Below are 57,671 nucleotides of genomic sequence, written 5' to 3'. Positions count from 1 at the left end.
GGAGCGACATAGTACGCCTGCTCCTCCAGTAATCACGGCTGTTTTGCCTTCAAGGCGAGAAGTACGATCCAGATTCAGGTTCGAATTGTGTTCGCTCATGCGTTTGCCCTCCTTTGCAGTGAATCCCAGACACCCCAGAGATACATAATTCCGAGTGCGCGATCATATAGCCCATAGCCTGGTCTACATTCTTCTCCCCACAGATGTCGACCGTGGTCCGGTCTGGCGTATCCTTCAAAACCAATATCGTGATAGGCTTCTACAACACCCGCGATATCTACACTTCCGTCCTGACTGCGGTGAGAGGTTTCGATAAAGTCACCATTCTCATAGACCTTCACATTCCGGATGTGGGCAAACGGAATCCGATCACTGAACTCATGAATCATACCGATGATATCATTGTCTGGATTGGCACCGAGAGATCCGCTACACAGCGTTACACTATTCGCCGGACTATCATATAGATTCAGGTATCTGCGAACATTGTCCTGATTGATTATAATTTTAGGCAGACCAAAGATCGGCCATGGCGGGTCATCGGGATGAATCGCCATTCGAATGCCAAGCCGCTCGGCGGTAGGAATGATCTCTTGCAGGAAGTAACGTGCGTTCTCCCACATATCGTCCTCGGTCACATCTTTATAGGCTTCAAACAAACCTGTGAGATACTGCAGTCGTTCCGGTTCCCAGCCCGGCATCGTGAGGGTGGAGTTTTCATTGATTTTGCGAACCAGTTCCAGTGGTTCAATGTTTTCAATTTTGCTAGCTTCATAAAAGAGGGCTGTTGATCCGTCCTCCATTTCTTTGTGCAGATCCGTACGCAACCAATCGAAGATCGGCATAAAGTTATAACAGATTACTTTGACACCCACTTGTGCTAGTTTCTCCATGGTTTTAATGTAGTTGCTAATATATTTATCCCGTGAAGGCAGTCCAAGCTTGATATCTTCATGAATATTAACACTTTCTACGACATCCAGATGTAGTCCGGCTTGGTCCGCAGCTGTCTTGACAGCAAGTATTTTATCCATCGGCCATTCTTCGCCTGCAGGAACATCATGTAGTGCCCATACAATGCCTTCGACGCCAGGAATTTGCCGGATCTGATCCAGCGATACCGTATCATTACCTTCGCCAAACCAGCGAAAAACCATCTTCATCTCATTCACCTCATCCTTATTAGTAGAAGAAACAGCATACATTACGATGGGAAAACATAAATTCTTTGCTTATTGAAAATAGGAAGGATATGTACTCCGCAGAACAGCCAGATCCGTCACTGGCAAATGTAGATGTTCCTGCATCAGACGTTCTGCTTTCTCTGCATCGTGCTGCTGAATCGCCTGAACCATGGATTGGTGCTGCTCTATTAAGTGATCCCAATGATGATCGGAAGACAGACGGAGCATCCGACTTCGGTTTAAATGCACATTCATCTGTTGAATCACCGTCCAGGTGTTGTTTTTGTTACAGCCAGCAAAAAGAGTACTATGGAACTCCTCATCCAGTTGAAACATGCGTTCATCATCCGGTTCGCTCAGGCATTGCTGCTGCTCTGCAAGATTTTGTTCAAGGGCCAACATCTGCTCTTCTGGAAATTGTGCACAAGCTAGACGGATGACAGCTCGCTCCAGCTGCTCGCGCATAAATCGGGCTTCTTCGACGAGATCCAGTTGAATCAGAGAGACATACGTTCCACGCTGGGGATACACTTCCAGCAGACCTTCCTGAGCGAGTCGGACAAAACTTTCGCGCACAGGAGTCCGGCTAACCTGAAAGTCCAGGGCGATTTCTTTCTCCGAAATGGCCGTACCCGGAGGTAACTGCAGACTCAAAATCTGTTGTTTCAGCGTGTCATAGACCAAATCTCGCGTCGAGTAGGATTGCTTGTTCAACGCCGAGAGGTGGCCTGACAAGGGCGATAAACCGGCTTTGGATGATAATCTGGGGGTATGTTCCACAACTTCAACTCCTTCATTGCCATACTACCATACAAGTATGGTAGAGTGGAAGCGTTTTATTTATATAATATTGATGTTCTGGGCTGTTTTTCTTGAAATTTGAGATATAAGGAAGTACAATTCAATTTATAGGTTTAAATGTTTAAACGAATAAAAGTAATAACCATGAAGTTCGTAAAATGATAGTTAATATGTAGAATGCAGAATGATAATTGAGGTGTAAATATGGGGCAGAAGGCCATAACCATTTTCCAAACATGTATCCCGCTGTTTCAAGTTCTGAGTGACAACCATCGTCAATCCATTTTGCTCATGCTGAGCGAAAAAGGGCATATGACAGTGAATGAGATTACGGAGCAGTCCAGTCTGTCCCGTCCAGCGATATCCCATCATTTGAAGTTGCTACTGGAGAAAGGACTCATATCCGTGGAACAGAAGGGAACACAACGTTATTATTCAGCTTCGTTGCATGCTTCCGTCGATCTGCTGAAACAGCTTGTCAATGCGCTTGAAGAGGAATGCCTCTAAACCCATCTAGAGCTGAGTGGACAACAACAAGCAAAAGCTTAACATGCTACGGCATGTAACTTATAGGTTCGTCAGTTTAAACCTTTCATCATTATTTTTTCCAACGAAGGAGTATGAGCATTATGACTACATTTCAGGAATTAACGGAAGAAGATGTACACACCATTCTGGAGAAGCAGCGTGCATTTTTTCGTTCTGGTGCCACGCGTCCAGCGGAAGTGCGAATAGAGCGTTTAAGACGTCTAAAACAGGCCATTCAGAAACATGAACCCGGACTTACTGAGGCACTGTATCAAGACTTGGGCAAAAGTGAATTTGAATCCTACACGACAGAGATTGGATTTATGCTTGATAGCATCACACACACGATGCGCCAAATCAAAAAATGGGTGAAGCCTGTCAAGGTCAAAACACAAGTGGCACTTCTCGGCTCCAAAAGTTATATCATTCCCGAGCCCTACGGTGCGGTTCTCATCATTGGTCCGTTTAATTATCCTTTTCAGCTCCTTATTGAACCTCTGGTTGGTGCGATTGCCGCAGGCAACACGGCGGTGCTCAAAGCGTCCGAGAACACACCAGCTGTATCGGCTGTTGTGAAGAAATTGATCGGTGAAGTATTCGAGCCGGAATATGTGCAAGTGGTCGAAGGGGCCAAAGACACAACAACAGCGCTTATCCATTCTTCGTTCGATTATATCTTTTTTACAGGCAGTGTACCCGTGGGTAAAATCGTGATGGAAGCCGCAGCGAAAAACCTTGTCCCTGTTACGCTGGAGCTTGGAGGGAAAAGTCCTGTCATCGTGGATGAGCAGGCGGATATTCAAGTTGCGGCCGAACGTATAATTTGGGGCAAACTGCTGAATACGGGGCAAACCTGTATTGCGCCCGATTATCTGCTGGTACATGAACGAGTGAAACAACCTCTGATAGAAGCGATGAAAATGACGATTGTGAACTTCTTTGGACCCGATATTCAGCACAATAAGGATTATGGTCGCATCGTCAACAAGTCACACTTTAAACGACTGACTGCGCTCATCGAGCGAGATCGGGATCAGGTAATCTATGGAGGAGCCTCGGATGAGGAGGATCGCTTTATCGAACCAACCTTAATTGAAGTTAAGTCGTGGAATGCAGCTACGATGGAGGATGAGATTTTTGGGCCTATATTACCGATTATCAGTTATAGTCACCTGGATGAAGCTATTGAAGAAATCGTTAAACGTCCAAAGCCGCTCGCCTTGTATCTTTTCACATCCGAAACAGTGGTTCAGGATAGAGTATTGAACGAGGTTTCTTTTGGCGGAGGATGCATTAACGATACGATTACTCATGTCGCCAACCCGAGATTGCCGTTCGGAGGCGTAGGTCATTCCGGAATGGGTTCGTACCATGGACGTTACAGCTTGGAAACCTTTTCCCATATGAAAAGTGTTTTGAAAAAAAGCACCAAGCTTAATCCGCAGATGCTATACCCGCCATACAATAACAAATTGAAGCTGATCAAACGTTTGCTGAAGTAATGTCAATAATATTAAACGTTCTGGAACTTGACTACTGATTTATGCAAACTTGAATTAAATAGAAAATGGAAATCCTTAACTGTCTAAATTAAATAATTAAGCAATAAATGAAAACAGCCTGTTGCTGGACATTACTCCAGAGCAGGCTGTTCCTGTCTATATTGTGAAGGGGACTTTCCCGACCACCGTTTGAATTGACGGCTAAAATGGGCGATATCCTTATACCCGAGCATCACTGCGATATTTTGCACAGTGAGCTGCGGATTGCCTAATAGAACTTTGGCCTCATGTAGTACCATTTGGGATAAAACGGTACGAGGAGACTGCCCGAATACTTGTTTGAACACTCGATTGCAATGCGAAGTACTGATGCCCAGTTCTGCAGCGATATCATCGATCCCATAGTGGCTGTCGGATTCATCGCCTTGTTTGAATTGCTGGCTCATTAGCCCTTGTAGACGAGTACGAATCTGATGGGCCAGTTCAATCCGTTCGTATCCATCCGTAAACGTCTGTGCAGCTTCCTGAGAAACGGTCTCCCACAGATGCCCGAATAGTTCAAACACGGCTGATTGCAGTTGCATACGCTGTACCATAGCGCTGGCGGATTGATCGTGGGCAGAAGACATCAGTTTGTGCAGCACGGGTTCAATCTGCTGGGTAACCGGGCTGTCTGCACTGAATAATACTTGCTTGATTCGAGTCAGAAGGGAGAGAAACAGCTGATCATCGATATCAAAATGCATACAAAAATAAGTGAAACCCTGCCCGTTTCTGCTATGACTGGAATGTACACTTCCCGGAGGGATCAGTAGCAGCTCGCCAGCGTTTTGTACATATAAAGTACCGTTTATGGTCATATACTGCACACCCTCTGTTACATAATTGAGCTCATATTGAGGATGCTCGTGCGCCGGATAGTCCCAATCGGGTCCGACACTGCGCAGATGAATGGCGAACAAGTTAACAGTGGTTTGTACATCTGGGTAAAACACTTCCTGCACACTTTCTCCCAGATTGGGAGGTAAATACGTGGAAGACATTTGAATTCCTCCTTATGTTAAGTCATGTTATGCTATGCTAAGTACTATTTAAAACGAATTCATTAAATTTTAAAAAAGTGTAACCGCTTTATATTTTATCATACATCAGCTTGATTTGGGTAAATATTCGATTGATTTGTTCATGGTCTGGACGAGCAGTGCATGGTAGGATGGGGCTAATGAAAACGCATGCATATCTTGTTTCGAGAGGAGTTATGAATGATGAGCACGTCCAAGTCCATTTTTTACAACGCGCACCATGCACCAATCGGTGCGTTTGCCAGTTTCACGCTAGGTTACAAAGGGGCTAAAGGAGGGCTGGGTCTTGAACTTGGCAAGCCAGCTGACCAGAACGTATATATTGGATTACAGACTCGAGATGGAGAACACTATCAGGCATTGCCTTTTTATGAAGCAAGTGAAGATGAGAGCAGCCGTTATGATGTAGAGAAACTGGACAACGGGAATTCCGATGAGGGGGCAGGGGATAAGCCGCTGATCTCAGCGTTCAGGGATGAAGACATCACTCGGGAGTTCACCTCAGGCACAGATACGTGGAACGCAGGGGATCTGGAATTCCGTATCTATTCCCCTGTACGTCCGGTTCCACATCCAAAGAGTGCAGACCGTGAAGAGCTGATGGATGCTCTTGTGCCAGCGGTATTAGTTGAGATAACGATTGACAATACTCAAGGCGATAAGACACGTAAAGGATACTTCGGCTATCAAGGCAGTGATCCGTATACTGCGATGCGTTTGATTGGCGGACCAGAAGGTGGATCATTGACAGGGGTTGGACAAGGTCGTCTGACAGCTATTTTATCCAAAAATGAAGGTCTGTGGCCTGCACGCGGATTCACGCTGGAGAAGATTTTAGAGGAAAAACACCGGGACAATCTGGCATTTGGTTTAGGAGCTACCTCGGTGTTGCTGATGGAAGTACCGGCAGGTGAGAAACGTACGTTTCAATTCGCAGTGTGTTTCTATCGGGGGGGAATTGTAACTACCGGTATGGACACCACATACTGGTACACACGTTACTTTGCTGACATTCTGGAAGCAGGTCAGTATGCGTTGAATCGTTTTGATGCATTGACTGCATCCTGTGCTGAAGTGGATCAGCGTCTTGGAACGGCAGCGCTGAGCGAAGATCAGTCCTATATGCTTGCCCATTCCATTCACAGCTACTACGCCAGCACGCAATTACTTGATGCAGATGGAGAGCCTCTCTGGATTGTGAATGAAGGGGAATATCGGATGATGAATACGCTGGATCTGACCGCAGACCAGCTGTACTTCGAGCTTGCGCTTAATCCGTGGACTGTGCGTAATGAGCTGGAGTGGTTCGTGAAGCGTTATAGCTATACCGATGAGGTTCGTTTTCCAGGGGAAGAAAAGTTATATCCAGGCGGCATCACATTTACCCATGATATTGGTATTGCCAATGTATTTTCTCGTCCGGGCCATTCGGCATATGAACTCGTCGGCATCGATGACTGTTTCTCTCAGATGAGCCATGAAGAGCTTGTGAACTGGCTTTGTTGCGCAACGGTATATATTGAGCAGACGCAAGATCGGGAGTTTGTGACAGAGATGTTGCCGGTTATTCAGGAATGCTTCCAAAGTATGCTTAACCGTGACCATCCTGAAGAAGCTCAACGTAATGGCTTAATGGGGCTGGATAGTAGCCGTACACAAGGCGGGGCAGAGATTACTACGTACGATAGCTTGGACGTATCCCTTGGACAATCACGGAACAATATCTATCTTGCGGGTAAATGCTGGGCTGTCTACGTTGCACTCGAAAAATTGTTTGCAGGCGAGAAGCTGGCAGAGCTGTCTCATCAGGCAGGAAAACAAGCCGATCGCTGCGCGGCAAGCATTGCTGCTCAATTGACAGATGGAGGTTACATCCCGGCGGTTATTGCGGAAAATAACGACTCACGAATCATTCCGGCCATCGAAGGCCTGGTATTCCCGTATTTTACAGGCTGTGAAGCGGCACTGGACGTTAACGGCCGGTTCGGACCTTATATCAAGGCACTGCACACACATCTAAAAACGGTGTTAGTTCCCGGAACATGCCTGTTTGAAGATGGCGGCTGGAAGCTGTCGTCGACAAGCAACAACTCTTGGTTGAGCAAAATTTACCTGTCCCAATTTATCACACGTGAGATTTTGGGTGTGGAGTGGGATGAGACGGGGAAAGCAGCGGATGCAGCTCATGTGAAATGGTTGCTTCATCCTGAGGAATCCTACTGGTGCTGGAGTGACCAGATTTTATCCGGTGTTGCCGTCGGCAGCAAATATTACCCACGTGGCGTAACTTCTATTCTGTGGTTACTTGAAGGCAAAAATAATCGTCTTGCACAGATCTATGCAAGCAAGGAGGCTGTACAATGAGTCAAACTACCTTACAATCTGGACTGTCCGGCCCGCAATATGAAGCATGGTTAGGTTATCATACTGCATTGCCAGGAGGGAACGGAGCTGCTAGAAAGGCAGCTCCTCTCTGGAGCCGGCAGATTGATGTACAGGAGAAGCATCAAGTCATCGATACCGCACTTGCTGAGCTCACGGAAGGTCTTAGCAAGTTATACGGAGAACAACCCGTAATTAGCCATTCTCAGACCCAGAGTACTGAAACAGACGAACAGCGTAAACCATCCATCCGATTGGGCACTTGGGCAGGCAACAGTATGGTAACTGGTACGTTTACCGAGGCGGAACGTGCGGCTGTGCAGGGTGAAGGTTTTATTATTCGTGAAGATGAATCTCTTCGTGAACTTGTGATTGGTTCAGAAACGCCACAAGGTGTTCTGTACGCTGTCTTTCATCTGCTTCGGGAGTTGACGTTGAAGCAAGGTAAGACGGAAGAGGTCGGTTCGACGGTTAATGGGGAGAAACGCTTATTTATTACAGAGCAGCCAGTGAATCAACTGCGCATGATTAATCAGTGGGATAATGTGGATGGCAGTATTGAGCGAGGTTATGCCGGCCGTTCTATTTTTTACGAAAACGGTGAGTTCACACAGGATTTAGGGCGTATTCGAGACTACGCTCGTTTGCTGGCTTCAAGCGGAATCAATGCGATATCGATTAATAACGTGAATGTGCATAAGCAAGAGAGTCTGTTTCTTACAGAGCGATACCTTGGTGATGTTGCGAAGGTAGCGGCTGAATTCAGAGCGTATGGTATTCGCTTATTTCTATGTGCTAATTACGCCAGTCCAATCGAAGTAGGTGGCTTGCAGACCGCTGATCCACTGGATCAACAAGTGCGTGAGTGGTGGATCATTCAAACGGCGAAGGTGTATGCTGCAATTCCGGATTTTGGTGGATATGTGATCAAGGCGGATTCTGAAAATCGTCCGGGTCCGTTCACATACAATCGTGACCATGCAGACGGTGCGAACATGCTTGCCGAGGCACTTCGTCCGTTTGGTGGACTTGTAATCTGGCGCTGCTTCGTATACAACTGCAAGCAGGACTGGCGGGATCGCACTACAGATCGGGCTCGCGCCGCCTATGATCATTTTAAACCGCTGGACGGGCGGTTTGCGGACAATGTCATTTTGCAGATCAAAAATGGACCTATGGATTTTCAAGTTAGAGAAGCAGTATCCCCATTATTCGGGGCGATGGGAAATACGAATCAGGTGATCGAGTTCCAGATTACACAGGAATATACGGGGCAACAGCGTCATTTAGCTTATCTGGTGCCACAATGGAAGGGAATTCTGGATTTTGACACGTATGCCAAAGGTAAAGGCTCAGAGATCAAGCGCATTGCAGACGGTTCACTCTATCAGCGCCAGTACAGTGGATTTGCGGCTGTATCCAACATCGGTGCGGATGCATGTTGGACGGGACATCCGCTGGCTCAGGCGAATCTGTACGGATATGGCAGACTGGGTTGGAATCCTGAACTTTCGGCAGAAGCCATCGCAGATGAATGGGTGAGATTAACGTTTGGACATGATGAGCAAGTTGTGGAGCGGATCATGGGCATGTTGTTGTCTTCGCTGGATATCTATGAAAATTATACTGCACCTCTCGGTGTAGGCTGGATGGTAAACCCGGATCATCATTACGGACCTAATGTGGATGGTTATGAGTATTCCAAATGGGGAACGTATCACTTTGCCGATTGTCATGGAATTGGGGTTGATCGGACGGTGAAAAGTGGTACAGGGTATACTTCCCAATATCACCCGGAAAATGCTGCTCGCTATGAATCATTGGAAACTTGTCCCGATGAGTTAATTCTCTTTTTCCATCACGTTCCGTATACACATGTGTTGCACTCTGGTAAAACGGTCATTCAGCACATCTACGATACTCATTTCGAAGGTGTTGCACAGGCTGAAGCATTAGCCGAAACTTGGAGAGAGCTGGAGGGGAAAGTAGACCCGGACATCTTTAACAAGGTTGCAGCCTTGCAGGAGGAACAGGCAGAACATGCGAAGGAATGGCGTGATATGATCAACACGTATTTTTATCGCAAGAGCGGGATTCAGGATGAACATGCACGAACCATCTATTAATCGATTAGTAATCATTGAATTTCATTGAATGCAAAGCTATGGCTTTAATTGGTACTACTTGGGGAAAATATCCATGAGATCACATGACAAATAACGATAATGTACAAAGTACGCAACGTTTTCTTTGAACCAAGAGACAGCACTGACATGCACAAGGAGGAGAATGCGTATGAGTCAACTCGAACTACCTGAGATGATGAAGGCTGCTGTCATGACAGAGCCAGGACATATCAACATTGAGGAACAGCCTGTCCCAAGGCCCTCAGCTAATGAAGTACTTGTAAAAGTGATGGCCGTAGGGGTTTGTGGATCGGATGTACACTATTTTGAACATGGTCGCATTGGCAGATTCGTTGTAGAGAAACCGATTATTCTTGGTCATGAATGTGCGGGTGTTATAGCGGAGGTGGGAGCAGACGTCTCCCGGCTGAAAGCAGGCGATCGAGTTGCCATCGAACCTGGGATGACTTGTGGTCACTGTATAGCTTGCAAGGAAGGACGCTATAATCTCTGTCCTGAAGTACAGTTTTTGGCGACTCCCCCGGTCGACGGGGCATTTGTACAGTACATGGTCATACGAGAAGATATGGTGTTTCCGATTCCGGATCACCTGACGTATGAGGAAGCAGCAATGAATGAACCGTTCTCCGTTGGTATTCATGCTGCACGTCGCAGTAAGCTGGCACCAGGTACTACTCTCGCCATCATGGGCATGGGACCTGTCGGACTAATGGCTGTAGCGGCTGCAAAATCTTTCGGTGTCCAGACGATTATTGTAACGGATCTGGAAGAAGTTCGGCTTGAGGCGGCACGCCGAATGGGTGCAACGCATACCATTAATGTGCGACATGAGGATGCGCTTGCAGTCATACGGGAAATCACCAAAGGGATTGGAGTGGATACAGCTTGGGAGACCGCAGGGAATCCCAAAGCGTTGCAATCAGCTCTCTACTCTCTGCGAAGAGGTGGTAAACTCGCTATTGTCGGGTTGCCTGCACAGGATGAGATTGCCATCAATGTGCCGTTTATTGCGGATAATGAAGTGGATATCTACGGCATATTCCGTTACGCCAATACGTATGCAACAGGGATCACATTTTTAAGTTCAGGACAGCATGATGTGATGTCTTTGATTACGGATCGTTATAACCTTGAAGAGACGCAGCAGGCCATGGAGCGGGCCCTGCATAACAAGAGCGGAAGTCTGAAAGTCATGGTATATCCAAACGGTATATAAAAGAAATCAGAAGGAGTCCTTTACACAGATGTGTATGGGGCTCTTTTTTCTGAATTAAACCGAAAAAAATTGTTTTCCGTATGAAAGGCATGGACAACCTGCCAGCACATGGTATAATTCATGTTGATTTTAATATATAAATGAAAACACACTATTGCAGGTGTTCATTATTGAGCGAAAGGAACTGAAGGTTGTGAGAACACATGAGTTTATGATTCACGCGGATTTTCATCGGGATGAGTTGTTGTCGGTATCTTCTCAAGCGTCACGTTTTGCATCGGATATATTATTGTCTTATACGGAGTCTGATCATGAGCACCGTGTAGATGTGAAAAGCCTGCTTGGCATGGCACTGCTTCCGCTTCGAAATGGCAGTATTGTCCGATTACAGACCAGGGGAAGGGATGAATTGGAGGCGCTCGAGTATATGTTACTTGTACTGGAAAAAGGCCCGGCTTAATGATGGATCAAATACCCAATCGCATGGATTATAAATTTTTTGTCTTTTCGTCAAATCTTGCTGGTACTTCGTGCAAAAAAAGAGTATAATAAAATTTAGTTTGATTCTAGGGAGTACCCATATTAAAGGAGTGTAAATAGATTATGCCAAAAGTTGACATCCATCCTAAGACACAGCTCGTTATTTTCTACGATGCAAGTGCTGACTTCAAATTCCTTGCTTCTTCCACAAAGTTCTCGAACGAAACAATGGAATGGGAAGACGGTAACACTTACCCAGTAATTCGTGTGGATACAAGCTCTGCATCCCACCCGTTCTTCACTGGTAAACAAAGAAACGTGGACATCGGTGGACGCGTTGATAAGTTTAACCGTAAATACAACCTCAAAAACTAGTTTTCTTATAGATGAGGAGAAAAGCCCGGAAGAAAATTCCGGGCTTTTTTTTGCGTTTCAGCGGCTTCGTGTTATTGGAATTGAACCAACCCAATATTGCGCTTTCATCGCATTCAGTTGTAAACTAGAGTACAGAGTCTTAACATAGTGGAGGAGGAAACATAGATGAGCAGAATTATTCACATGGTAACTTTTACGCTCTATTCAGGTAAAGATACAGCAGAGGCCAAGGTTTTTTTGAAAGAAAGTAAGGAAGCGCTTGCGGATATTCCAGGTGTCGAACATTTTCAGGTATTGCATCAGGTCAGTGCAAAAAACGAGTTTGATTACGGTTTTTCCATGGAGTTTGCCGATCAGGCTGCATATGATACATACAATGATCATCCCTTGCACCGTCAGTACGTTGCAGAGCGTTGGGAGAAAGAAGTAAGTCGTTTTCAGGAGATTGATCTTGTTAAACATGGTGGCGAGTAAAGATGTATGTGTTAGGCTGGAAAAATTCTTGATTCAAGAATGAACGAAAGATGAATATAAATGCAGTTCATCGAAATCGTTTTCTGTAAATGTTACAGTTCAAAAGGAGGTCATCTTGGTTATGCAATTGGATCTGGCGGGGAGAACGGCACTAGTTACGGGGGCAACCGGTCAATTGGGAAGAGTCATTGCTCGTACACTTGCTGCTTGCGGCGCTAATCTGGCTCTACATTATATAAGCAATGAGACAAAGGCCAAAGAACTACAGGACGAGATTGAAGCACTGGGGCGCCAGGTTGTTATTGTACAAGGTGACATCACCAAACAGGATACCGCTTTCAGGATACGGGATGAAATACAGAGCCAGCTGGGTGGTGTAGACATTGTCGTTGCGAATGCGGTTATCCAATACAACTGGACAACGGTACTGGAGCAAGCGCCTGAGGATTACCTGAGTCAGTTTGAATCTTGTGTCATGCAGAGCGTGTACCTTGCCAAAGCATTTATCCCGTATATGCAGGAAATGAGATCGGGTCGTTTTATCGGAATTAATACCGAATGTGCGATGCAGAATTTTGCCCAACAATCTGCCTATACTGCTGGTAAACGCGGTATGGATGGTGTGTACCGTGTATTAGCCAAGGAAGTTGGCGAATATCAGATTACAGTCAACCAAGTTGCACCAGGCTGGACGATCAGTGAACGGGATCGAAATAGCGAATCAGGACATGATGCAGCATACACCCAAACCGTACCACTGAAACGCAGGGGAGAAGATCAGGAAATTGCGAATGCCGTTGCTTTTTTGGCTTCAGATTTATCCTCTTTTATTACTGGAGCATACATCCCTGTAAGCGGCGGTAATGTCATGCCTGCGATCTGAGTTGTGTTTTGAACCAAATGAATGAGATATACTATGAATTACATGCTCTTTGGAGCAGATACAATTTATAATTAGTAAATTAATAAGTTAGGACTGATCCGTTTGCCTTCAAGGGCAGACGGATTTTTTGTTATATGAATCAGATGATAACGAGGGTGCATTTCTTATACTTGGATTGACATATGATATTGATTCGTTTTTCAAAAAAATGGGGTATAAGAATAGGTATATTCACGGGATGGAAACCTAATCAAAATAACGTAATAAAGGAGAGACCCAACCTCATGAAAAAAACGATCGCAGACGTTCTAGTTGAAGCCTTGTTAAACGCGGGTATTCATCGGATATACGGCATTGTTGGAGACTCTTTGAATGCGGTCCTCGACTCCATCCGCAAGTCAGGCAAAATTGAATGGATTCATGTGCGTCATGAAGAAGTGGCGGCTTTTGCAGCGGGTGCAGATGCTCAAGTGAGTGGAAGCATTGCTGTATGCGCTGGCAGCAGTGGGCCGGGGAATATGCATCTGATTAACGGACTCTACGATTGTCACCGAAATCGCGTACCGGTACTGGCGATCGCTGCCCATATTCCGAGTGATGAGATTGGGAGTGAATATTTTCAGGCGACTCATCCGGAGTATTTGTTCCAAGAATGTAGTCATTATTGCGAAGTGATTACAACAGCCAAGCAGATGCCACGCTCGCTAACGATGGCAATGCAAACGGCAGTAGCACGTTCCGGGGTGTCTGTCATCGTGCTCCCTGGAGATGTTGCAGGACTTGAGGCAGCCGATCTACCCGTTCCCGAGCATGTATACCATGCACCGCATCCAGTAGTACATCCTTCGGAGCCTGAACTCGCCAAGCTGGCCGAGTACTTGAATCAGGACAAAAAAATTACACTTTTATGCGGGGCAGGATGTGCAGGGGCTCGTGAACCACTGATGGAACTCTGTGATCGATTGAAATCCCCTATGGTTATTGCGCTTCGAGGGAAAGAGCACTTAGAATACGACAATCCTTATTCGGTGGGACTGACGGGATTAATTGGATATTCTTCTGGATACCATGCCATGATGGATTGTGACGTGCTGCTCATGCTTGGTACGGATTTTCCTTATCGTCAGTTCTACCCGGAAGATGCAACGGTGCTGCAAGTGGATATTCAAACCTCACATCTGGGCCGGCGTACCAAGCTGGATTATGGCGTATGCGGTGACATCAAAGCGACCATTGAAGCATTACTTCCATACTTGACAGCTGAGCATAGTGACAAACACTTGCGTAAAAGTGTGAAGCGCTACACGAAAGTGCGAGAAGAGTTGGACGAGCTGGCTGTAGGAAAACCAGGCAAAAAGCCAATTCATCCGCAGTACTTAACCAAAGTAATCAGTGATGCCGCCGCTGAGAATGCGATCTTTACCTGTGATGTGGGTACACCAACGGTATGGGCGGCACGTTATCTTGAGATGAGCCGGAATCGAAGATTGCTGGGATCATTTAATCATGGAACGATGGCAAACGCATTGCCACAGGCGATTGGCGCTCAGGTTGCTGATCCCGGACGACAGGTCATCTCCTTATCCGGAGACGGCGGTTTAGCGATGCTTATGGGGGATCTACTCACGTTAAAACAGCATAATCTTCCAGTTAACGTGGTTGTGTTTAATAACGGCGCACTGAGTTTCGTAGAACTGGAGATGAAAGCTGCCGGATTCCTCGAATCGGGGACGGAACTTGTGAATCCTAACTTTGCAATGGTGGCGCAGGCAATGGGCATTGAGGGCATACGCGTGGAAGACCCCGCGGAGCTTGAAGGTGCTGTGGAGCGTGCATTGCAACATAACGGCCCCGTTCTGATCGACGTTGTTGTGAATCGTCAGGAGTTGTCTCTGCCACCGAAAATAAATATTAAACAGGCTGAAGGATTCACACTATGGATGATGAAAGCCGTACTGAATGGACGTGGCGATGAATTAATTGAGCTCGCGAAAACGAATTTGCTTCGGTAAAGCGTTGTTACGGGCGCGAGGCTTACGATTGGGTGCTGGAGTAGTTTCGAATTGCATAGTTAGGCCAATATCGTATATTAGGAAATATCGTATAAATGTATGGATCAATATGATTTTGGTTTGTTTTTAAGTGAATTGTTGTTTAGAATAGGTAACGTCAGGAAGGCGTCATGTCCTTACTGACTTACATAGTTCATCCATATGAAACTGGGGAAATGAATAGGTACAATGACAAATGGCACATAATTTGGAGGAGATCATCATGAGTCACGCAGGAAAAGTAGCCATCATTACGGGAGCAGGAAGTGGATTAGGTCAAGCCGCAGCGCTGAAATTGGCTGAGAAGGGTGCTTCTATCGTTGTTGTTGATCTGATCGAAAAGACAGGTCTTGAGACGGTAAGACAGATTGAACAGCTGGGAAGCAAAGCTATTTTTGTTCAGGCCGATGTGAGTAAAGCTGCTGAGGTAGAGAATTATGTGAAGAAGACGGTCGAAGAATTTGGCCGGATTGATATGTTCTTCAACAATGCGGGCATTGCGGGCCCAGGCATCAAATTAATTGAACATACAATCGAGCAATTTGACCAGATCATTGATATTAATTTGCGAAGTGTATTTTACGGATTAAAATATGTTATTACCGAAATGCTCAAAACGGGTGGGGGCTCCATTGTAAACACGGCTTCTACCGCCGGGATTGTAGGCGTTCCAGCAGTAGCTCCATATGCAGCAACCAAACACGGTGTTGTTGGTTTGACACGCACAGCCGCGATTGAATATGGCAAAGAAAACATTCGCGTAAACGCGATTGCCCCGGGTACCATTGAGACACCGATGGTTGTTCAGTTTGGCAAAGATAATCCGGAAGTTTTCCAAGCTACGGTAAATAGCATTCCGTCTGGACGTTTGGGCAAGCCGGAAGAGATCGCCAATCTGGTTTCCTTCCTGCTTGGAGACGAAGCGCCGTACATTAACGGAGCTGTGTATCCGATTGATGGCGCTGTTACTGCTCAATAAGAAGGTAGATCCATATATTTTTAAAAATAGAGCATGAAAAAGAGAGACTGTGTGGATAATCCGCACAGTCTCTCTTAATACCTAAAACTAACTTACGACTAATCAGCTCAAGACCTATTTTACTCCACAACACTTACCTCTTAGCAGAAAATCATGGTCAACACGGGCTCATGCTTCTACCTATCCAATGCTTCGACATAATCCTTCGCTTCTTTTAAAGAGAGACTGCGGGCTTCACGCAGCTTTTTTATCGCCTGAATTTTGTTTCCTCTGCGCACCATGGCAAGCAATTCTTGATCTAATTCATTCTTTAACTCACTCTGAGCAGTAGAGCTCGCACCAGCAAAAGAAGAGAACGATGCAGGATCCTGAGTTAAAGGCGAATTATTAAGAACGAAGCGATTCGCTTCGGGGGATGTGCCGTTTCGAAGTTGCTCCACCTCTGTTTTTAATTCATCCACCTGACGTTGCAGTTTACTGAGTTTTGACCATAAAATCGGAATAATCAACAGGAACACGACGAATATGAAATTGCTCATTTCAGTTTCACCGGGATTTCCTTGACGCCGCGAACGACCATACCCGGTCTCCATTCTAATGTATCGACATCGTTTTGCAATCTCATGTTTGGAAAACGATTCAAGAGTGTGCTTATCGCAATCTCGCCTTCAAGACGAGCAAGCGGCGCACCGAGGCAGAGATGAATACCTTTGCCAAAAGCGAGGTGTGCACTTTTCTCACGTGTGATATCGAACACATCCGGGTCTTTGAATTGCTCTTCATCACGATTCGCTGAATCCAGCGCCACAACCACAAGTTCACCCTTAGCAATCTGCTGCCCGCGGAATTCCATATCCTCTGAAGCCCAGCGTGAGGTGCTGAATTCAACCGGGCCGTTATATCGCAGCATTTCTTCAATGGCTTGATGGATAAGCTCAGGCTGCTGAATTAACAAATCCCGTTGTTCCGGATGCTCCAGCAGGGCCAAAATGCCATTCCCTATGAGATTTACAGTGGTTTCATGTCCAGCAATAATAAGCAGGGAGACGACACCAAGTAATTCCCTTTCGGTTAACTGTTCCCCGGATTCTTCTGCAGCAACGAGCTGGCTGATTAGATCATCTCCGGGTTCTTGACGTACTTTGGCGAACGAGGCCATCAGATATTCAGTGAATTCCTGTTCATGCTGTTGGAACAGTTCTCGATCCTCGGCGGTTGTTGCATTAATAACGGTGTTGGACCACATCCGGAATTTGTCTCGATCCTCCAGCGGCACCCCGAGAATTTCACTTATGACAATAATAGGAAGAGGGAAGGCAAACTCATCAATGAGATTCATTTTTTCTTGAGAAGGCAGGTTGTCGAGCAGATCATCGGCGATGCTCTGGATATGGCTTCTCATATCTGCGACAAGTTTTGGCGTGAAAGCTTTTTGTACCAAGCCCCGCAAACGACGGTGATCGGGTGGATCGGAGAACAGCATGTTACTGGAAAATATACTCTGACCGTCTGACCCATAGCGCTTAACCATATCTTTGCTAAAACGGGAATCTTTCAAAATCTGAACAGCATCCTCGTACCGGGTAATCATCCAGCCAAACTCACCTTGGGGAAACATGACTTTAAAGAGTGGGGTGTCTTTTCTTAATTTCTCATATACCGGATAAGGGTTCTGCGTAAATGATGCTGTGAAAAAATCAGTGCTTGATATCTCATTGGATTCGTTAGATTCATTCGGATTCAAATGTGTAATCTCCTCTCCTATGGCTGTAAGATATGTCTCTTTTTATTTATTCCATAAGTGAAGGATCAAAACCTTGTTTTGCGACGATAAAAATGCGAGTGATGCAGGAATATAGCGGGAGACTCAAGAAGACAAGAGAGTAAGTAAAGAATGCGTTTACAAAATAAAAAAAACGAGGTGAATGAAGGAATGTCATATAGGCAGTTGCCTTTGCATTATCATCAGATTCCCGCGAGTCCTATTGTTCTGGGGTGTATGCGTTTTGGTGGAGATTGGGACGGACAACCCATTACAGAAGATTTGGTGGTCGAAGGCCGTCAAGCGGTAGAGTCCGCACTGGAGATCGGGATTACTCATTATGATCTTGCAGATATCTATACACGTGGTAAAGCGGAGCAAGTATTTGGCCTTATACTATCTGATAGGCATGATCTTCGTGAACAGATCATTATTCAATCGAAATGTGGAATTCGGCTGGTAGGCGATGATGAAGGCCCGCAGCGCTATGATACATCGGGAGCACATATTTTAGAGAGTGTTGACGGAATTTTATCGAGGCTCGGTACAGATTACCTGGATATTTTGCTGTTGCATCGTCCTGACCCGCTTGCCCATCCTCAGGAGATTGGAGAAGCACTGGCTAAACTTCATCAGGCAGGAAAAGTAAGACATTTCGGCGTGTCCAATATGGGCTCAGAACAGATCCGCTTGCTTCAGATGTACAGCCGTGTGCCATTGATTGTTAATCAGTTGGAGATGAGCCTTGATAAAATTGGCTTTGTAGAAGCTGGCGTAACCGTAAACCGTGAGCATGCAAAAGATAATGTTTTCCCATACGGTACGATGGAGTATTGTCAGGCAGAGCATATTCAACTGCAAGCCTGGGGGCCCCTCGCACAAGGAAGATTTACAGGCAGAGTCATAGAGGGGCAGCGACCTGAGATTGAAGCTACTGCAGAACACGTAGATCGTATTGCTAAAAAGCATGGCGTTACGAAAGAAGCGATTGTATTGGCTTGGCTAATGAAACATCCAGCAGGAATTCAACCGGTGATAGGTTCAATTCGACCAGATCGAATTCTCGCTTGTCGTGACGCAGCGCGGGTTGAAATGACTCGATATGAATGGTACGAACTGTATTCGTCTTCGTGTGGAAGAAGAATGTAGAGTCTATAGACAAGATATATTCGCATTAAGTCGCTATTTTAGCGGCTTTTTTGTTATGGTCTTAGAGTTAAGTATGCTAAACACGAAACAAAATCAAAACGAAAGACTGTTGAAAAATGGTACGCTAGAACATCACTATTTTGACATTCAATAGAAAAGAAAACAGATCGTCATGGATGGCGCGCGGGGATGCACGACCTGTACTTTTTGCATTCTTTTCTTATTAAGCTGTGATTAGAAGTGATGTATGATTGTTTAAAAGATTGTAGTGCCTTCTCTCTGGATTCCGGGATTGAGGATTCATATTTGTACGGCTGTGTAAGACCTTGGACTTAGTCAGAAGTGCAGGTAAGAAGGACGTTTCAACCATTTTTGCGCGATTTAAGGCTGAGTGTGCCAAGGCTATGATAAAATGAAAATAAATAGGAACATACGATCTGTTTGATATGAGAGGAGACATCTTGATAATGGAGATGCTTAAACCGCCAGCTGAGACGTTATATGAGACGGAATTACGGGCATTACAGCAGGAGGATCAGGGCCATCGTCCCCCTAACTGGTTATTGTCGCCAGCGCATGTGCGGGATTTTATTATTGGTCGAGATCAACCAGCCATGCTGGATGGAAAACCAATTAATATCACTCGTAAATTTTACGGAAATGATGTATTAATCGAACGTGCAGTTGTTACACTTGCGGGGAATCGTGGATTGATGCTGGTTGGTGAGCCAGGTACAGCCAAAACAATGCTTAGTGAGCTGCTTACAGCTGCTATCTCGGGAACCAGTCTAAATACGATACAGGGTACGGCTGGAACAACGGAAGATATGATCAAGTATTCCTGGAATTATGCGATGCTTTTGGACAAAGGACCTTCGGAGGCGGCTCTCGTTCCTTCCCCGTTATATAATGGCATGAAAAAGGGCATTCTCACCCGTTTTGAGGAAATTACACGTTGTCCGGCCGAAGCACAGGACAGCTTGATCAGTATTCTGAGCGATAAAGTCATGAGTATTCCGGAGCTTGACGGAGGTGTACTTTTTGCCAAACCTGGATTCAACGTTATTGCTACTGCCAACATTCGGGATAAAGGCGTGAACGAGATGAGCGGCGCACTCAAGCGGCGTTTTAATTTTGAGACGATCAAGCCGATTCAGAATGTCAAAATGGAAGCCAAAATCATTGAATCTCAGGCGAGAAACCTGTTATTACATAGTGGAATTGATACCGAAATTCAAACCGACGTGGTGGAGCTGCTGGCGACTACGTTTATGGAACTGCGGACAGGCATGTCGCGAGAAGGTTATAAGCTGGATACACCTCAAGCGTCCATGAGTACTGCAGAAGCGGTGTCCGTGTACGTGCAAAGCGCGATGACCTCCTATTATTACGAAGGCAAATCCATTGCGCTGGATCGGCTGGTGCAAAATATGCTGGGAACGATTGCTAAGGAGAATGACAAGGATTTAAATATTCTCAAGAACTACTTTTCCAAAATTGTCAAAGCTCGCTCTGCGGAAGAGGAGATTTGGAAGAATTATTATGAGGAAAGAAAATGGATCGGTTAGGCCAGGAGCAGTCTGCTGACCCTGCCGTTTTATCGGATGTTACCGATTTGAATCAGCTGCAATCCATTTTTGATACAAGTGTATTTAATTTGAATAACAGAACGGTTTATTTTCCAATTCGGCATCATAGTCCGGCTTGTGCGCATCATCTGCTGCGTGTAATCGGAGAGTACAAGCCCGATATGATTCTAATTGAGGGACCGGAAAGCGGTAACCCGCTCATTTCTGTTCTCACGGATGAAGCGACCCTTCCTCCAGTCAGTCTGTATTATACCTATGAAGATGAATATGGAAGAGAAGCCTGTTATTATCCGATGCTTCGGTATTCACCTGAATATGTTGCGCTAAAGGAAGCTCATCGGCTTGGCATTCCGGCACAGTTCATTGATTTGGATTATCGGCATGTATCGGTACGTGCTGGCAACCCTCCGCAAACAGAGCAGAAAGAGATATCCATTCAGGACGAAACGCTGCTTGCCGGATCAGACTTCATTAACCGATTGTGCGAGAAAACAAACTGCCGCAGCTTTGATGAATTGTGGGAAAAGGTATTTGAGATCGGTGGTCTGGAGAAAGACACCTCAGTCTTTGTTCAGGATGTTTTCACCTACTGTACACTATCCAGAATGTGTTACACTCCTGAGCGGCTGATTGCAAACGGTGACTCGCTACGTGAAGCGCATATGGTGAAACGAATTAAGGAAGCAGAAAAGCAGTATCAACGTGTGCTTGTTATTACCGGAGGTTTTCACACGTATGGCTTAGTGAATTCCATTCATCAAGAAGTGGAGCCAAAGGGTGAGACAACACAGCAGGCTGGAGCAGATGAAGGGGATGTTCAACAACAGATGTACCCCATGGTTTACACGTTTGCCGAGGCTGATCGTCTGAATGGTTATGCCAGCGGTATGCCTTATGTGTACTTTTATGATCAAATCTGGGGTCAGATTCTTCGTTCTCCAAGTTCTCCTTACCGTGTAACCACGTTAAATGTGTTATCGAGACTGATGCGTAAGCTGAGGGAAAGAGAAGAACATGTATCTACAAGTGATGCGATCGAGGCTTACAGTATGATACAGGGTCTGGCAGAGCTAAGAGGCAAGCGAGAAGGCGGAGTTTATGAGCTTATGGACGCGGCACTTTCTTCATTTATCAAAGGAGAACTTACGCTGGCCACGGATAAGCCGTTGCAGGAACTGCAGCTTCTATTAACCGGGGATGCCATCGGAAGTGTTGCGCCTAATGCTTTTCATATCCCGATCGTAGAGGATTTCAAAACTCGTTGTACGGAGCATAAACTCCAGATCCGAACGACTGGACAGCACAAAAAAGTGCTTGATTTGTATGCTAAACCAGAACATCGCTTGATCAGCCAGTTGTTTCAATGTATCTCTTATCTGGTTCCCGAGTTTGCGAAGCGTCAAGCAGGTGCGGACTGGATCGCACAGCGTGATATGAACCTGGTTCGTGAAACTTGGGAATACATGTATTCCTCACGGATTGAAGCACGACTCATTGAAAATTCTCTGTATGGCGGTACGCTTGCTGCTGCAGCTACTCGTAAAATGGAGGAGCAGATGCAAGACATCCCGGATCATCATAGCGGAGAGATTGCAAGGCTGATGCTTCAAGCACTGCTGATGGGTCTTCAGGAGACAGCCATGCATTTGTATGCCAAGGTTCGAGCCGCCCTGCGGACTGATGGACATTTCCTTTCTTTGTGCAACAGCTTAACCATTCTGAATCGGATTTATCAGCACCGCAGGTTGCTGGGATTATCGGATGATGCTCACCTGTCTGATCTCGTATCAGAAGCCTACAGTAACGCGGTTGACAAGCTACAGCAGCTTTCCAGAACGAACGCCGATGAGCATGAAGGCATTATTCAGGGGTTGAAGTTACTTGCGATGCTGGCGGAGTCGTCAGAGGAGCAATTCCAGGATACGGCTTTTCGGATCCATCTGAATGAACTTTTGTCGGATCCGAAGCTTCCTGCTCAGCTTGAAGGGGTCTGTATCGCTATTGCATCCGGACTGGGTGACCGATCCAGAGAGGAAATTGTGGAGCGTGCGAGGGGGTATATTCGTGGAACACCGGAACAGACCCGTCAAACGGCATTATTTTTACAGGGTGTGTTTACGGTTGCGCGGGATGCCTTTTTATATGAAGATCAGTTGTTGTCGGAGCTAAATGGACTGATTGAGCAGTTGTCCTATGACGATTTTATTGCGATGATTCCAGAACTACGTCTGGCTTTTACTTACTTTACGCCGATGGAAACGAATCTAATTGCTGAACGTGTGGCAAAACTGCATCAGATGATGCCGGATGAGATGACGACCCCTGTGCTGGATGAACAGATGCTCGTTCAATACAGATCGCGGGATGAGGCGCTTCGGAAGGAGTTTGCAGCATGGAAGTTAATATGAACGAAGCACCTCATGGACAAGACGAACCGTTGACGGAGAAGTCTTCCACGCAAGAACGAAGTGCTGTCGAAACTTTGAACCGTTGGCGCCTGATTCTTGGTGAATCGGCTGAGGTGGGCCTGTGTGAATCAGATCAATATACAACGGGTGAATTTCAGTATGTGGAACTGGACGAGATTTTAGGGTATTTGTATAACCGGGAATACGGAGAAGAGCAAGGTTACCGCAAAGAAGGTGGACGTGGTTCATCAGAGCTTACCGTTCCGAATTGGTTACACAAGGTCAGAGATCTTTTTCCCAAATCAACGGTTGAAATTTTGGAAAAACAGGCATTGGATCGTTACGGACTTACGGAACTGTTAACAGATAAAAAGCTGCTGGAGTCTCTTGAACCTAATATGAACCTTCTCAAAAACATCATGCAGTTCAAGGGACGTATGAAAGGTGAAGTACTGCGGAGTGCCAAAGATATTGTGCGGACAGTCGTTGAGGATCTTCAGAGGAAGCTGGAGTCACATACCCGTGCCAGTATTATGGGGAAACGAAGTAAGTATGCGTCCAGTTCAGTGCGCTCATTGCGTAACCTGAATTTTAAACGTACGATTGCCCGCAATCTGAAAAATTATGATAAACATAAACGAAGGTTTGTGATTGATCGTCTTTATTTTGATGGGAATATACAGCAGCACAATAAGTGGAACATCATTATCGGGGTAGATGAAAGCGGCAGTATGATGGATTCGGTGATTTACAGTTCGGTCATGGCGAGTATTTTCTATCGTTTGAATGCGTTACGCACGAAACTGTTCATTTTTGATACCAAGGTTGTGGATTTAAGTGACCGGCTTGAGGACCCTGTGGACGTGCTGATGAATGTGCAACTTGGCGGAGGAACTCATATTGCCAAAGCGCTGCGTTACGGCGAGACGCTGATCGAGAATCCTGGTAAAACGATATACATTCTGGTCAGTGATCTGGAGGAAGGATTTCCGATCAATCAGATGTATCAAGCATGCAAGGATATTATCGATTCAGGATGCAAGTTGCTTGTTCTCACGGCACTCGATTTCAATGGAGAATCGGTATATAACAAACATGCCGCGCAGACGCTGGCCAATATGGGAGCACATGTCGCAGCTATAACGCCTAATGAGCTTGCCGAATGGATTGGAGACATTATTACTTAAACCAACTTAATGGAGGAATATATGATGCTTACCGCAGACCGTGCAGTAGAGAGTTTAGTAGAAAAGTTCGCTTCAATCTGTTCAGATGATTACTCACTCACGACCGATCGCAGTTCCGAAATTATTGATTATGTTATGGGTGCGACAGAACAATTTCCTGATATGATGGGCAAGACGAGCCATTACGTCTATCGAACTGTAGAGGCACTATCCAAGCTTGGCAAAAAAGACGATGGAGATATTTTTTTCCGTGCCGGAGCGATTGCCATGCATCTGGAGTCGAATTATTTTCGCAGAAGCCCATGGGGAGTTAACGCATTCACGGCTTGTCTTGGTGAGGATTCAGAGGCTTACGGATTAAATGCAAAAAGCAAGAGTCCAGACCGGATGGGCGTCTTGTTATCTCGTTTGAAGAAAATGAAGCAATATGCTGGCGAAGAAGAAATTCTCACGGAGCTTAAAAGACGCGTGAAGCGAGCCCAATGGTTGTTTGATTCCAAAAAGGCAGATAGTCAGGGCAATTTCAGAGATGTGGTTGATGCCATGATTCTTGTTCATTTGTGTTTGCAACCGGATTGTGAGTTTACGAATAAGGACGAGATCAAAGAAATCAGTGCATCCCTGCCCGAGCTGTTCCAATATGTTATGGCGAATGATGCGGCAAAGCTCCACACAGAGCTGTATTCGTTGATCGAACCATTAGTTGCAGGCAGCGTTCAAGGTAAACAAAACAGTTCCACCCAGTTGCTTGAAGAGGAATTCCTAAAGCAGAAACGCAGTGAACTGATTGCAAAGCACTACCCGGAAATCACATTCTCCCCGAAACATCATGTTTCACATGCCGATTTTCATCAGACCATGGTGTTGCTTAGCAGTGCGGTGTTATATCTGACGAATATCCATGGAGGGAAGCAGCAATTTCTGGATAACGCCAGTGAGGTTGGCAAAGTACTTCTTGAAGTCATTCATCACTTACATGAGATATATCCGATGGAGGTTCGTAAGTATCTACTTAGTATGAATCCTCGTTCAAGAAGCGAAGATGATCTGCTGGCTGGTCTGATCCCGCTGAACGAGCCCTATCAATTAATTGAATTGATGCAGATCGAGTTGAACTCATACCGCGTGTCATGGATTATAATCAAGGCGGCCATTTCCAATCAACCTGAACACTCCAAACGAGCATATGAGATTGTCAGGGCACCATTTCTGAAGTTATGCCTTCATAAAATGATGTTGGATCAGGGAATCACTTTACATCATCCGGAAACTACAATCGAAGAGGCTGTATTCCGTGTACTGCGTCAACCTTTAGAGGGTGGGCGGCAAGGACTTGCTATTGCCAGATATTTGAGTGGTGAGAACACACTTGAGGAATATTGGGCAGACAAGGACAGTCGTGGGTTGTTTAATCATGTCAATCGGGATCGTAAACGAATTAACAATCTCATTAGCATCAGTTTCCTGCCACTTGATTCGGAACCGATGCACCGCTTTGCGATCTTGCTAACCCACCCGGAATGGACGCTAGATATTGTATCAGATATGTATCACTCTTACGCATTTAGCGGTGAGCAAATATTGAAAGCATATGGTGACGATCCTCAAGTTAAACGCGAACAATTGCTAACAAGTCTAATATCGTTGAATGGTATGACGGATTATACGTATCAATCGATGCCGCAGGATGAGTATCGCCGTATTTTGCAGCAAAACCTGGAGTATGCATTGAAGCAGTACAAAAAACTGCCAACGGACACACGTATATTAACGCTGGAGGTTGCATTTGAGCAGAGAGCCACCTTGCCTAAGAAACAATTGGTGACAGCTATTCAAGCAGGTTTGCAAGATGCGTCCAAACGGGCAAACAGTATTGCTCTGGCCGAATTCAACCGGGTTCCGGATCAAGAACTGTATACGATGATTTATCGTGCGGAGAAAAAGGCATCCATTAAAGAAATGGCGTTAACAGCGATCCGAAGTCTGGATAACAGTAAGGAATTATATACAGAACTGTTGCAAAACGAGAAGTCAGCGGATTGGAAAAATCTGATTCAGATTTTGCTCGATACAGCTGAACTAAGTCCTGAATATGCACATGCAGCGCTTGCTGATCTGGCTGATGCCAAAAAGATATCCCGGATCAGCTGGTTACCTCTCAAGGAACTGCCAGCTTTAATCCGTTCAGCGGACGGTCAGCCTCTGGATGATCGGATCAAACAGTATGTACTGTTGCAATCTATTGATCACGGGTCTGGACCGAATGAGCGGTTAAATGAACTCAGAGAATATGTGAACGAAGCTTCGCTGATTCGGTTTTCGAAAGAACTACTGCAGATATGGATTCATGAAGGTGCACCTGCGAAGGAAAAGTGGGTCATGTATGTCTCCGCACTCTTCGGTGATATTCAGATTGTTCATATTTTGACTCCGCAGATTAAAGAATGGACAGAGAACAGCCGTGGTGCCATTGCAGCGGAGGCAGTGAAGGTGCTGGCGTATCTGAAAGAACCTTCCGCGCTTATGGCGATCGATAAGATCAAACGTAGTATGAAGAACCGCCAGGTTAAAGGAGCAGCGGAAGAAGCATTACAGCTTGCTGCGGAGAACATGGGACTCACTGCGGAACAGCTTGAAGACCGGCTTGTCACTTCCCTTGGTTTTGATGAAAATGGTACTTTGCAGCTAAGCTATGGAGAACGCGCCTTCCAAGTGAAAGTTAATGCCGAGCTGCAGGTTGTCGTCATGAATGAGGAGACAGGTAAATCAGTCAAAAGTTTGCCTGCTCCAGCACAAAAGGATGATCCTGAGCTTGCGGCACAATCCAAGGCACGTTTCACCCAGTTGAAAAAGGATCTTAAAACGATGGTTACGATCCAGACACAGCGTTTGGAAGAGTCGTTGTCGAAGCAACGTCTCTGGACGGCTGATGAATGGACATCCCTGTTTGTGGACAATGTGATCATGCAGAAGTTCGCTGTTGGATTAATCTGGGGAATATATGAAGATGGTGAGTTGGTCAGCACATTCCGGTATATGGAGGACGGTACGTTTAATACGGTGGATGAGGATGAAACGGATTTACCATCAGAGGCTCAGGTAGGGCTGGTGCATCCGCTTGAACTGGATCAGGAAATTTTGGAGGGATGGACTACTCAGCTTGAGGATTATGAGGTCAAACAGCCTTTTGAGCAGCTGAAGCGTCAAATCCACTTGATTGAGGACGAAGATCAGGCCAAGACAGAATTTGAACGTCTTCCGGAAGAGGAGTTCTCACCAACCGCTCTTCCGAAAGCTCTGGAAAAATACGGCTGGATTAAAGGGCCTGCACAAGACGGCGGTTGGTTCCATGAGTTTTACAAAGAGTATGGAGAGATCGTTGCTGAACTTCGATTCAGCGGTACAAGTATCACTTATTATGAAGGACTGGATGATGTTACGCTGGAATCATTACATTTCTTCAAACCTAACGGCAAGAGACAGCATTATTATTACGCAGATAACAAATCGATTCCTCTGGGCAAGATTCCAGGCCGGGTATTTAGTGAAACGATCTATGATATTTTGAGAGCAACGGGGCGCTGATTCCGTGAGTATGAATGAGTTCAATGAATTTAAGCAGAAATTCAGGCATTTTTCGAAGCTGTGCACAGAGGATTATCTCATTCGTTATGCGAACAAAGGATTATACAAAAGGGCGCTTAAAGAACTGGATCAGGATGTATCTGTGCAGTACACGTGGCATGCAGCATCGGTCAGCTGTCAGCTAAGTGAGGGTACGGAATGTACCCTCTATGCTACGCTGGATGATTGGCAGTGTTCTTGTCCATCGGAGAATATCTGCAAGCATGTGTTAATTACGATTTTGTATGATCAGCGGCAGCAAACGGTAGAACATGATGCTGCATCAGAGCTATCACCAGTTATGCATGAAGAACCTGAGGATTCCAAAGTGCACGAGCTTTCTGAGAAGGAGAAGGCCTTTGAAAAGGATAAACTTCTTCTCGTTAAGGAGTCAGYCAGTCGTGGTTACGAAGGGACAACTCAACCATCGGAAGAGAATACTCGTTTTCGCTGGATGCTTGGAGCCGATCTTGCGCCAATCATCAAATCATATACTTCAACGATGGTTGAAGAAATTGTTTTTCGTTTGCGTTACCCCGAAGAGATTCAGATCACGGAGGATACACTGCTTACCATACATCTGAAAAGTCAGGAGATTGAGGTTTCTTTTACAGAAGAGCCAAATCTGACCAAAGCCTTATGCAAATTAAAACAGACTGCCGGAAAGATGGCCAAACTTGAAGCGCTGTTGCGATATCGTATCATTCATGGACTGGATGATACGGAGGCTTTGAGTGTTCGCGCATACGAGCCCAAGTTCTCCCTTCAAACGGTTCGTGAGTGCCGCGAAATGTTGGCAGGCATGCTTAAAACAGGACTCGCAAGGTTGCCCCAATCCTATATGGCACAGCTCGAGACACTGGCTATTGCTGCACATAGCAGTAATCTTCCAGATGTTGAACGCAATTTGCGCGGGATTCAGGGAGAGCTTCAGCTTTTTTTCAAACGTCATGTGCGATTCTCCATGCAGACGATGCTTGATCGCATAAGTAAGCTTTATCTCGCGTTAGAGGTACTTGTACAAAGCGAGATAACCATCAAGCAACAGAGTCAGCTGGTTGGCAGCTTTCGAAGCAAGTATTTTACGGTGCCTTCACTTCATCTCTATGGTCTGGGTGCAGATTCTTGGGAGACACGTTCCGGATTCCGCGGGATAACGTATTATTTCTATTGCTTTGATGATGGGCAGATATATACGTACAGTGATGTACGTGCGGTTTATTACGAGGATCAACAATTCTCGTTTGCTGAGCATTATGCAGCCTATACGCCTTGGCTACCCAATTTGACATTTAGTCAGTTTACGGGAGAGGAAGTGCAGTTTCAGTCCGTTAAAGTGAATGAAGAACGACGGATATCTTCAGGCGATGGAGCGAAGCTAAGTATTTTGCCACGAACGAATGTGACCGAGCTGGATTTTGGATCGTATCTCATGGACATCTCGTCTGCACTTCAACAGCAGCCTGATTCTATCCATTTATTCGCAGAACCAAAAGAACGGCTGGCCATAATTGAAGTAACTCGCATTGTAGAGCATACATTCAATAAACAGACGCAAGATCTGATCCTTACCGTAGAAAATACGGAGGGGGAGCGATTACCACTCACGCTTCCTTACTCATCCGATTGGCAGTCTATGATTAACAGGCTGGAGTCGGGATTTGGTTCTCAGAAGCTTGAGCATTTTTATGCGTTTGTACGCTTGGAGACGAAACGGATTACTCCAATCAGTTTCCTGAAGGGCCAGACGCTGCTTAGTTTAAAGCTGGATTCCGGTAGCGGAAGGATGGGGCGTTTTGGAAGAAAATAATGAATGCATGCAGCAGTTATCTGGCTGGGCTGGGGAAATGCTCCTTCGAGGGTTATCTCAATTTACCATTCGAGATATTCAGCTGCTGGAACAGCTAGCTACGGATGTGCAACGAATGCAAATGCATTTCCTGCATGAATTGATCCATGGTGTTTTGGAGGCAGGACGCCGGGTTGCGCTTGGCGAGGGGCATGAGGAGCAGCTGTTGGATCAATATTGTCGATTGGCCCAATATGTACAAATCAGCACATTTGCTGATATTGTGGCAGAACATTAGCCAAGCCGTAATGAAGAATTATTACAGGAACATATTGTGTATTCTCATGTTAACAATGTATAATAACCTTGAATTTTTCGAATACAAAAGGGACATCCCATAGTTAAGTTTTAAATGTGACCCGTAAGATGGACAGTATGAAAAACTATCCTCTTGCGGGTCTATGTATTTTAATCAGATTGTAGAAGTTCAAAATGATGAGGAATTAGAGTTTTTTGGAGGCAAGAGATCTAAAATAGAGGCAAAAGATCTAAAAAACTGAGAAAGTGGCTGCTGTATTCATTCCCTTCATCCTTATTGCTTTTTGGTAAGTCTCATTATCTTTTACAGCGATATAATCGGTTGTCTCGATATTTTTTACTTTAAATAATGTTGTTCCTTTTTTATACTTGTTGGAAAACAGATTTGGTAATTCATTACTTTCATTTGTACTGTATTTTTTGATTGTCCCAATTTCGATCTCCACTTCAGTTGTAACAACAGTTTCATTTGTCACCTTGTAAACCCCATTATTCCACGTTATAACATCAAATGCCCAACTTTGAAGTTCACCATCACCTGAGTTTGAGCATGCCACGAGGAACAGCATTGAAGTCAAAATGAATGTAAAAGTCTTTTTCATAATAAATCCTCCCACTATACAATAATGTTATCTCATAATTCGAATATATCTTTATGGGAAGTGAATTCATACAACCCTGAAGATGAGACAAAAATCGGCGGATGTGAGAGTATGTAAAACACATCTCAAAAGGTTTTTTTTCATTGTTATACTTAAAATGATTTTAATGGAAGAAGTTCTATTCACAATTTTACCAATAATGTTTTTTATTTTCCATAGAAAAGCTAAGTTATTTATTAACTGATTTATGAATTATCCTAATCAATGTTCCTTAATGAAGGTTATAAATCATGGTTAGTCTTGAAGAGTAAAATGAAGACAAAAAAACATTTACGTGTCATATCCCGAGTAATGATGCATACCATTAGGCGAATGCGGTCATAAGGGAGGAAGCGAAGATGTCGATGAGTGAACCGCTATTACTGCAAATCGTGAATCAACATATTCCGGCGGGTGCCACGGTCATTACGATTGATAAACCCAATCTACATCCTGCTGTGTATGCATCTGATCTTACAGGTGATGGACTACCGGAGATTGCTGCTATTTACCAGCTGAATAGTGAGCTTTATCTGCTTATATTAAAGTTTGTTCAAGGACATTGGATTAAGATGGCTCTGACAAAAGGACTTGGATATGGCGTTACGCTGCTCACGGCAGCGCCAGTAATTTCAACAAAAAGAAATAATCTGATCGTAGGCTGGCAGATTGGAGCGATTTGGTCAAAGCTTGCTGTGTATGAATGGACTGAAACCGGTCTTAAGGATACTGCTCCTGACGATTTATATTATAGCTATGCTGAGATTATAGATATGCCTGGTGTACACGGACGAGATGGCAAGGTTGAGATTGCGCTGTGGATTCACGATACAGGAGAAGCTTATCGGGTAGATATTATTCGATGGCAGCAGGGTCAATGGGTTCCAGCAACAGATGTATATCGTGCCTATTATCCTAAAGTTGTGCAATATTACGAGCAGTTAACACAGCATTATCCCGACTATGTGTTTTATTGGTATTACCTTTCGGATGCTCAATTTCATGCAGGACTATATCCCGCAGCACTGACTTCAGTTCAAAAAGCGTTGAGTTTTCCGGAAGCGTATCCTTCGAGAGAGAACTTGCTTGAACTAGAGAAGAAAATTAAACAGGCGCTCGCTGCTAGCACTACTACCAGAGTTACGACATGGTTATATCCTGTCTCTGTTCGAACAACGAGCGGTACCCGCTGGGGTTATATGGATGAGCAGGGACATGTTCGATTGGAGCCGGTGCTAGAGGAAGCTCAGGCGTTTCAGCCGAATGGATTGGCAGTTGTCGTGAAGAACGGCCGTGCGGGTGTTATTAATCTTCAAGGACAGTATGCGGTTCAACCTGTGTACGATTCGATTAATTCTTTTTCGGAAGAGCGCGCTATGGTTATTGATTCTCAAGGCTTTAAAATGATCAATGAGCAGGGCACGGTTCTGACCAAACGGGCGTACCCGTTTATCGCAGATATGCATGAAGGCAGAGCCATGTTTTACGATAATAACATAAATGAGGCGAATGGCTCATCAAGTCTCTATGGTTACCTGGATTCTTCGGGAAATGAAGTGATCCGAGCACAATTTGCGTCAGCAAATGATTTTCAGCATGCCAAAGCTATTGTACAGATTAAATATCAGGAATATGCGCTTATCGATCGGAACGGCAATCGGCTTGCAACTTATCCATATGCTTATGTAGGGCCACTTGGAGATGGATTGCTTGCTTTTCAAAAAGAACTCTCTGGCAAGTACGGGTACATTGATGAACGGGGGAATATTCGTATTCAGCCCAAGTTTACATCGGCATTTCCTTTTAACGATGGGCAGGCGATTGTCAATACAGCTGAGGATTACAAATCGAATTATGGTGTTATTAATACGCAGGGTTCATTTGTGATTCAACCTGCCTATAACGACATACGGGAGCTTGGAGAGTACAGGTACGCACTTGGAAAAGCCATTAATCCGGAGGAGCCTTATATTGGTTCGATGTACGCGATCTCTGAGCTGAACGGTAGGATACTAACAGACTTTATCTATCGTAATGTGGAAAATTACAAACAGGGTCTCGCTTCCGCATCGGATGGAAATCAGACTTATCTGCTGGATTTGAGCGGCGGACCAGCTTCAGGATACCCTCGTGTGACAGGGGCAGGATCCATGGAAGTTGTGGCGCCGAATCTCATTAAGGTGTTTGTGGATCAACGTTTATCCTATGTGAACCGAGCTGGACAGATCGTATGGCAGCAAAATACAATCGTACCTCTACATTCGCCTTATCGGGTGCGTGAGGAGAAGTATAAACCTAATCGAGATTACCTCGTCTATTATCCGCAGGTTGAAGGATTGACCAATCAATCGGATCAGGATAAGTTAAATGCTAGGCTGAAGCAGCTTTCTCAAGTCAAACCTGTTCCTGCAGATCAGCAACTGGATTACACGTATACCGGTGATTTTGATATCACGTTCTACCAGCAGCAACTGCTTCAATTGCAATTAACGGGTTATAACTATCCCGCTGGCGCCGCGCATGGTATGCCAACGATGGTGTATGCGATTATTAATCTGTCCAACGGCCAGCTGTATGAGCTGAAGGATTTGTTTAAACCAAACAGTGACTATGTAAAGGTGTTAAGCCAGATTGTAGGGGAGCAGATCAAAAATGATCCGCAGTATTCTTATGTTTTTCCAGATACGTACACTGGAATAAGTGCGAACCAGCCTTTTTTTGTGACAGCGGATGCGCTGCATCTATATTTCAATCCTTATGATATTGCGCCATATGCTGCGGGATTCCCGACATTTACGATTCCGTTTAGACAGATTATGAGCATCATTAATACAGAAGGGTCGTTCTGGAAAGCATTTCATTAGATAATTGAATGAGCAGGGGGATCTACATTTTTGAAGCCATGTGAGAAACCATGTGGCTTTTTTTACTTTATAGGGGGCTTTATATAAAAATGTAAGTTTCAATATACTGATTCAAATAAGAATGTTCATAAATTCACAAACTGAAATGGAAGAGGTTTAGGAGATTGAGATGAATAATATGGATAATATGAACCAATTGGTATATATTTCATGTATAATATAAATATCCACTCATCAAGGTATGACAAAATAGTCTGGAGGAAATCATCTTGTATAAGGCAGGTTTTTGGATTAGATTAGGAGCAAGTTTTTTGGATGGTCTTATCATTGGAATTCCATTAGTTATCATCGCAGGTGTACTTACTGGGAACTATGATACAGATGAGCCGATAGCCAAAATATTGAGTGCGTTGTATTCAATACTTTTACCAGTTTACTGGTATGGGCGTACGATTGGAAAACGGATATGTGGAATCCGAATTCAAATATATGATACACAAGAATCACCTAAAATCACTACAATGTTAATGAGAGTTTTAGTTGCAGGAATTGTGTACGCGTTGACTCTAGGTATTGGAGTTATTGTGAGCATGTTTATGGTCGGAATGAGAGAAGATCGCCGTGCAATACATGATTTTATTGCAGGAACTGAAGTCGTATGGGATTAACCTAAAAGAGCGATAAAACGAGCTGTACAAGATAAAAATCCTTGGCGGCTCTTTAATTCTTCACTACTGTTTCACAAAACTCGTATTTTGTACATATGTACAAGTTCTTGTTTCAACCAGGTTGAACCGTTTTGTTCTTGTTCCTCGACGACACTTAAATAGAAATGCTGTCGGAGGACAAGAACTTGTACCCTTAAAGGACAAGAACTTGTACCTATTGCTGTCTCCTCCTTCAATTTGTGGGTTTATGGCAATCAGTAATAACTGATTCAAATATTTGATTTTATAACAGTCTCTTGACATTTTTCATCAGTATCTTAGTGGTCATTATCACCTTACGTTAACCATCTTTTTTATTTGATTTGGCCGTTTAGGACAAGAACATGTACCGTTAAAAGACAAGAACTTGTACCTATTGCCGTTTAAAAAAAACTTATCCTATTCATTTAAAACTGGGTTAAACACAAAAAACCGTTAATCCTTTCAGATTAACGGTTTCAAAAACTTAATTTTTTCACATATGTCTCGACTGTTTTTTGTAAAATAATATGTTCGTCACTTGGATTATTCATGCTCAGCATTGCAACTTTTAGTGGTGTATACGAAATCATTGATTGAATATCTCGTATAGCGGTTCCATGTTGATTCGGGCAATTGCACTTGTTAGTCAACAACAGCTCTTTGTTTTGCAAATGATAATATTCAATGCTGCTCGATGAGCCGCTCTCATCAAAGTTATATTTGAAAGCAACATCTGGAAACGAACTGTCCCTCATATTCTCAATTTCCTTCCAATTAGGAACACTAATTTCTTTGCTTCTCTTCCCTGCGATCTCCATCCAAGCACAAAAGAAATTTTCACAGAATTGTAAGACTAGTTTTTCAAGAATCCAAGAAATCCCCCCTATTTCAATACTTCTACGAATTTTCATTTGATAATTGACGACCTGATCAGAGAAATACTCCAGAAGCTCCTTGATTAGAAGTGGCGATACATCAGAAATCAAGCTTGTTCTTAACGAATTAAAGCCGTAGAAATGCTCCTCCTTTAACAGAGATTTTCTCCAAAAAACAAAAGCATATGCATAGGGACAAATTTCAGGGAATTCAATCGTTTCATTCGATTTTCTAAGTTCCATCAATTGAGTTATGCAATGTTGATGAGACTTAAGAGTACTCTGAAATAGTCGGTCTACAACTTGTTGAACAGCATCAGAAGTAACTTGCAGTAAATCTTTTTGGAAACGTTTAGAGAAATAAACCTGTCTGTGGAAGGTTTCTTCTGAATTAAATAGCTTTATCTCTTCAGGTTCATCCGTAACTAAACGCTTTAAATTGCAATGTTGTGCATGTATAATCCATTTGGAATGCATATTTGATATCTTCATGTTTGCATGGTTTGCTTGAACCCAACGAAGGACAGCAGGATTCATTTGATCAGGCGCTCTCCATTCGTTCCAACTGGACATATGAAAAGTAGCAAAGGCATACCCACACTTGCACTGAAATGCATGTTCTAACTGTCTATTCGACAACAAAAAAGGTATTGTTGATCTACAGTTAGGGCAAGTATTATTCAATTTTAGATCATGAAATGCGCATTCATCGAGAAGTTTAAACTGATGCAGCCAAGAATGATACCCTCCCTCGATACACTTCGAACACCAATGCAATTCACGATGAAACCAATGCTCCCATGAACTATATAGTTCAGAAAACGGACCTATTAACGACTGAATATTCTTAAAATTGTGTTCTTGCAAGTTAAAATCCAGCGTTTGATGAAGCCTTTCGAGGTGAAATCCATCTAACTGTATCAGTTCTCTTTGCTTATCTCCAATGTAATGTTTAATATTCTTCACCTGAGTACTGCCAAAGATTTGAAGAATCTCATTTCGATCTGCAAGGTTCACTAATGCAAGTTTTTCAAATACGGACCAAGGCGATTCATAATCATATATCCATTCTTTCCTCCACACGACATTCATGTTCTAATCACCATTACCTGCTAATGCCATATAAATTTCAGATTCAATATAGCCTGTAAGTTTAATGGAATCTAACCAATTTTGGGCTGAGATCCATTCAAGTTTCTCTCCATGGGTTCCGTATATTTTCAGAGCGTTTTCAACAGTATACGTAAAATACTCCATAGGAATCTCAAGTTTTGAGTTCACTCCATGCTCCCTTCGAAGATTTTGAAATTGTTGATATATTAAAGCTGCGTCCTTTTCTAACCGATGACCTTTCTCATATCCTTCCCGAAAAAAATATCTAGTGAAGCTCCAATCACTGTTTTCAGGATAAGCTGAGATTTCAGGTGAATCGTAGCAACGAAGAACTGCTTTAAAATCATCTAGTGAAGTAATACCAAAAAAACGATGCTCATGTGTCATAAAGCGTCCTATGATCTGGGACTTACGTTGTCCTAAAAAGAAAGTTCTCCTAGTGAGCAATTCTTCTTGACCTACGCAAATTACAGACATACTGATTTTCTCACGATCTAGTTGGTTATAGATATCCATTAACCAATGATAATGTGATTCTGTTAGGTGATGTGCCTCATCCATAATCAAAATAACCCTTCTTAAACGAGACAATTCAGCTTTTTCTTTTAACAAATTAACAATTTGATTCCGCAACTCACCAGGTTTTCTTCTAGCTATAAACGGAAATTGAAAATCATGTAGCAGATCTGCGTAAAACTTCTCTTCACTCGGAAATCTATATGAGTTGCTATTGGCTATGAAGATTGGTATTGGCGCATTTATAAAATGTGGCAGATTTTCTAAGGCAAACTTTAATGCAGTGGTCTTTCCAAGACGCGGACGACCATAGACAATCATTCCTGGTAATCGGTTCAGTACAATCTTTTTGAGATTATCCATTAAGCGGAGTACTTCTTTGGTCGGAAGTAAATAATGCCCTACTTCAATAGGGTGTGTACCAACAGGTATCAAATGATTTTCCATATGTCAATTTCTCTCCTTTTTTCAATACATCTTTGTCTTGAATTGTTTTAGTAAGCGCTCATAATTATCCATCTCATTGATCTTTTCCCTGTTGATTTGTTCTTCTCGAACTTTGTCTAACAATTCATGTTGTGCTCTTGCTTCTTCTAATGCATTTGTTTGTTCCTCCGCTTCATCCGTTAGCTTTTGTTTACTTACCTCTTTCACTTGAGTAATTTTATTTATTGATTTCTTAGTGTTTTCTTTACTCAAGAGATAGTCAGTGTACACGAAGATAGGATCGTCCCAAGTTGTATAATGGATTAGCTTTCGCTGAACTAATGAATTGATCGCACGTCTCGTTTGCAAGGAATGTGGAGTAAGTGACCATCTGCCACAAGCAGTTAAATAACCAAATTCGCTGCCGTCAGGAAGAAAAGCTTTTAAAGTACGCAGATCATCAACATTTACATGTAGAACTAGCTCGTGCTTTATAAGATGGGCAGAGTTAGCGAGCTTTTCACTTCGATATTCTACGCCTTCATATTGAATGTAGGGCTTTCTTCCACTCAATAGAGAACCTCTTACGGTTCGATTTATTTGGGTTTGCATAAATAACATCTCCGATCGTTTCTCTTCTTCCAGGCGTCTTGGTAGTAAGCCTCTTAGTTGTATCCTTTTTTCAAGAAGTTCGAGGGGTGTTTGATGATAAATCCCACCATGAGGTGTTCCGTTGTAATTTGAAATCATCACATCAATGAGCTGCAATAAATGTTCGTATGTGATGTTTAAACGAAGAGCGTTTTTTTCAGGATTGTTTCTTCTTGGATCATCCGGACCGCTGCCCGTTGTATTCGGTAACCGATGAAACAGGTTCTCAGCTAAAGTTTTAAAGTATCTCTCAATAACTCCTCTTCTCATTGGAAGTGCCACGGGACCAAAGTTCGGAGTACAACCAATTAAGTTTGTGAGTCGATCCTGCACCATTTTAGCGTAGTGAGATTTGGCGTTATCTAAACAGATTACATCCCACACTGCCCACTCTAACTCAGGAAACTTTTCTGATGGAAACCCACCTGGAGGATGATAACTCAGGCCTGGGATTGTCAATTCTATCCGTTTATGTGGCATAATTGCATTACGAGCACAGTGCATTACGTCACTTCCACCATACTCTCTACTCAGTGAAACAGAATATCCTAAAATACAGCGATTACTCACATCAATGATGGTAAGAATCCAGAAACGTTCAAGCGTCAAGGTCATAGGGTCTCCATCTGGCGTATCAATATTTACCGTAAAAAAACCGTCGATTCGATGGGCGTCAAATTGGACTTTCTGATACGGAAACAAGTTTGAGAGTTGGTTTTGATCTTCCTCCCCCACTCGGTTTGCTCTATGAAATGCATCTTTACCGTAGCGCGCTGTAGCCTTTCTAAAATTTTGCTCAGCTACTTGTTTAATGTAACGTTGTAGAGCCTTATACCCCATCCATTTTGTATTTAAAGGATATTCAGAGAGAGTTATTCCCTTTTCACGGCACTGATCCACAAAGCGCTTGTGGATATGCTTCACCTTCATAACCGGCTCTAGGGAACGATTTTTTCTGCCTAAATATAAATCTTCTACCATGTCTTTGATGTCCGGATGCATTTCCAAAAAACGGTTGAATTCTCCGGTTTTTTGATCTTTGTTTCTTTTTTGACCTAATAAATCCAACTCATATTTTTTTACGTTTTTCTGAGGAATCAATCCACGGAATCCTAAAACAACGCCATCCAGATCATATTGAATACATCTTTGAACTAATCTTCTCAAGTTTCGTGGCGAGACTCCGGTCGTATGTTGAATACTATCTAAACTCTCCCTCTGAAAATACATTAAGACCGCATTTTTACGTTGTACAAACAAAGTATGGGCAGTTTCATGGAGTACATTCTCGTCTACAGAGGGCCATAGTTCAGGATTAGCTTGGTCGGGTTCTAATCCGTCCTGCTCATAAATTCGCGATCTGCTCATTGTCTCCATACCTCCATTTCAAATCCGATAAGTTGATCTTCCATGTTCGATTTAATATCCCCCTCATAAAGGAGCCATTTTAGGCACAAAAGTACAGCCTCAACAGAAAGATTAGATAGTTCTCGCACAACTTCTTTAATCTTTATCCCTTCACCTGGAATAACTCCGAGCACCTGCTTTAAAGAAACAGGCTTCTTACTATTAACTACTGCCATACATAAGGAAGTTCTGTTTTCTATTGAGTGACGCCCCCTTCTTACATCCTCTTCAGTACGAACAACGTAAAGCTTATTATTCATTCGACACCATTCTCGTTGTGCTTCGATTTGCCGTTGAGTTCTCGCATGCTTTGGATGTTTAGATGTCAGTTCCTTCTTGTATTTGACTTCTACAAAAATTTCCGTTCCATCCTCTTTTAAGATCCACATATCAAAGATAGAAGTACGAAGTCGGCCATTTAGAACGTAGGAAATTTCCATTGGTTGCTCACAATATGTGATGACTTCAGGGTCCGTATCAACCAGAAGCCAATGATCGTATTCCAGATCACTATATAGTTCAACGATCCGCTTACCGACTTTATTTCCACGCGGAGTCCAATAGTTATTTCCATATTTTTTACTTCGAAGTACCTTGATGGGCTGATACTTCATGAATTCGTTTCTATTCTTCATAATTTACCCCTTTAGATTTGTTTTCCTGTATAAACAAAAAACAGAGTTTTTATACACATCATGTATAAATTTTGCATTTCTATGAACATACTAAGAAGTAATAGAATGGTAGAGGGAGAGAATACTATATGTCAGAAGAAGAGTTTTACAAGTGGCTTGGGGAATATCTACGGGACCTTAGAAAGTTGAAGAAACAAACACAAGAAGAGATTTGTAAAAGCTATCATCTTGCTCGTTCATCCCTAGCCAATATTGAGCGGGGCAGACATGTTATTAGTGCTTATAATTTGTATCTTCTATTACAAATTTTAGATGTACCTCTTGAATCTTTGTTGAGGAATAATTATCAGGAAATCTCGAATTCTAGGAAAGAAATATTCTATTGAATGTATAAAATTAAGATATATAGGGAATAAAGCCTGAAAAGATTGAAAGGGTGTGTTTCCTATATGAAAGTACAAGAGCGTAGAGATTTAGAAGTATTATTAGTCTTGCTAAAAGAGATGCCGTTGCCCGTTAAAGTTTTCATTGAACACAAATTAGACGACATGCTTTCACCTTCTTCCGGTTTAGAATACGTTAGGGATTTTCGCATTTTCTTTAATTGGATTACACCCAAACTTTGGCCGCAAGTTGAGTCCACATGTGATCTAACCTTGGAAAAATTTAATGATATAAACCAAGAACATGTAGAGCATTTTGTACAACACTTAACTTCATCGAGAAATTTGCAATATAGCTCCATGTTACGAAAATTTAATTCGTTACGCTCTTTGTTTGGTTTTTTACATCAGGAATTCGATAACAGTGGATTCCCTGTATTGAGACGTAATGTTTTTGCTACATTTATCATGGAAAGACCAAAAAATCACGTGGAGATCGCACGTCAGATACAGAACAAAATCCTTCATGTCAACGAAATCCCTTCTTTTGTTAAATTTATACAGGAAGGTGTAACCGAGCAAAACAATGTTCAGGCTCAGTGGTTTCACAATCTAAACCGAGATAGGGATGTTAGTATTATTACATTACTTTTGGAATCCGGAATAATAGTAAGCGATATTGTCAATCTGGATTTGGGAGATATTGATCTTAAAGATGGCTACCTTATCGTAACTAGACAACAGGCTAAAGTACAAATGAGTCATAGAATTATGTTCGGAGAGAACGCTAAACATTATTTACATGAATACTTAAAAATCAGGACAAATAACTATGCTCCTCAAGAGAGTGAGCAGGCACTTTTCTTGGCCAAACCTAATGGTGAAACACATGGAAAACGAATCTCAAAGCGTACTATCCAAGCTATGGTTAAAAAGTACGCTGTGAAATTTGGTGCCTCAGAGGTAACAGTGAGGCAGCTTACCCATTCATTTGGAGTTCAATATGCTGGAACAAATAACGTACGCAATATGAAACAACAATTGGCTCAACGTAATATCGAATCATTAGAGAAGTACCTTATATTGTCTAGTCTTATTGATTGAGTTAACCTATGAACTAGGTCTTGTTCTCTTTGAACAAGGCTTTTTTTGTTTAGTTAATCTGTTTTGTAATGCTCTTCTTAAGCTGCTTTAGTTGGTTTAATTGATCGTAATAATCTTCCACATCCTTTACGTTTCTCTTTTCTAAGGTCACCCTTGTAGCGACACTGACTTCTTGATATTTTAACGAAATGATCAGAATTGCTTCGTGATAGTCCTTGATATGAATAATAGGAATCTTCCACTCTCCTTTTTCTCTAGCCAAATCAAACCATTTCTTCTTGACCACTTCTCGATTGGTATACATTCTTCCGTCAAACAAAATTCCTTCTGCCGTTACAGTAGCAATTTCAATACCTGCTTGGAGCCTTTCATTCATCTCCTCCACCTCCTTTATCATTTATGCCCAACAAATTGATATATAAACTTATCATTTTAAATAAATAATCTATATACATTAATGTATGGAAGGTTTTGCATTGTTTAGACTGAATTAGAGGTGTGGCAATGAACGAACCTGTTTTAAGATTAGTAGGGCAACGTGTTCGCGAATTACGGAAAAAACAAGGATATTCACAGGAAGAGTTAGGCGAAATGGCTGGCTTTCACTTCTCCTACATTGGTGGCGTTGAACGTGCCGAGAAAAATATCACCTTGTTAAATCTTCAAAAAATTGCGGATGCTCTCCAAGTTAATGTCCATGAACTCTTTGTTTACAGCAAGTTTGTTAAAAGTGGAACCAATGATAAAGAAAAATTGCTAAACGATATCAATGAGAAGCTTTGGCCTATGAAATCTTCCGATTTAAAAAAGGTTAACCTGCTATTATCTGAATTTTTCGATAGTTAACACAAAAAACCAATGTCCTCTGACATCGGTTTTTTGTGTTTCAATTCATTGCTTCCACTCTGCTTCACTTTGTATGTTAATCCAAGAGTATCTGTTATTCTGCTGTATACGTCCCTCCATTATATTGCGCTCGCTTTTTAATGTTAAAAGCAAATATTTCGTTTGGATGTTCTCCACCTGTAGATGTTTATACACTTGTGACAATGAAAAGTATCCTCTAGCTGCATATAATCTTACTTGTTCCATGTTAATCTTTCCACTTCGTTGTAGCAGCTTCCTCCCTCCCATTTTATATGCAGCATCTGCATCAATGTTTGGATCTGAAATTACTAAACTTAGCTTCCCTACAGGTAAAGATACTTTGTGCTGATTCGTACGCAACATTTCTTTACATGCCAGATTGCGTATAGATTCCCAGTGTTCAGCAAAGCTAGAGTGGATCCTTTTATAATGCTTCCATTGGCCTAAACACCAGTATATGTTGTTGTTTGTGATGTTCTTTCTATATGCAAAGAGTTCCTCTTTTCTCTGGCAGCTATTAGCTCTGATAGGAGAAAATCTTAAGTAAGGGTTGCTAGCTATACAGAATTCTTGAAGTAATAATTTTTCTGATTCATTTAATTTGTTTAGTTTAATTCGGACTACTTTAGATAGAACACCATGATTATCAAATAACTCGAACAATTGCTGATTTTTCAGATCGTACTCTTTAGTTGCAATAAATTTGCCAGCAACATTTTGTTCTGTCCACTCAAGTCTCTGAAGTCCAAGGGATGATTGATATTCACCTATGGCTTGTCTAAGCAATTGGACTTTCGCACCTGAACTGTGCATTTGCTCATAGTTCGATGATTGAACAAAATAAAGGATTTTTTCTATGCTCACTAATCTATTCTCCTTTGTTTCAGCAGATTAGTGAGTGGTATTGACTACTTTTATAAATTTTATTCAAAGTAAAGAGTAGTGAGTATCAGAATTGGTCTCAATATATGGATAAATGTGTTTATTTGTACCTATCTTCCCCGTGATTTTTCTCATTTCATATGGTCTATTATGCTAACCGCATGAAATTGGTTGTGTCAAACATCTACATGACGTGCTATTTCGTTATCACTTATAAGGAATAAAGCCAGCATTTAAGCGCTGGCTTTTCATTAGAAAGCGTTTATTTATCTTTGAGAAATGACGGCCTTCCATAGTTTGCCTTTCGCTGGTAAACAACAGTCACTTCCCGATCAGGACCACCATCTAACGAAGGAGCCATGAGTTTCACTTTCGGGAGTTCGCCAACTGGCTGTTGTTTAATAAACTCTTCATTCGTTTTACTCATTTTAATCCCCCCCAAAAAAAAAGATGATTTAATATGGTGAGCAGTTCTTGATTGAATTTCTTTAAACTCTTCAATTTAAACCTCTTTCTGACTCCGATATGAAGAGTGACTCAATTTTACCCAAAGGATAACATAGTTTATGTGAAAATGACACTCTGTCATCATAACTGTTGAATGTTACATTAAAACACTAGATACCGACCCTTCAACTTCAAAGGTCGGTTTACCCAAAATTGAGAGAAGAAAAAATGGTTTTACCGATAAGACATCTTACCTTTCGGGGAACCGGCATGATTGGTAGCGAACTGCTGGAAGCTATGCGGCAGGGAGGGAATCCGATTCTGTCGATGGCTCAGCCGCAGAAATGACAACCAATTAAATTCGTAATCTGATTATGTCCTATCTATTTGCCGGGGAGAGGTTTTGGCCTTGGTTTCACGCAGCTAAAAGACTCAGCATAACAAATACACCTGAATCGCCGGATCGAGGCGGATGGGCAGTACCGAGGAGCTTAGTGTTGTAGCGTTCACCAATATGGCGCTTGAAGGAATGTCAGGCTTGTTTTACAACGGAGCTGTGCTAATTTGTCTACAAAGGCATTCAAAGAAATTAAGTAAACAGTAAGAAAGTAACACACTCCCTAGTCTAACTATACGGAGAATCAGGCGGTTATATATTCAAGTTGATCCTTCCAGTGATTCGTTGGAAAACGTCACTTAAACGGCTGGCGCTTCTAATTGCCAATTAATCATTTTAAAGTCTATTGAATCAACAAGGCACAAGATTCTGAAATAAGCCCACCTTAACTCAGACGGTCACACCACAACAAATGGCAAAATGAGAGGTCCTATTTCGCTTTTCATTCTTAAGTCTATCTAATCGGTAATGGGAACAAGAATTTGTACCGATAAAATAAAAAAAGCCGCTAAAATAGCGACTTTAGTGAGAACAGTAACCTCCTCTGTTTGGGGACATGGAAGAATAAAAAAGGGCTTAGTCCTCTTTTTTTATCTTACTCCGTTGTTAAAAATCAGGTCCTCAACGTTGATTTTAAGTACTTTGCATTTTTCGATCTTCTGTATTAAAAGATGTCACCTTCTAAAATTAAATTGAGTATTCTATTTGTCAAAAGAACTTGATATCGATTCAATATATTCAATTTTATCTTTATTAATATGATAGTGCTTTATTGAGTTTGACAAAACCTCTTCTACACCTACAATGATGAATTTGCTATCAGTAGATTGATATACATACATGTTCTTTAATAATTCTCCATTACTTAGTCTAATATTTTTTCTTTGATTCGTTTGAAAGAAACTACGGGTTATTTTATTGATTGGATGCATATAAGCGTGCCTTAAGAGCAAAAACATAATAAAGGAAAACCCTAAATAAAAATATAAATTCAACTTATTTTTTTGTATAACTTCATATAAAAGTGATAACGAGTTAGTATGATTGAGTTTATAGTAGGTATTTAAAAAATTAATTAGTAATGAGATTGATTGATAATAAAAATATATAATGAGAGATGAATGTATCAGAATTAAATAAAACACGAAATATTTATAGGATTTTTGTCCGAAAAGTCTGATGAAGAACCTATTAATCGAAATTTGAAACTTGCTATTCTTGAAATCAGAATAGCTATATGCAAGTGTAAGAGAAAACAACATAAAAAACAAATTTACAAACATTAACCAAGGGCGACTAGCCCCAACTGTATGCGCTGAAGTTAGTACAATTGTTATTATTAAAAAAATAATTACTTCAGTGATTATCTTTCTAAGTATATTTAATTGGTTTGATTCAAATAATCTTTCAGGATCTGATGATTTGTAAAAATTAATTCCGATAACTACAATAAAAACAATAGCGGTAAGTGTAGAAATCCCAGATATATTTAATAACTTTAGATACTCCACTAAGTCATCTCCATGTCTATTAAACTTTAAAAATTAGGAATTAATTCTATTTCAAATATCGGTTCCAATCTTCTTACGAGATCATCGCTTATTTCCGGAACAGTAATAAAGAGTCTTTCTCTTGCTCTACTCAAAGCTACATAAGCTATTCTATGTTCCTCATTYTTCTCCAAATCTGGATTTAGAAAGATTTCCAGTTTCTCTGAAGAATTAAAAACAACAAGTACATTCTCAAACTCGTCTCCTTTTGACTTATGAATCGTCTTATGATTACTAAAATCTTCGCTAATGTTGACACATAGGGCTAATTGTTCATAAGAATTAGCTTCATAAAAACTTGCGGCTACCCCTTTGCCTAATTTAGATATGTCTGACTTTATATGATTTTTAACTACTAGATAAAAATCATATAGCGGTTTATTTTTGAAGTCATCATACTTATTTAGCAATAGATAAAGTGACTTTAATGCTATCTTCTTTCGTTCACCAGCATCATAAATATCTCTTTCAAAACTTTCAAGTTCTTTTATTGCCTTATTTATATTTCCTTCTCGGGCATATTCTACAGCTTTCAAGCAACTAACAACTACCTTGCTTCTGTATTTATTACTGCTAGAGGATTTATCTATATCAATAAATTCTTCAATTAGTTTATCATTCATATATTCTCCATTATAATCTCTTCTCATTGCATTAGATGTTGGATTATCACGAGATAATGAGTAAATATCTTCACCGTTGTTGCAATATTTTCTTGCGCAGGATAATGCAGCCATCCTTTCACCAACTATGAGTTTTGGAATATCTCCTTGAATATTTCTAATTTTATTTTGCTTTATGTCTTTTCGAATAATATTTAAAATATCTATGATAGAATTTGTGCTTCTTCGATTATCTTCAATCACGTACTCCACTAAACCAGGCAATTTAAAAGAGGAGAACTGACCAGGAACCGCGCCTTGAAATCCGAAAATAGATTGAGCTTCATCGCCAATAATTCCAACAATTGTTTCCTGTGCACCAATTAATTTCAGGATTTCAATTTGTATTGGATTTGTATCTTGAAACTCATCAATAAACATATAAGGAAATTTAGATCGTACTACATTTAAAATAAAAGGATACTTCTTTAGTAGTTGATAGCTGAAAAAGAGAACATCATCATGTTCAAGAATGCCCTTTAACCAATAGAGTTTTTTGTAAGCGAGCAAATCTAAACTAAGGATATTTAAACAATTTTTATTTAAATACCTTCGATCGTCTTCATTGGCTATATAATAAGCCTGTCTATTATCACAAATAGGTAAAATATCTCCATTTTTGTCTATGTGATATTTTAAGCTCTTGAGCCACCGAGTAATGCTTTCAACATTCTCACGTAGTTTAATCAGTTGATTAACGGAATAAGGATTTACTAACTGATCTGAATTAGGATGAGTTTCAATCCAATGCTTTACTTTTTTAAAGTGAAGTACCTGATCTTGATGTCCATCCATTTTTTTAATATTTAGTTCATATTCGTTACTGAGGTAAGTAGCATACGGTTTTAATACATGTTTATACAGAAAACTATGTAAAGTCGAGACTTCAACTTGATGTATATTAGTTCCTAATCGTTTTAAAATGGTATCCACTGCAATGTTAGTGTATGTAATACAGGCAATTTTCCGTGTTTTTTTTAGTCTTTTAGTTTGATGAAGAACATTTTTAATATGATTTATGAGCCAGTATGTCTTTCCGGCACCAGGACCGGCAGATACTCGGAAATGCTCCTCGATTGGGATTAGTGTTTTAGAATGTATTTTTATCATTTAAGTACCCAACTTATTGCTTCCTTAATATAATGAGGCACAACGAATTCTTGATAACCTTCTTTTCCTTTTTTATTGATGTTGTCTGTTAGAATGTAAGCCAGTTCCAAGGCGTTTTCTCCTTTTCCAATTGAATTTAAGTAGCGGGAAGCAATAATTGCTCTTTTCTTTTCATCTATGCTCCATGTAGTATTTGAGCTAATACCTTTCAAAATTCTTTCATTCTCTTTACTTACTCTAAGGAGACCTTCAAAAGCTTCTAACTCAGCACCCGACTTAAATAATCTCATCATTGTCTTTAACTCTTCTTGATTTTTCATCGACTCAGTAACAAGCAATTCAAGTGAGGGATTGTGCAAAATTAGATCATACTCAAATGTTGTGCCTTCCTTTTCATCTTGACTAAAGAAGAAGATGTTAGAATGTCCTTCTTTCGGAAATAAGCTATATGAGGGATTGTGCTTGTAGTCATATTTATCTTCTTGTACTCCGTATTCAAAAGGATAACATTTGCTATAGCTAGCCCCTTTCTTCTTCTCCTTTCTCTCGGGATCTCGATCTGTAATGCATGCTATCTTTTTATTGATGCTATACGGATTGGTTGAGCTAAATAAATTTAAAAAGTGATCAAAGAATCTTCCTCCAACATTTACAATTGCTACGTGATTTTCCTCCAGCGAAAATCCTTCATATCTAGCTAAGGTAGAGAATAATAGTTGCTCAGCCAATCCCTCAACTAAAATAACTTTCTGAGCAAATAACATATCAGATTTGGTGGCATCAAGAAATCTTTGCACATATTTTTTGCTTTTTTCATTGTTTTGAAATGCTTTACCTGGATATCCCACACTTGTCTCACCATCCTCATTATGCAAACAGATCATTTCATCTAATGATACAGAGGAAGTAATATGGGTTGAATGTGTTGATACGAAAATCTGCCTGACCTTTTTCTCTTCTTTATTTTTTAATAAGAATTTTAGAAACTGGTGCTGCATAGCTGGATGTAAGTGTGCTTCAGGTTCTTCAATTGCTAAAACTGGAAAGACTTTTGCGTTACTCCCTAGATAGTTACCATCTGAACTAACTTGCATCTTAGATAACAATAGTGACATGAAAATCAGATTATTGTATCCCAATCCGTTATGCGTTGCAGGGATCTTGATTCCGGTTTCGTACTCAATTATTAGCTTTAAAGCCGAAAACATCTCAACATCAGAGATACTTCCATCAAAACTTGGATTTGCTTTATTAAAAGATGCACCAGTATCTTTTGCATAAGATAAAATATGTCCTTTACCTAGCTCCATTCGCTTTATAAGATCCAGGATTAAAGAATCTGCTCCGTCAGAAAAGGTTTGTTTTTTAAATTTGATCCTTTCTGTCTTTTGCTCCTCTGTCATGGTTGGGTCTGACTTTATGTCGTAGTCCATATAGAAGTCTAGTACATCTCTGAGAAGAGTATTTCTACCAGAGAGCATATCTCTTTCTACATCCCTAATTGCATCCAGAAATTGAAAATCAAATTTTTGCAATGATTCATTATCCGCTATGTTCTGACTTGTTACATCGCCTCCCCAGATCTTACTTACATATAATCTTAGAAAATCCTGTTGGACGATTTTCCAAGCTTTTTCTTTATCGGTGACATTGCTAAGTGCCCTAACATACTTTTCAGTTTCTTTCTCGGGAAGATAAAATTCATATGTCAATAGTGCCTCATAGGGCTCTTCGAGCTTGATTAACCAGTTTGCTACTGTGACCAGATCATCGGAATGCAATTCTTCATTTTCACTTTGTCTTATGGTTACGCCTACCCGTATTCTGGGTGGATTTACTTTCAATTCCTCAAGAGAGGTGTTTTTATTAAAATCGTGAATTTCTAATCTCTTTTTACCGTTGGAATTTAGAACTAAGGCTAATGCACTAATTAGGTTGGTCTTACCTGCGTTATTATGACCTATGATCACATTAACACCATCATTAAATATGATTTCCTTTTCTCCGAAATTTCTGTATTTTTCAATTTCAACTTTATAAATATACATATGTACTGTACCCCCAATTCTTACGTAAATATAATTTTTGTTAGATTAACGTAATTAACGTACCTTTTAAGAGAAGAATCCTTTGGTCTTTAATCGATTCAATATCATATCCATATCACTCACACTCTTACCTGAAAACATAGTATCTAAGGGGCGCGTTGTTTAGTAAAATTACTTCCCCTGATAGACTGAAATACTATTTCATTATGCCATATATTCTTCTCTAAATAATCATAAAAGACAACTTTTGTAACACTATTTGATGAAGCATATATTCTATTTTTAATAGTTCTACAAAGATAATTGAGTATAAATATATCATTAATCTGAATTATAACATCATAATTAGAAGCTCTGCATACAATTTGATTTCTGATTGGATCTTGACCTAAATCATCCTATACTTCTCTGGGAATATATTGATTCAAGAAAAAAGATATTTAAACAACTAATATGAATTTTGGGAGTAAATTGCTACAATAGTATGTGTATAGAACCCCCTAATCTTCAAAGTAGAAAGGAGCCTTACACTGATATGGCTTATAAAGTGACGTCTTCGGAAAGACTTCGGCCTTCAGGTGCAGAGTACGAAACGAAAGCTTTACTTTATTTAATGAATTTTAGAAATGACAGCAATGACATTTACTTTTTTGTTGTGGATTTTTTTAATGATTTAACCGGTATGGATAGAATGGGAAAGAAATTATGGGATATGCAGTCGAAGGGGGCCAAAAATTCTTCCCCTAAAGCAATCGGAAAAGAACTCGTTACATTATTTAAGAATTATCGAAGTGAAATAGAGTTTGGCTACTACCTCCTTTTTCTCGGAGGTGTATCAAATACAGTTCGAATTGATAACTCTCTTGATATCTTTAATATCAGCAATGTGAAGACTGAAGCCGTGAAAAAAATAAAAGAAGGACTATTAGAAGAATCTCAGGATAAAACATATATTGAGTATGAATCAATAAAGGATGAGGAAATTGAATCATTTTTAAATAAAGTCCAGTTCATTGTTGATGACAGAAAGCCAAGCGAATATGTTAAATCAATTCTTAAAATTCATCCAGGAATTATTCCAGATGAATCGACACTTGTGGCAATTTTTAATGAAATTAGAGATAAGCAATCCAGCAAAAAAAATATTGGCGTTGTCGAAAATATTATTATTGAAACAAGCTTTGAGGCGCTTGATTATTATCATCATATGACAAGTAATGAAATTAAAATTTTGGTTTTAGGAAGAATAATTAATAGAAACCCATTTGACAAAGGAGTGCCATTTTCTTTTTCAGACATCCTACATAAAGCTCCACCTGAAAAGAGGAAAACTATTTTAGAAGATTGTCAATTGGCTTTATCAAGAGCCCTTTTCAATAAGAACCGTGCAGAAGAATTTTGGATGTTGTTTGAAAACGTTTATTCAACAATAGTCTCAAATCCTCAAGACGATATTAATAAGATTTTTTTAAAGTTGGATGCTAGCTTAATTGATCAGAGTGATTTTGATGCTGTTTCTCTTAAATATTTTATATCTATTGTAAAGGATGGCATAGAATAATGATAATTCACAAGGTAGCGATAGGGAATTCTGAAGAAGCTTTTGTTGAAAATAATTTATCTGAATACTTAAATATAATTTCAAGTGACGATAATAATCGTGGTAAAACTATATTAATTCAAAGTCTCTTGTTTTGTTTAGGAAATAGCCCTGCTTTCCCATCAACTTTTAATTATAGAGATTACTATCATATAGTTGTTTTCTCTGTAAAAGAACAACTATACTCACTTTGCAGAAAATCTGATGCATTTATTCTAAGAAATGGCCAAAAAATATTGATGTTCGATAGCATTTCTGAATTAAAAAGATACTGGACAAAAAATATTTTCAAGCTCCCTACAATTACAAAAAATGGATTAGAAAGAATTGTCGATCCCGAATTGTTTTATCAATTAAATTTTGTAGGTCAAGATAAAAAAGATACCTCTACTATCGCCAATAAGAATTATTATAATAAAGTAGATTTTTTTAATATGTTATACTCATTTATCAATATAAATAATAGTACTAGAACTTTAGAGGACGACGATGAAGCAAAGAATAAAATTAAAAAATTGAAAGAGGAAAGAAAAAGTTTATTGAATCAACATAAAATATTAAATTCAAATAATCCAGCAGCAAGTTACTTAAGCAGTGTTAATGACAAACAGAATTTTAAGTCAAAAATAGATAAAGTAGAGAAACTTAGAGACCAAATATTAGAACTTAGTAAAATGAGAAATGCAGCTTTAACAAGGAAAAGTAAATGTGAGATGACCATAAAAGAGCTACAATCCTTAAACAGAACCATTGAGTCTGGAGAGCTAAGGTGTATGGATTGTAACTCAACTCATATCAAATTTAAAAGTTCAGTTAAAAATTCTTATAGTTTTGATGTGTCTACACATGAAATTCGCCAGCAAATTCTTGAATCAATTTCAGAAAAAATCAAAGCATACAGCGAGGATATGGAGAATTTCACATTTGAAATAAATAAACGTCAAGAAGAAATGAATAAAATACTTGTGCATGATGAAGTTACCCTAGAATTGTTAGTTGCCTTTAAAAATGACATGTTTTCGGCAAGTGATGCAGAAAATCGTATAAATATCATAGATGAAGATATAAAAAAGATAGAGGCAGAATTAGTTCAGAGTGCTAATATTTCAACAGATCTCGTAAAAAAACAACGGGACTTGATATTAAATATTACAGGTCTTATGAATGATACTTATTCGAAAATTGATCCTTATGGAAACCTTGAATTTGAATCTATCTTCACTAAAAGTAATCAAATATTTTCAGGTAGTGAAGCAACAATTTACCATCTTGTGAAATTATATTCTCTAGCTAAAGTATTAAAATATAATCTTCCTGTTATTGTAGATTCTTTCCGTGCTGAAGATTTATCAACTGAAAAAGAGTTAGTAGTCTTAGATATTTTTTCTAAACTACATGTGCAAGTAATATTTACAACTACTCTTAAAGCTGAAGAAGTAGGTAAGTATGACAGTATGGAGTCTTTAAATCATATTGACTATTCTACACATACTTCGAGTAAAATTTTAGGAAATGAACATTTAAAGGAATTTAAGGCATTAATAGAGGAATTCTCTTTAAAAATTTAAGTGTTTTTTGGGATGGAAATTTATAGTTTGTAACTCTAGTTGAAGAAAGCAACCGATCACATTGATCAGCTGCTTTCTTAGTTTTATTATGCTATCGCTTCCCGGCTAGAAACGGATATAAAAGATGAAGTTTACATGTCCGAATGTTTTAATAAGCACCAGGGGCGTTACTCGGTACTTGTAGCCGAAGAGAATGATCAAGTGGTCGGATGGGCTTCTATCAATTCGTATAGCCCAAGAAGCGTGTATGACATGTCGGTGACCTCTCCATTTATATTCATCGTGATCATCGTGGCAAGAGGGTTGGAATAAAGTTACTTCAGAAATTAGAGTAAATCGGTAAGCAGAATAACATTTATAAGTTTGTTCTTTTCACCTTCCATTTAATACGCTTGGTCAGAGCCTATATCATAATGCTGGATAAGAGTCTGATTAGTTTCACTGGTACTTTACATCCCCTGATCAACTCCAACTAAGAACCACATATATAATTAGAAGTTAGGCTAGCCATTTACTGAGAGCAACAATCTCATTATTAATTAGGTGCAGAGAAAAAGAAAGCTGCATAATTTTGATTCGTAATTTCAGTATTATTAACGTTCATGTACTTCATAAGCAATAGCTATTAATACTAATCATTGTCATCAAATAAGTCTAAGCCCTTTTCACCAAAATATTCGACTGATTGTGCTATTAGACTGTTGTCATATTTTTCATGCCATACTTCTTTAGGACCAATAATAAATTTACGGCCATTAATTTCATAAGCATGACGGGTCGCAAGATGTACTCCATAAACATCTTCACTCAAGAAATATGGTTTGATTAAAAATTGTTTAAATTCCTCCGAGAGAACCTCTCCGGGTGTGCGAATACTTCGAGAATATGTCTCCTCTTTTTTCCCTACAACATGTACTCTAATTTCACCTTCCTCTAAGAAACGATGCAACGCGCTGGCATCTATAACTGGTATGTTTCCTTGTATTTGCCCAGAACCATAAAAACAGCTGACTAATACAAAAGGATATATTTCTAAACGATCAAGCTCTTTACGTGAGATTCCAAATCGAGTACAAAATTCATCTTTATTTCTGTTTATATAAAGCACAGCCTGCTCTGCTTGTTCTACTCCCTTTTTAATCTTTTTGTCGGCCCCCCGGTAATCCTGCGGCTCAAGAGGTTCAAGACGATTTTTCAATTGTCCAATGAACAGATGATCACCTTTTTTGGCGATTAGATCGATGTCACCATCATATTGCTTCTCATTATACTTATATGAATAAGGCATCGGTGTCGGATATACATCAAAACCATATTCAGTTAATAAATCTTGGACGGCTTTCTCGAAGTCATCTCCACGATCAGCCAAATTGACTCCAAGCATCTTCATATGATGTAAAAAAGTTTTCGAAAAGTTATTCATCATAAAGAGAGAAGGAATAATAATGACCTTATCTCCCAATTGTATTAATGGCTTGTAGTACAAGTCGTAAATTTTATCACTGCCGAAAGTAAACAAATTAATCATTTGATCAATTTCCTTACTGTCGATAGTGCGCTTTAAAACAGTAGTAAGAATTGGTTTGAAGATCTCAGCGATTTGTCCTTTCTCAATGACTAAATATGGCGCTCTTGCCTCCTTGCCAGTTGTTTGAATGAAGTGTTTTGTTCCCTGAAAATAAATAAGTGCCAGTGTGTGAAGACAATAATAAAAGAAGAAAACATCAAGAACGCTAATAGATTTGTCTTTAATTTTCAATTCATGAAGATTAGTGATGTACATGTCTTCGATTATTAGTAGATGATTTTGATAAGCCGTTTCTGTAGCTCGTTTGTAAGCTGCGGTAAAGGTGTTTTGGTCAATATTAACTTTAAAATCATCGCCGCTCTCTTTGATTTTAATAACTGTGCTATAGTCAATTTCCTGGCTCCCCCAGCCGAAGTATTCCTCGATTTTCCCTTTATTTCGTAGTACGTTTTGCATACGCGCTGTATCTCGGATAAATGGAAGTTTATAACGCAGAAACTCTTCCTTATCACGAATTATAAATGAGACTTCATGCTCGTAAACATTCATTGTGACATGATTGAGAGAAATCTCCTTGGTTAACCACTCTAGATAATTCAGCCCACGAATTATCGGCGCTAGTTGGTATCGCAGATCAACGAATGCATCTGCTACGTAAGGTAGCTCCTTAAACTTGCCTTTAAAAGTCCCTATTTGGGAACCTTCTTTCCATAGTTTCAACATACGATTTAGGGCGGATATGCCACTTTCAAAGTCAGCTTCCATACCATAAACGTAGAACGAATAAAATACACGATCCAACTTAGTAGGCTTTGCTCCTAATAGGCCCTGATTTAAGTTTTCGAATGTCGCTAGAATTACATGCAATGCAGTAAAAGAATCTAGAGAATGCAGTTTCCGAACAATTCTTTTGTATTCTTCACTATACCAATCCATTTCTACATTAAGTACACGACATTGCTCTGAATAATCCTCAATTTGCAACCCAAGGGCTAAACAATGTTCTGCAACTAGCTTACAGAAAAGCGATGTTTGGTTAGGATCACCTGACATATTTAATAGAATCATTTCCTTTCTTAAAAAGGTGATTATTGCTTCATGGTTATTCTCTTTCACTGCAATCGAAATGCTCTTTTTCATCAATTCATAAGCTGGTTTGTACCTTTTATAACTTAATAACTCTCTTACCGATTTTACATCTTCCCACATGCTTTTCTCCCCTTTGGCTTCTATGTACAGTCACACTAAATAAGACATCTTCTATAATTATGTCCTTGTCATATTAAGAAAAACCTACTCCATTTTAGTATATTTGATTCTCACCCTCCGACTACTTATCCTTATCTGTTTTTACTTTTAGTCTTTCTTTTTACTCATTCGTATATTTATATATGAGCAATTCATTTTCATGAAAATTAACAGACTCTATGAACTTTTCTTGCAAATTTACACGTGAGATAAACAGACAGGTAAATAAAGGACTATAGGGATAACTCCTCGAAACATAATAAAATGATAACAATAACGAGGTGATACATTTGATTAAAAGCACTCCCTATTGCAATTTAATTACCGAAGGTCGAAATGCTATGGATCACGAAGACAAAGCTGCCATTCAAAAAATATTCGTCAAGGGTAAATCTCGCCATGAGATTCGATTTGCCTGGTACAAGAATAAGAATGGAAAATATCATTTTCAATCAAGACCTCTTGATCTCACTGAGTCTGAACTTCTATCTGTTTTCAAATCTGCCCTAAAAAATGATGTCTTCAGTCCGGAGTTCATACGGGATCTAAAAAGTATACTTTGAGTTTGATTTTTTATAGTGTACAGACTCATTTTAATTGCAACGATCCTTATTCTCAGCTTTCTAGTTGAAGAAAAGATTCTTAATGATCTATAATCCTTTAAATTAATACTGTTTAAGGAAAGAAAGCAACAACTTCCGGTACTGCGCAGTGAGGTTGGTTGCTTTCTTATTTATTCGCCGGAGATTTCCCTTTCTCATCTTCCCCATATAAGCAGTCACCGATCTCCCTATCCATCTTATTATCTAGCATTTAGAATTAGCACTATTCACTCCCTAGCTATCATTGCTGGGTCATCAAGGATGTGGAAACCCGCCAAGGAGCTGATAATCTATAGGGAAGGAACTCTTCATTCAAAAGCTTAGTTAGATTGGTCTAAAGGCGATTAGCCTATGAATAAAATTAATGTCAGTATCGCATCTGGCTCCAATTCCTGTACGTATACAATTAACTGTTCAATCTTCCATGGGATTCTGTTCTACCTGAGCGAAATTATAAATAATGATCTTTTGAGATATGGATGTTATCATAGACACTTCAATTTCTTTGCGAAGTCACCACTAAGATTTTCAATATACTCCAAGCACTTCATCGAAATATTAAAATATAATTGCTCTTATTATTCACGTTCTACTCAACTTTGGTTGTGGCAGATCTATTTTTATCTTTCGTGATAGGGTGAATTCTTCCACAAGGACACGAAAAAAAAATAATTAATACTGAACAAAATAATTTGCCGATCACTTATTTTTATCTAGGGGTAAACTGACGGTCTACAACAAATCAGTAATGGAATCAAGTTCTTGTCCCCCCACTTTGTCCGTTGTTTACTTCACCAATAATTTCAAAATGTTCGTCCAGACTCAAAATCTCACGAATGCCTTCAGTTGCTAATGCGAATTTATTATCCATACTAATAAGTTCCAACAAGGGTTTTCGATTTGTCGGCATTCCTACTTGGTTTCCAAACCCATAGCTTCTTGGACTTTTTGAATTATGAACTTGACATATTCAAATATTTGATCATTTTCTCTGCATTTGTGTTTTTTCTTCATTGGTTGAATAGACTTTTGGATACTTCCTATGATCTTCTTGATTACATTGATTTCAGTAAAACTTCGACTATTTATATTTTTCAGTTACAATCTCTACACTACTAACATTTTTGTTTTCTTCATGTATTGTTAATGGGATCAAATACTGCATTACATTCATTAAAATAATCAATTTTAGAGATATTTCTTTTGTTCCATAGTTGAGGTCAAACCCATGTAAAATGGCATTTCTACTAATTTTAGATTCAATGGGCTGTTCGGGTCTAAAAGAAGTGTAAATTACCTTCTCGCAATATTTTCCAATTGATTCAGCATAGATAAGGAAATTGTTCTTATCCTTTATTAGATTTATTAGAGCTCTTTGTCTGAGATGTTCATTATAATTAAAAGAATGATAAACATAGCCTTCGATTTGACAAAGTATGGTCGGCACAGATACAAAGTACATTCCATTGTTGTGGGCATCTAGCACCTGCTTAAGTATATTAATTCGGTTATTTAAGGTAGGGTTGGCGGTCCATATTTTTTCAATCTCGTTAATTCTCTCTAAAGTATAATATTTTAACATATATCGCCGATATAATTTTTCTGCTTTATGTATGTTGTTGCTATTGAGATAAAACAGCACACTATTCAGTACCTTTGTGTTCATAAACATTCCGGGATCTAAAATCCATTCTGTTTTAGAGGAAAATTCCTCAAGTACTTTAGAAAAATTGTTGGCCACTTGTTCGAAAAAACGGGCGAGAGCTTCTTTAAAACCAAGGTTATAGTCAAACAGGCTTTTAAATTCCTTCTCATTGCTAAGTTTCAAAAGTGTCTCTCCATTCTTTTGTAAAGTATCCTAATCAAGATAGAATCTATTTAGCCCCCTAGAGAACTTGGACACTAAGAGAGTGTATGCGGTACACTACTAGTGACAAGGGGATGAGGA

General features: G+C 40.8%; 44 protein-coding genes (1 of these 44 running past the window's edge). 26 read left to right on the top strand and 18 right to left on the bottom strand.

Features of this window, described 5'->3' with window-relative positions:
- The 3 genes from AB4Z30_RS13805 to AB4Z30_RS13795 all read right to left on the bottom strand — a co-directional run.
- Positions 1-99, bottom strand: the start of a protein-coding gene (locus tag AB4Z30_RS13805) for an SDR family oxidoreductase (protein ID WP_441927234.1). The gene continues 777 nt to the left of window position 1, outside the view; the window shows 99 of its 876 coding nt (coding positions 1-99); its start codon is at positions 97-99; its stop codon lies off the left edge, out of view.
- A complete protein-coding gene (gene uxuA, locus AB4Z30_RS13800; RefSeq protein ID WP_154891829.1) occupies positions 96-1,163 on the bottom strand; it encodes a mannonate dehydratase in 1,068 nt (355 codons plus the stop codon). Before uxuA ends, AB4Z30_RS13805 begins: the two co-directional genes overlap by 4 nt.
- Positions 1,164-1,232: 69 nt before the next feature.
- Positions 1,233-1,919 carry a GntR family transcriptional regulator gene (locus tag AB4Z30_RS13795; protein ID WP_441927567.1) on the bottom strand — a complete coding sequence of 229 codons (687 nt, stop codon included), beginning with the start codon at positions 1,917-1,919 and terminating at the stop codon, positions 1,233-1,235.
- Between the two features lie 270 nt (positions 1,920-2,189).
- Between AB4Z30_RS13795 and AB4Z30_RS13790 the strand changes: the two genes are divergently transcribed.
- Both AB4Z30_RS13790 and AB4Z30_RS13785 read left to right on the top strand, forming a co-directional pair.
- Positions 2,190-2,492 carry an ArsR/SmtB family transcription factor gene (locus AB4Z30_RS13790; RefSeq protein ID WP_441927232.1) on the top strand — a complete coding sequence of 101 codons (303 nt, stop codon included), beginning with the start codon at positions 2,190-2,192 and terminating at the stop codon, positions 2,490-2,492.
- A 122-nt stretch (positions 2,493-2,614) separates the two neighbouring features.
- Complete coding sequence (locus tag AB4Z30_RS13785) at positions 2,615-4,015, top strand: aldehyde dehydrogenase (RefSeq protein WP_441927230.1); 1,401 nt, start codon at positions 2,615-2,617, stop codon at positions 4,013-4,015.
- Between the two features lie 131 nt (positions 4,016-4,146).
- Here the strand turns inward: AB4Z30_RS13785 and AB4Z30_RS13780 are convergent, their stop codons facing one another.
- Complete coding sequence (locus AB4Z30_RS13780; protein WP_441927228.1) at positions 4,147-5,058, bottom strand: helix-turn-helix domain-containing protein; 912 nt, start codon at positions 5,056-5,058, stop codon at positions 4,147-4,149.
- A gap of 222 nt (positions 5,059-5,280) precedes the next feature.
- On the opposite strand from AB4Z30_RS13780, the gene AB4Z30_RS13775 reads away from it, so the two are divergent.
- The 9 genes from AB4Z30_RS13775 to AB4Z30_RS13735 all read left to right on the top strand — a co-directional run bounded on the left by AB4Z30_RS13775 (position 5,281) and on the right by AB4Z30_RS13735 (position 16,084).
- A complete protein-coding gene (locus tag AB4Z30_RS13775) occupies positions 5,281-7,461 on the top strand; it encodes a glycoside hydrolase family 52 protein (RefSeq protein WP_441927565.1) in 2,181 nt (726 codons plus the stop codon).
- Positions 7,458-9,605, top strand: coding sequence for an alpha-glucuronidase family glycosyl hydrolase (locus AB4Z30_RS13770; RefSeq protein ID WP_441927226.1), 2,148 nt, complete (start codon positions 7,458-7,460; stop codon positions 9,603-9,605). Before AB4Z30_RS13775 ends, AB4Z30_RS13770 begins: the two co-directional genes overlap by 4 nt.
- Before the next feature lie 163 nt (positions 9,606-9,768).
- Complete coding sequence (locus tag AB4Z30_RS13765; RefSeq protein WP_441927224.1) at positions 9,769-10,842, top strand: NAD(P)-dependent alcohol dehydrogenase; 1,074 nt, start codon at positions 9,769-9,771, stop codon at positions 10,840-10,842.
- 193 nt (positions 10,843-11,035) lie between these two features.
- Complete coding sequence (locus AB4Z30_RS13760; protein ID WP_441927222.1) at positions 11,036-11,302, top strand: HPr family phosphocarrier protein; 267 nt, start codon at positions 11,036-11,038, stop codon at positions 11,300-11,302.
- Between the two features lie 143 nt (positions 11,303-11,445).
- A complete protein-coding gene (locus AB4Z30_RS13755; RefSeq protein WP_090916418.1) occupies positions 11,446-11,697 on the top strand; it encodes a type B 50S ribosomal protein L31 in 252 nt (83 codons plus the stop codon).
- Positions 11,698-11,862: 165 nt separating this feature from the next.
- Positions 11,863-12,171 carry a Dabb family protein gene (locus AB4Z30_RS13750; protein ID WP_441927219.1) on the top strand — a complete coding sequence of 103 codons (309 nt, stop codon included), beginning with the start codon at positions 11,863-11,865 and terminating at the stop codon, positions 12,169-12,171.
- Between the two features lie 121 nt (positions 12,172-12,292).
- Complete coding sequence (locus AB4Z30_RS13745; RefSeq protein WP_441927563.1) at positions 12,293-13,054, top strand: SDR family NAD(P)-dependent oxidoreductase; 762 nt, start codon at positions 12,293-12,295, stop codon at positions 13,052-13,054.
- Between the two features lie 284 nt (positions 13,055-13,338).
- Positions 13,339-15,066, top strand: a complete 1,728-nt coding sequence (gene poxB / locus AB4Z30_RS13740; RefSeq protein WP_441927217.1) for a ubiquinone-dependent pyruvate dehydrogenase — start codon at positions 13,339-13,341, stop codon at positions 15,064-15,066.
- 262 nt (positions 15,067-15,328) lie between these two features.
- Positions 15,329-16,084, top strand: coding sequence for an SDR family NAD(P)-dependent oxidoreductase (locus tag AB4Z30_RS13735; RefSeq protein ID WP_441927215.1), 756 nt, complete (start codon positions 15,329-15,331; stop codon positions 16,082-16,084).
- Positions 16,085-16,260: 176 nt separating this feature from the next.
- Here AB4Z30_RS13735 and AB4Z30_RS13730 read toward each other — a convergent pair whose 3' ends face one another.
- Positions 16,261-16,623, bottom strand: coding sequence for a ribosomal protein L7/L12 (locus tag AB4Z30_RS13730; protein WP_441927213.1), 363 nt, complete (start codon positions 16,621-16,623; stop codon positions 16,261-16,263).
- The gene (locus tag AB4Z30_RS13725; RefSeq protein ID WP_441927211.1) at positions 16,620-17,828 is read right to left on the bottom strand and encodes a cytochrome P450 family protein; all 1,209 of its coding nucleotides are present in this window, start codon (positions 17,826-17,828) and stop codon (positions 16,620-16,622) included. Before AB4Z30_RS13725 ends, AB4Z30_RS13730 begins: the two co-directional genes overlap by 4 nt.
- A gap of 189 nt (positions 17,829-18,017) precedes the next feature.
- Here AB4Z30_RS13725 and AB4Z30_RS13720 point away from each other — a divergent pair, with 189 nt between their 5' ends.
- The 7 genes from AB4Z30_RS13720 to AB4Z30_RS13690 all read left to right on the top strand — a co-directional run bounded on the left by AB4Z30_RS13720 (position 18,018) and on the right by AB4Z30_RS13690 (position 29,890).
- Positions 18,018-18,995 (top strand): aldo/keto reductase, encoded by a 978-nt coding sequence (locus tag AB4Z30_RS13720; RefSeq protein WP_441927209.1) that lies wholly within the window; start codon positions 18,018-18,020, stop codon positions 18,993-18,995.
- Positions 18,996-19,462: 467 nt separating this feature from the next.
- Positions 19,463-20,563, top strand: a complete 1,101-nt coding sequence (locus AB4Z30_RS13715; RefSeq protein WP_441927207.1) for an ATP-binding protein — start codon at positions 19,463-19,465, stop codon at positions 20,561-20,563.
- Positions 20,551-22,992: a DUF5682 family protein gene (locus tag AB4Z30_RS13710; protein WP_441927205.1), complete on the top strand. Its 2,442-nt coding sequence runs from the start codon at positions 20,551-20,553 to the stop codon at positions 22,990-22,992. Before AB4Z30_RS13715 ends, AB4Z30_RS13710 begins: the two co-directional genes overlap by 13 nt.
- Positions 22,977-24,179 (top strand): VWA domain-containing protein, encoded by a 1,203-nt coding sequence (locus AB4Z30_RS13705; RefSeq protein ID WP_441927203.1) that lies wholly within the window; start codon positions 22,977-22,979, stop codon positions 24,177-24,179. The genes AB4Z30_RS13710 and AB4Z30_RS13705 overlap by 16 nt, the downstream gene beginning before the upstream one ends.
- A 21-nt stretch (positions 24,180-24,200) precedes the next feature.
- On the top strand, positions 24,201-27,764 hold the full coding sequence (locus tag AB4Z30_RS13700; protein ID WP_441927201.1) for a DUF4132 domain-containing protein: 3,564 nt from the start codon (positions 24,201-24,203) through the stop codon (positions 27,762-27,764).
- 4 nt (positions 27,765-27,768) lie between these two features.
- Complete coding sequence (locus tag AB4Z30_RS13695) at positions 27,769-29,613, top strand: hypothetical protein (protein ID WP_441927199.1); 1,845 nt, start codon at positions 27,769-27,771, stop codon at positions 29,611-29,613.
- A complete protein-coding gene (locus AB4Z30_RS13690; RefSeq protein ID WP_441927197.1) occupies positions 29,600-29,890 on the top strand; it encodes a hypothetical protein in 291 nt (96 codons plus the stop codon). The genes AB4Z30_RS13695 and AB4Z30_RS13690 overlap by 14 nt, the downstream gene beginning before the upstream one ends.
- A gap of 250 nt (positions 29,891-30,140) precedes the next feature.
- On the opposite strand, the gene AB4Z30_RS13685 is transcribed toward AB4Z30_RS13690, so the two are convergent.
- Complete coding sequence (locus tag AB4Z30_RS13685) at positions 30,141-30,512, bottom strand: hypothetical protein (protein ID WP_441927195.1); 372 nt, start codon at positions 30,510-30,512, stop codon at positions 30,141-30,143.
- Between the two features lie 398 nt (positions 30,513-30,910).
- Between AB4Z30_RS13685 and AB4Z30_RS13680 the strand changes: the two genes are divergently transcribed.
- Positions 30,911-33,415, top strand: coding sequence for a WG repeat-containing protein (locus AB4Z30_RS13680; protein WP_441927193.1), 2,505 nt, complete (start codon positions 30,911-30,913; stop codon positions 33,413-33,415).
- Between the two features lie 263 nt (positions 33,416-33,678).
- Positions 33,679-34,083: an RDD family protein gene (locus tag AB4Z30_RS13675; RefSeq protein ID WP_441927561.1), complete on the top strand. Its 405-nt coding sequence runs from the start codon at positions 33,679-33,681 to the stop codon at positions 34,081-34,083.
- Between the two features lie 497 nt (positions 34,084-34,580).
- Here AB4Z30_RS13675 and AB4Z30_RS13670 read toward each other — a convergent pair whose 3' ends face one another.
- From AB4Z30_RS13670 to AB4Z30_RS13655, 4 genes are read right to left on the bottom strand one after another with little or no spacing between them, the layout of a single operon-like run.
- Positions 34,581-36,071 (bottom strand): hypothetical protein, encoded by a 1,491-nt coding sequence (locus AB4Z30_RS13670; protein ID WP_441927191.1) that lies wholly within the window; start codon positions 36,069-36,071, stop codon positions 34,581-34,583.
- 3 nt (positions 36,072-36,074) lie between these two features.
- A complete protein-coding gene (locus AB4Z30_RS13665) occupies positions 36,075-37,055 on the bottom strand; it encodes an AAA family ATPase (protein ID WP_310140502.1) in 981 nt (326 codons plus the stop codon).
- Between the two features lie 21 nt (positions 37,056-37,076).
- Positions 37,077-39,053 (bottom strand): hypothetical protein, encoded by a 1,977-nt coding sequence (locus AB4Z30_RS13660; protein ID WP_441927189.1) that lies wholly within the window; start codon positions 39,051-39,053, stop codon positions 37,077-37,079.
- Positions 39,050-39,727 (bottom strand): Tn7 transposase TnsA N-terminal domain-containing protein, encoded by a 678-nt coding sequence (locus AB4Z30_RS13655; RefSeq protein WP_441927187.1) that lies wholly within the window; start codon positions 39,725-39,727, stop codon positions 39,050-39,052. Before AB4Z30_RS13655 ends, AB4Z30_RS13660 begins: the two co-directional genes overlap by 4 nt.
- Before the next feature lie 128 nt (positions 39,728-39,855).
- On the opposite strand from AB4Z30_RS13655, the gene AB4Z30_RS13650 reads away from it, so the two are divergent.
- Together AB4Z30_RS13650 and AB4Z30_RS13645 are read left to right on the top strand one after the other, a co-directional pair.
- On the top strand, positions 39,856-40,113 hold the full coding sequence (locus tag AB4Z30_RS13650) for a helix-turn-helix domain-containing protein (RefSeq protein ID WP_123066444.1): 258 nt from the start codon (positions 39,856-39,858) through the stop codon (positions 40,111-40,113).
- Between the two features lie 63 nt (positions 40,114-40,176).
- On the top strand, positions 40,177-41,214 hold the full coding sequence (locus tag AB4Z30_RS13645) for a tyrosine-type recombinase/integrase (protein WP_441927184.1): 1,038 nt from the start codon (positions 40,177-40,179) through the stop codon (positions 41,212-41,214).
- A gap of 49 nt (positions 41,215-41,263) precedes the next feature.
- Here the strand turns inward: AB4Z30_RS13645 and AB4Z30_RS13640 are convergent, their stop codons facing one another.
- Complete coding sequence (locus tag AB4Z30_RS13640) at positions 41,264-41,590, bottom strand: hypothetical protein (protein WP_441927182.1); 327 nt, start codon at positions 41,588-41,590, stop codon at positions 41,264-41,266.
- Between the two features lie 128 nt (positions 41,591-41,718).
- Between AB4Z30_RS13640 and AB4Z30_RS13635 the strand changes: the two genes are divergently transcribed.
- Positions 41,719-42,060 (top strand): helix-turn-helix domain-containing protein, encoded by a 342-nt coding sequence (locus AB4Z30_RS13635; protein WP_441927180.1) that lies wholly within the window; start codon positions 41,719-41,721, stop codon positions 42,058-42,060.
- Positions 42,061-42,105: 45 nt separating this feature from the next.
- On the opposite strand, the gene AB4Z30_RS13630 is transcribed toward AB4Z30_RS13635, so the two are convergent.
- The 4 genes from AB4Z30_RS13630 to AB4Z30_RS13615 all read right to left on the bottom strand — a co-directional run bounded on the left by AB4Z30_RS13630 (position 42,106) and on the right by AB4Z30_RS13615 (position 49,177).
- Positions 42,106-42,945 carry a hypothetical protein gene (locus AB4Z30_RS13630; protein WP_441927178.1) on the bottom strand — a complete coding sequence of 280 codons (840 nt, stop codon included), beginning with the start codon at positions 42,943-42,945 and terminating at the stop codon, positions 42,106-42,108.
- A 280-nt stretch (positions 42,946-43,225) separates the two neighbouring features.
- Positions 43,226-43,390, bottom strand: a complete 165-nt coding sequence (locus AB4Z30_RS13625) for a hypothetical protein (protein ID WP_441927176.1) — start codon at positions 43,388-43,390, stop codon at positions 43,226-43,228.
- Positions 43,391-45,344: 1,954 nt separating this feature from the next.
- Positions 45,345-47,129, bottom strand: coding sequence for a UvrD-helicase domain-containing protein (locus tag AB4Z30_RS13620; protein WP_441927174.1), 1,785 nt, complete (start codon positions 47,127-47,129; stop codon positions 45,345-45,347).
- Positions 47,126-49,177 (bottom strand): ATP-dependent nuclease, encoded by a 2,052-nt coding sequence (locus AB4Z30_RS13615; RefSeq protein ID WP_441927172.1) that lies wholly within the window; start codon positions 49,175-49,177, stop codon positions 47,126-47,128. Before AB4Z30_RS13615 ends, AB4Z30_RS13620 begins: the two co-directional genes overlap by 4 nt.
- 535 nt (positions 49,178-49,712) lie before the next feature.
- Between AB4Z30_RS13615 and AB4Z30_RS13610 the strand changes: the two genes are divergently transcribed.
- The 3 genes from AB4Z30_RS13610 to AB4Z30_RS13600 all read left to right on the top strand — a co-directional run bounded on the left by AB4Z30_RS13610 (position 49,713) and on the right by AB4Z30_RS13600 (position 52,657).
- Positions 49,713-50,738 carry a hypothetical protein gene (locus AB4Z30_RS13610; RefSeq protein ID WP_441927170.1) on the top strand — a complete coding sequence of 342 codons (1,026 nt, stop codon included), beginning with the start codon at positions 49,713-49,715 and terminating at the stop codon, positions 50,736-50,738.
- A complete protein-coding gene (locus AB4Z30_RS13605; RefSeq protein WP_441927168.1) occupies positions 50,738-52,345 on the top strand; it encodes a hypothetical protein in 1,608 nt (535 codons plus the stop codon). The genes AB4Z30_RS13610 and AB4Z30_RS13605 overlap by 1 nt, the downstream gene beginning before the upstream one ends.
- 135 nt (positions 52,346-52,480) lie before the next feature.
- Positions 52,481-52,657 carry a GNAT family N-acetyltransferase gene (locus AB4Z30_RS13600; protein WP_441927166.1) on the top strand — a complete coding sequence of 59 codons (177 nt, stop codon included), beginning with the start codon at positions 52,481-52,483 and terminating at the stop codon, positions 52,655-52,657.
- A gap of 319 nt (positions 52,658-52,976) precedes the next feature.
- Here the strand turns inward: AB4Z30_RS13600 and AB4Z30_RS13595 are convergent, their stop codons facing one another.
- Positions 52,977-55,082 carry a hypothetical protein gene (locus tag AB4Z30_RS13595; protein ID WP_441927164.1) on the bottom strand — a complete coding sequence of 702 codons (2,106 nt, stop codon included), beginning with the start codon at positions 55,080-55,082 and terminating at the stop codon, positions 52,977-52,979.
- Between the two features lie 1,722 nt (positions 55,083-56,804).
- Positions 56,805-57,551, bottom strand: a complete 747-nt coding sequence (locus tag AB4Z30_RS13590; protein WP_441927162.1) for a hypothetical protein — start codon at positions 57,549-57,551, stop codon at positions 56,805-56,807.
- Positions 57,552-57,671 lie beyond the last annotated feature (120 nt).

Source organism: Paenibacillus sp. 2TAF8, assembly GCF_052114825.1.
In the GTDB taxonomy this organism is placed as follows: Bacteria; Bacillota; Bacilli; order Paenibacillales; family Paenibacillaceae; genus Paenibacillus.
The sequence above is the reverse complement of the archived record's forward strand: the minus strand, read 5'-3'. Positions and strand labels throughout refer to the sequence as shown.

Coding starts and splice junctions, on each gene's coding strand:
- AB4Z30_RS13665 (WP_310140502.1), bottom strand. CDS start 37,055: ATGGAAAATCATTTGATACCTGTTGGTACACACCCTATTGAAGTAGGG.
- poxB (WP_441927217.1), top strand. CDS start 13,339: ATGAAAAAAACGATCGCAGACGTTCTAGTTGAAGCCTTGTTAAACGCG.
- AB4Z30_RS13660 (WP_441927189.1), bottom strand. CDS start 39,053: ATGAGCAGATCGCGAATTTATGAGCAGGACGGATTAGAACCCGACCAA.
- AB4Z30_RS13720 (WP_441927209.1), top strand. CDS start 18,018: ATGTCATATAGGCAGTTGCCTTTGCATTATCATCAGATTCCCGCGAGT.
- AB4Z30_RS13750 (WP_441927219.1), top strand. CDS start 11,863: ATGAGCAGAATTATTCACATGGTAACTTTTACGCTCTATTCAGGTAAA.
- AB4Z30_RS13730 (WP_441927213.1), bottom strand. CDS start 16,623: ATGAGCAATTTCATATTCGTCGTGTTCCTGTTGATTATTCCGATTTTA.
- AB4Z30_RS13680 (WP_441927193.1), top strand. CDS start 30,911: ATGTCGATGAGTGAACCGCTATTACTGCAAATCGTGAATCAACATATT.
- AB4Z30_RS13785 (WP_441927230.1), top strand. CDS start 2,615: ATGACTACATTTCAGGAATTAACGGAAGAAGATGTACACACCATTCTG.
- AB4Z30_RS13765 (WP_441927224.1), top strand. CDS start 9,769: ATGCGTATGAGTCAACTCGAACTACCTGAGATGATGAAGGCTGCTGTC.
- AB4Z30_RS13745 (WP_441927563.1), top strand. CDS start 12,293: ATGCAATTGGATCTGGCGGGGAGAACGGCACTAGTTACGGGGGCAACC.
- AB4Z30_RS13595 (WP_441927164.1), bottom strand. CDS start 55,082: ATGTGGGAAGATGTAAAATCGGTAAGAGAGTTATTAAGTTATAAAAGG.
- AB4Z30_RS13780 (WP_441927228.1), bottom strand. CDS start 5,058: ATGTCTTCCACGTATTTACCTCCCAATCTGGGAGAAAGTGTGCAGGAA.
- AB4Z30_RS13645 (WP_441927184.1), top strand. CDS start 40,177: ATGAAAGTACAAGAGCGTAGAGATTTAGAAGTATTATTAGTCTTGCTA.
- AB4Z30_RS13615 (WP_441927172.1), bottom strand. CDS start 49,177: ATGTATATTTATAAAGTTGAAATTGAAAAATACAGAAATTTCGGAGAA.
- AB4Z30_RS13770 (WP_441927226.1), top strand. CDS start 7,458: ATGAGTCAAACTACCTTACAATCTGGACTGTCCGGCCCGCAATATGAA.
- AB4Z30_RS13790 (WP_441927232.1), top strand. CDS start 2,190: ATGGGGCAGAAGGCCATAACCATTTTCCAAACATGTATCCCGCTGTTT.
- AB4Z30_RS13600 (WP_441927166.1), top strand. CDS start 52,481: ATGTCCGAATGTTTTAATAAGCACCAGGGGCGTTACTCGGTACTTGTA.
- AB4Z30_RS13775 (WP_441927565.1), top strand. CDS start 5,281: ATGAGCACGTCCAAGTCCATTTTTTACAACGCGCACCATGCACCAATC.
- uxuA (WP_154891829.1), bottom strand. CDS start 1,163: ATGAAGATGGTTTTTCGCTGGTTTGGCGAAGGTAATGATACGGTATCG.
- AB4Z30_RS13700 (WP_441927201.1), top strand. CDS start 24,201: ATGATGCTTACCGCAGACCGTGCAGTAGAGAGTTTAGTAGAAAAGTTC.
- AB4Z30_RS13755 (WP_090916418.1), top strand. CDS start 11,446: ATGCCAAAAGTTGACATCCATCCTAAGACACAGCTCGTTATTTTCTAC.
- AB4Z30_RS13670 (WP_441927191.1), bottom strand. CDS start 36,071: ATGAATGTCGTGTGGAGGAAAGAATGGATATATGATTATGAATCGCCT.
- AB4Z30_RS13640 (WP_441927182.1), bottom strand. CDS start 41,590: ATGAATGAAAGGCTCCAAGCAGGTATTGAAATTGCTACTGTAACGGCA.
- AB4Z30_RS13625 (WP_441927176.1), bottom strand. CDS start 43,390: ATGAGTAAAACGAATGAAGAGTTTATTAAACAACAGCCAGTTGGCGAA.
- AB4Z30_RS13635 (WP_441927180.1), top strand. CDS start 41,719: ATGAACGAACCTGTTTTAAGATTAGTAGGGCAACGTGTTCGCGAATTA.
- AB4Z30_RS13650 (WP_123066444.1), top strand. CDS start 39,856: ATGTCAGAAGAAGAGTTTTACAAGTGGCTTGGGGAATATCTACGGGAC.
- AB4Z30_RS13735 (WP_441927215.1), top strand. CDS start 15,329: ATGAGTCACGCAGGAAAAGTAGCCATCATTACGGGAGCAGGAAGTGGA.
- AB4Z30_RS13715 (WP_441927207.1), top strand. CDS start 19,463: ATGGAGATGCTTAAACCGCCAGCTGAGACGTTATATGAGACGGAATTA.
- AB4Z30_RS13605 (WP_441927168.1), top strand. CDS start 50,738: ATGATAATTCACAAGGTAGCGATAGGGAATTCTGAAGAAGCTTTTGTT.
- AB4Z30_RS13705 (WP_441927203.1), top strand. CDS start 22,977: ATGGAAGTTAATATGAACGAAGCACCTCATGGACAAGACGAACCGTTG.
- AB4Z30_RS13685 (WP_441927195.1), bottom strand. CDS start 30,512: ATGAAAAAGACTTTTACATTCATTTTGACTTCAATGCTGTTCCTCGTG.
- AB4Z30_RS13655 (WP_441927187.1), bottom strand. CDS start 39,727: ATGAAGAATAGAAACGAATTCATGAAGTATCAGCCCATCAAGGTACTT.
- AB4Z30_RS13610 (WP_441927170.1), top strand. CDS start 49,713: ATGGCTTATAAAGTGACGTCTTCGGAAAGACTTCGGCCTTCAGGTGCA.
- AB4Z30_RS13710 (WP_441927205.1), top strand. CDS start 20,551: ATGGATCGGTTAGGCCAGGAGCAGTCTGCTGACCCTGCCGTTTTATCG.